The organism is Pseudomonas sp. NPDC096950 (assembly GCF_044762525.1).
Lineage (GTDB): Bacteria > Pseudomonadota > Gammaproteobacteria > Pseudomonadales > Pseudomonadaceae > Aquipseudomonas.
Genome location: NZ_JBIWEL010000009.1, coordinates 55,470 through 110,865, shown reverse-complemented (window position 1 = coordinate 110,865; position 55,396 = coordinate 55,470). Strand labels below are relative to the sequence as shown.

Annotated in this window: 57 protein-coding genes (1 of these 57 running past the window's edge); 36 read left to right on the top strand and 21 right to left on the bottom strand. The window is 58.6% G+C overall.

Annotated elements, in window-relative coordinates:
• Positions 1-8: 8 nt before the first annotated feature.
• From ACIQY3_RS16245 to aroC, 3 genes are read right to left on the bottom strand one after another with little or no spacing between them, the layout of a single operon-like run.
• Complete coding sequence (locus ACIQY3_RS16245; protein ID WP_403021113.1) at positions 9-635, bottom strand: methylthioribulose 1-phosphate dehydratase; 627 nt, start codon at positions 633-635, stop codon at positions 9-11.
• Positions 632-1,777 carry an MFS transporter gene (locus ACIQY3_RS16240; protein WP_403021110.1) on the bottom strand — a complete coding sequence of 382 codons (1,146 nt, stop codon included), beginning with the start codon at positions 1,775-1,777 and terminating at the stop codon, positions 632-634. The genes ACIQY3_RS16245 and ACIQY3_RS16240 overlap by 4 nt, the downstream gene beginning before the upstream one ends.
• 34 nt (positions 1,778-1,811) lie before the next feature.
• Positions 1,812-2,903 (bottom strand): chorismate synthase, encoded by a 1,092-nt coding sequence (aroC, locus tag ACIQY3_RS16235; protein WP_130203669.1) that lies wholly within the window; start codon positions 2,901-2,903, stop codon positions 1,812-1,814.
• Between the two features lie 84 nt (positions 2,904-2,987).
• Here aroC and ACIQY3_RS16230 point away from each other — a divergent pair, with 84 nt between their 5' ends.
• Both ACIQY3_RS16230 and ACIQY3_RS16225 read left to right on the top strand, forming a co-directional pair.
• The gene (locus tag ACIQY3_RS16230) at positions 2,988-3,986 is read left to right on the top strand and encodes an alpha/beta hydrolase (protein WP_403021107.1); all 999 of its coding nucleotides are present in this window, start codon (positions 2,988-2,990) and stop codon (positions 3,984-3,986) included.
• 110 nt (positions 3,987-4,096) lie between these two features.
• Positions 4,097-4,888: a hypothetical protein gene (locus ACIQY3_RS16225; RefSeq protein ID WP_403021105.1), complete on the top strand. Its 792-nt coding sequence runs from the start codon at positions 4,097-4,099 to the stop codon at positions 4,886-4,888.
• 122 nt (positions 4,889-5,010) lie between these two features.
• Here the strand turns inward: ACIQY3_RS16225 and prmB are convergent, their stop codons facing one another.
• On the bottom strand, positions 5,011-5,919 hold the full coding sequence (prmB, locus tag ACIQY3_RS16220; RefSeq protein WP_403021103.1) for a 50S ribosomal protein L3 N(5)-glutamine methyltransferase: 909 nt from the start codon (positions 5,917-5,919) through the stop codon (positions 5,011-5,013).
• Positions 5,920-6,171: 252 nt separating this feature from the next.
• Here prmB and ACIQY3_RS16215 point away from each other — a divergent pair, with 252 nt between their 5' ends.
• From ACIQY3_RS16215 to ACIQY3_RS16195, 5 genes are all read left to right on the top strand, one after another.
• Complete coding sequence (locus tag ACIQY3_RS16215) at positions 6,172-6,762, top strand: cysteine hydrolase family protein (RefSeq protein WP_403021102.1); 591 nt, start codon at positions 6,172-6,174, stop codon at positions 6,760-6,762.
• A gap of 131 nt (positions 6,763-6,893) precedes the next feature.
• A complete protein-coding gene (locus ACIQY3_RS16210; RefSeq protein ID WP_123510723.1) occupies positions 6,894-7,214 on the top strand; it encodes a hypothetical protein in 321 nt (106 codons plus the stop codon).
• An 87-nt stretch (positions 7,215-7,301) separates the two neighbouring features.
• The gene (locus tag ACIQY3_RS16205) at positions 7,302-7,859 is read left to right on the top strand and encodes a Smr/MutS family protein (protein WP_403021099.1); all 558 of its coding nucleotides are present in this window, start codon (positions 7,302-7,304) and stop codon (positions 7,857-7,859) included.
• Between the two features lie 77 nt (positions 7,860-7,936).
• Positions 7,937-8,482 (top strand): GTP cyclohydrolase I FolE, encoded by a 546-nt coding sequence (folE, locus tag ACIQY3_RS16200; RefSeq protein ID WP_003204506.1) that lies wholly within the window; start codon positions 7,937-7,939, stop codon positions 8,480-8,482.
• A 104-nt stretch (positions 8,483-8,586) separates the two neighbouring features.
• Positions 8,587-8,958 carry a glutathione S-transferase N-terminal domain-containing protein gene (locus ACIQY3_RS16195; protein ID WP_054048702.1) on the top strand — a complete coding sequence of 124 codons (372 nt, stop codon included), beginning with the start codon at positions 8,587-8,589 and terminating at the stop codon, positions 8,956-8,958.
• Between the two features lie 188 nt (positions 8,959-9,146).
• Here ACIQY3_RS16195 and ACIQY3_RS16190 read toward each other — a convergent pair whose 3' ends face one another.
• The gene (locus ACIQY3_RS16190) at positions 9,147-10,313 is read right to left on the bottom strand and encodes a PLP-dependent aminotransferase family protein (protein ID WP_403021095.1); all 1,167 of its coding nucleotides are present in this window, start codon (positions 10,311-10,313) and stop codon (positions 9,147-9,149) included.
• An 81-nt stretch (positions 10,314-10,394) separates the two neighbouring features.
• Here ACIQY3_RS16190 and ACIQY3_RS16185 point away from each other — a divergent pair, with 81 nt between their 5' ends.
• The 3 genes from ACIQY3_RS16185 to ACIQY3_RS16175 all read left to right on the top strand — a co-directional run bounded on the left by ACIQY3_RS16185 (position 10,395) and on the right by ACIQY3_RS16175 (position 13,216).
• Positions 10,395-10,841 (top strand): MarR family winged helix-turn-helix transcriptional regulator, encoded by a 447-nt coding sequence (locus tag ACIQY3_RS16185; protein WP_403021093.1) that lies wholly within the window; start codon positions 10,395-10,397, stop codon positions 10,839-10,841.
• Between the two features lie 334 nt (positions 10,842-11,175).
• Positions 11,176-12,525: an NCS2 family permease gene (locus ACIQY3_RS16180; RefSeq protein ID WP_403021091.1), complete on the top strand. Its 1,350-nt coding sequence runs from the start codon at positions 11,176-11,178 to the stop codon at positions 12,523-12,525.
• Between the two features lie 64 nt (positions 12,526-12,589).
• The gene (locus tag ACIQY3_RS16175; RefSeq protein WP_059404689.1) at positions 12,590-13,216 is read left to right on the top strand and encodes a LysE family translocator; all 627 of its coding nucleotides are present in this window, start codon (positions 12,590-12,592) and stop codon (positions 13,214-13,216) included.
• Positions 13,217-13,395: 179 nt separating this feature from the next.
• Here ACIQY3_RS16175 and uraH read toward each other — a convergent pair whose 3' ends face one another.
• Positions 13,396-13,749, bottom strand: coding sequence for a hydroxyisourate hydrolase (uraH, locus tag ACIQY3_RS16170; RefSeq protein WP_010456673.1), 354 nt, complete (start codon positions 13,747-13,749; stop codon positions 13,396-13,398).
• Positions 13,750-14,169: 420 nt separating this feature from the next.
• Here uraH and puuE point away from each other — a divergent pair, with 420 nt between their 5' ends.
• From puuE to ACIQY3_RS16135, 7 genes are all read left to right on the top strand, one after another.
• Positions 14,170-15,096: an allantoinase PuuE gene (gene puuE, locus ACIQY3_RS16165; protein WP_403021087.1), complete on the top strand. Its 927-nt coding sequence runs from the start codon at positions 14,170-14,172 to the stop codon at positions 15,094-15,096.
• Positions 15,093-15,608: a 2-oxo-4-hydroxy-4-carboxy-5-ureidoimidazoline decarboxylase gene (gene uraD, locus ACIQY3_RS16160; protein WP_403021084.1), complete on the top strand. Its 516-nt coding sequence runs from the start codon at positions 15,093-15,095 to the stop codon at positions 15,606-15,608. The genes puuE and uraD overlap by 4 nt, the downstream gene beginning before the upstream one ends.
• A gap of 87 nt (positions 15,609-15,695) precedes the next feature.
• The gene (gene alc / locus ACIQY3_RS16155; protein ID WP_403021082.1) at positions 15,696-16,691 is read left to right on the top strand and encodes an allantoicase; all 996 of its coding nucleotides are present in this window, start codon (positions 15,696-15,698) and stop codon (positions 16,689-16,691) included.
• 122 nt (positions 16,692-16,813) lie between these two features.
• Positions 16,814-17,317: an ureidoglycolate lyase gene (locus ACIQY3_RS16150; RefSeq protein ID WP_010456681.1), complete on the top strand. Its 504-nt coding sequence runs from the start codon at positions 16,814-16,816 to the stop codon at positions 17,315-17,317.
• A gap of 50 nt (positions 17,318-17,367) precedes the next feature.
• The gene (locus ACIQY3_RS16145; protein WP_403021079.1) at positions 17,368-18,669 is read left to right on the top strand and encodes a urate hydroxylase PuuD; all 1,302 of its coding nucleotides are present in this window, start codon (positions 17,368-17,370) and stop codon (positions 18,667-18,669) included.
• Positions 18,670-18,861: 192 nt separating this feature from the next.
• Positions 18,862-20,220, top strand: a complete 1,359-nt coding sequence (locus ACIQY3_RS16140) for a nucleobase:cation symporter-2 family protein (protein WP_054048720.1) — start codon at positions 18,862-18,864, stop codon at positions 20,218-20,220.
• Between the two features lie 595 nt (positions 20,221-20,815).
• On the top strand, positions 20,816-21,601 hold the full coding sequence (locus ACIQY3_RS16135) for an outer membrane protein OmpK (RefSeq protein WP_265044243.1): 786 nt from the start codon (positions 20,816-20,818) through the stop codon (positions 21,599-21,601).
• A 177-nt stretch (positions 21,602-21,778) separates the two neighbouring features.
• Here ACIQY3_RS16135 and ACIQY3_RS16130 read toward each other — a convergent pair whose 3' ends face one another.
• Entirely contained in the window at positions 21,779-22,951 is a 1,173-nt protein-coding gene (locus ACIQY3_RS16130) for a patatin-like phospholipase family protein (RefSeq protein WP_403021077.1), read from the bottom strand.
• Between the two features lie 35 nt (positions 22,952-22,986).
• Entirely contained in the window at positions 22,987-23,919 is a 933-nt protein-coding gene (locus ACIQY3_RS16125) for a lipid A biosynthesis lauroyl acyltransferase (RefSeq protein WP_403021075.1), read from the bottom strand.
• Between the two features lie 118 nt (positions 23,920-24,037).
• On the opposite strand from ACIQY3_RS16125, the gene minC reads away from it, so the two are divergent.
• From minC to ACIQY3_RS16085, 8 genes are all read left to right on the top strand, one after another.
• The gene (gene minC / locus ACIQY3_RS16120; RefSeq protein ID WP_403021073.1) at positions 24,038-24,775 is read left to right on the top strand and encodes a septum site-determining protein MinC; all 738 of its coding nucleotides are present in this window, start codon (positions 24,038-24,040) and stop codon (positions 24,773-24,775) included.
• A gap of 201 nt (positions 24,776-24,976) precedes the next feature.
• Positions 24,977-25,789 carry a septum site-determining protein MinD gene (minD, locus tag ACIQY3_RS16115; protein WP_054049606.1) on the top strand — a complete coding sequence of 271 codons (813 nt, stop codon included), beginning with the start codon at positions 24,977-24,979 and terminating at the stop codon, positions 25,787-25,789.
• The gene (gene minE / locus ACIQY3_RS16110) at positions 25,789-26,043 is read left to right on the top strand and encodes a cell division topological specificity factor MinE (RefSeq protein ID WP_007898843.1); all 255 of its coding nucleotides are present in this window, start codon (positions 25,789-25,791) and stop codon (positions 26,041-26,043) included. The genes minD and minE overlap by 1 nt, the downstream gene beginning before the upstream one ends.
• A 182-nt stretch (positions 26,044-26,225) precedes the next feature.
• The gene (locus ACIQY3_RS16105; protein ID WP_403021070.1) at positions 26,226-26,861 is read left to right on the top strand and encodes an RluA family pseudouridine synthase; all 636 of its coding nucleotides are present in this window, start codon (positions 26,226-26,228) and stop codon (positions 26,859-26,861) included.
• 47 nt (positions 26,862-26,908) lie between these two features.
• Positions 26,909-28,012, top strand: a complete 1,104-nt coding sequence (locus ACIQY3_RS16100) for a hypothetical protein (RefSeq protein ID WP_403021067.1) — start codon at positions 26,909-26,911, stop codon at positions 28,010-28,012.
• 76 nt (positions 28,013-28,088) lie between these two features.
• Entirely contained in the window at positions 28,089-29,378 is a 1,290-nt protein-coding gene (locus ACIQY3_RS16095) for a M18 family aminopeptidase (protein ID WP_403021065.1), read from the top strand.
• A gap of 201 nt (positions 29,379-29,579) precedes the next feature.
• Positions 29,580-29,756, top strand: a complete 177-nt coding sequence (locus ACIQY3_RS16090) for a hypothetical protein (protein ID WP_213937034.1) — start codon at positions 29,580-29,582, stop codon at positions 29,754-29,756.
• 77 nt (positions 29,757-29,833) lie between these two features.
• Positions 29,834-31,996 carry a mechanosensitive ion channel domain-containing protein gene (locus ACIQY3_RS16085; RefSeq protein ID WP_403021063.1) on the top strand — a complete coding sequence of 721 codons (2,163 nt, stop codon included), beginning with the start codon at positions 29,834-29,836 and terminating at the stop codon, positions 31,994-31,996.
• A 132-nt stretch (positions 31,997-32,128) separates the two neighbouring features.
• On the opposite strand, the gene ACIQY3_RS16080 is transcribed toward ACIQY3_RS16085, so the two are convergent.
• Positions 32,129-32,842, bottom strand: coding sequence for a UTRA domain-containing protein (locus ACIQY3_RS16080; protein WP_123510692.1), 714 nt, complete (start codon positions 32,840-32,842; stop codon positions 32,129-32,131).
• A gap of 360 nt (positions 32,843-33,202) precedes the next feature.
• Here ACIQY3_RS16080 and ACIQY3_RS16075 point away from each other — a divergent pair, with 360 nt between their 5' ends.
• The 6 genes from ACIQY3_RS16075 to ACIQY3_RS16050 all read left to right on the top strand — a co-directional run bounded on the left by ACIQY3_RS16075 (position 33,203) and on the right by ACIQY3_RS16050 (position 38,555).
• Complete coding sequence (locus ACIQY3_RS16075) at positions 33,203-34,270, top strand: ABC transporter substrate-binding protein (RefSeq protein ID WP_054049595.1); 1,068 nt, start codon at positions 33,203-33,205, stop codon at positions 34,268-34,270.
• Between the two features lie 175 nt (positions 34,271-34,445).
• Positions 34,446-35,252 carry an alkaline phosphatase family protein gene (locus ACIQY3_RS16070; protein WP_403021060.1) on the top strand — a complete coding sequence of 269 codons (807 nt, stop codon included), beginning with the start codon at positions 34,446-34,448 and terminating at the stop codon, positions 35,250-35,252.
• The gene (locus ACIQY3_RS16065) at positions 35,249-36,094 is read left to right on the top strand and encodes an ABC transporter permease (protein WP_403021058.1); all 846 of its coding nucleotides are present in this window, start codon (positions 35,249-35,251) and stop codon (positions 36,092-36,094) included. Before ACIQY3_RS16070 ends, ACIQY3_RS16065 begins: the two co-directional genes overlap by 4 nt.
• The gene (locus ACIQY3_RS16060; RefSeq protein ID WP_054049589.1) at positions 36,081-36,881 is read left to right on the top strand and encodes an ABC transporter permease; all 801 of its coding nucleotides are present in this window, start codon (positions 36,081-36,083) and stop codon (positions 36,879-36,881) included. The genes ACIQY3_RS16065 and ACIQY3_RS16060 overlap by 14 nt, the downstream gene beginning before the upstream one ends.
• Positions 36,878-37,867, top strand: a complete 990-nt coding sequence (locus ACIQY3_RS16055; RefSeq protein ID WP_403021055.1) for an ABC transporter ATP-binding protein — start codon at positions 36,878-36,880, stop codon at positions 37,865-37,867. The genes ACIQY3_RS16060 and ACIQY3_RS16055 overlap by 4 nt, the downstream gene beginning before the upstream one ends.
• A 34-nt stretch (positions 37,868-37,901) precedes the next feature.
• Positions 37,902-38,555 carry an HAD family phosphatase gene (locus tag ACIQY3_RS16050; RefSeq protein WP_123510678.1) on the top strand — a complete coding sequence of 218 codons (654 nt, stop codon included), beginning with the start codon at positions 37,902-37,904 and terminating at the stop codon, positions 38,553-38,555.
• Between the two features lie 153 nt (positions 38,556-38,708).
• On the opposite strand, the gene ACIQY3_RS16045 is transcribed toward ACIQY3_RS16050, so the two are convergent.
• Positions 38,709-39,671, bottom strand: coding sequence for a zinc-binding dehydrogenase (locus ACIQY3_RS16045; protein WP_163909150.1), 963 nt, complete (start codon positions 39,669-39,671; stop codon positions 38,709-38,711).
• Positions 39,672-39,811: 140 nt separating this feature from the next.
• Between ACIQY3_RS16045 and ACIQY3_RS16040 the strand changes: the two genes are divergently transcribed.
• A complete protein-coding gene (locus ACIQY3_RS16040; protein WP_177331462.1) occupies positions 39,812-41,893 on the top strand; it encodes a carboxy terminal-processing peptidase in 2,082 nt (693 codons plus the stop codon).
• 135 nt (positions 41,894-42,028) lie between these two features.
• Positions 42,029-43,819, top strand: coding sequence for a bifunctional diguanylate cyclase/phosphodiesterase (locus ACIQY3_RS16035; protein WP_403021051.1), 1,791 nt, complete (start codon positions 42,029-42,031; stop codon positions 43,817-43,819).
• Between the two features lie 156 nt (positions 43,820-43,975).
• Here the strand turns inward: ACIQY3_RS16035 and ACIQY3_RS16030 are convergent, their stop codons facing one another.
• Entirely contained in the window at positions 43,976-44,299 is a 324-nt protein-coding gene (locus tag ACIQY3_RS16030) for a hypothetical protein (protein ID WP_403021048.1), read from the bottom strand.
• Positions 44,300-44,890: 591 nt separating this feature from the next.
• Entirely contained in the window at positions 44,891-45,169 is a 279-nt protein-coding gene (locus tag ACIQY3_RS16025) for a DUF3892 domain-containing protein (RefSeq protein WP_403021045.1), read from the bottom strand.
• 65 nt (positions 45,170-45,234) lie between these two features.
• Here ACIQY3_RS16025 and ACIQY3_RS16020 point away from each other — a divergent pair, with 65 nt between their 5' ends.
• Positions 45,235-45,405, top strand: a complete 171-nt coding sequence (locus tag ACIQY3_RS16020; protein WP_403021306.1) for a winged helix-turn-helix transcriptional regulator — start codon at positions 45,235-45,237, stop codon at positions 45,403-45,405.
• A 272-nt stretch (positions 45,406-45,677) separates the two neighbouring features.
• Here ACIQY3_RS16020 and ACIQY3_RS16015 read toward each other — a convergent pair whose 3' ends face one another.
• Both ACIQY3_RS16015 and ACIQY3_RS16010 read right to left on the bottom strand, forming a co-directional pair.
• The gene (locus ACIQY3_RS16015; protein ID WP_403021042.1) at positions 45,678-46,352 is read right to left on the bottom strand and encodes a hypothetical protein; all 675 of its coding nucleotides are present in this window, start codon (positions 46,350-46,352) and stop codon (positions 45,678-45,680) included.
• 118 nt (positions 46,353-46,470) lie between these two features.
• Complete coding sequence (locus ACIQY3_RS16010; protein ID WP_403021039.1) at positions 46,471-46,788, bottom strand: hypothetical protein; 318 nt, start codon at positions 46,786-46,788, stop codon at positions 46,471-46,473.
• 29 nt (positions 46,789-46,817) lie between these two features.
• On the opposite strand from ACIQY3_RS16010, the gene ACIQY3_RS16005 reads away from it, so the two are divergent.
• Positions 46,818-48,389: an RNA-directed DNA polymerase gene (locus ACIQY3_RS16005; RefSeq protein WP_403021036.1), complete on the top strand. Its 1,572-nt coding sequence runs from the start codon at positions 46,818-46,820 to the stop codon at positions 48,387-48,389.
• 222 nt (positions 48,390-48,611) lie between these two features.
• On the opposite strand, the gene ACIQY3_RS16000 is transcribed toward ACIQY3_RS16005, so the two are convergent.
• From ACIQY3_RS16000 to ACIQY3_RS15970, 7 genes are all read right to left on the bottom strand, one after another.
• On the bottom strand, positions 48,612-49,646 hold the full coding sequence (locus ACIQY3_RS16000) for an alpha/beta hydrolase family protein (RefSeq protein WP_403021034.1): 1,035 nt from the start codon (positions 49,644-49,646) through the stop codon (positions 48,612-48,614).
• Between the two features lie 208 nt (positions 49,647-49,854).
• A complete protein-coding gene (locus ACIQY3_RS15995; protein ID WP_403021031.1) occupies positions 49,855-51,399 on the bottom strand; it encodes a class I SAM-dependent methyltransferase in 1,545 nt (514 codons plus the stop codon).
• A 238-nt stretch (positions 51,400-51,637) separates the two neighbouring features.
• Complete coding sequence (locus tag ACIQY3_RS15990) at positions 51,638-52,036, bottom strand: sel1 repeat family protein (protein WP_403021028.1); 399 nt, start codon at positions 52,034-52,036, stop codon at positions 51,638-51,640.
• Positions 52,037-52,408, bottom strand: coding sequence for a hypothetical protein (locus ACIQY3_RS15985; RefSeq protein WP_003223109.1), 372 nt, complete (start codon positions 52,406-52,408; stop codon positions 52,037-52,039).
• The gene (locus ACIQY3_RS15980; RefSeq protein WP_403021025.1) at positions 52,405-52,746 is read right to left on the bottom strand and encodes a multiprotein-bridging factor 1 family protein; all 342 of its coding nucleotides are present in this window, start codon (positions 52,744-52,746) and stop codon (positions 52,405-52,407) included. Before ACIQY3_RS15980 ends, ACIQY3_RS15985 begins: the two co-directional genes overlap by 4 nt.
• Positions 52,747-52,850: 104 nt before the next feature.
• On the bottom strand, positions 52,851-53,315 hold the full coding sequence (locus tag ACIQY3_RS15975) for a YkvA family protein (protein ID WP_403021022.1): 465 nt from the start codon (positions 53,313-53,315) through the stop codon (positions 52,851-52,853).
• Positions 53,316-53,611: 296 nt separating this feature from the next.
• Entirely contained in the window at positions 53,612-54,325 is a 714-nt protein-coding gene (locus tag ACIQY3_RS15970) for an FKBP-type peptidyl-prolyl cis-trans isomerase (protein ID WP_054615693.1), read from the bottom strand.
• Positions 54,326-54,596: 271 nt separating this feature from the next.
• Here ACIQY3_RS15970 and ACIQY3_RS15965 point away from each other — a divergent pair, with 271 nt between their 5' ends.
• A protein-coding gene (locus ACIQY3_RS15965) for a di-heme-cytochrome C peroxidase (protein WP_403021019.1) crosses the window boundary here: on the top strand, positions 54,597-55,396 show its beginning. 1,009 nt of this gene lie beyond the right edge of the window; only the first 800 of its 1,809 coding nucleotides appear in the window; it begins with the start codon at positions 54,597-54,599; the stop codon falls past the right edge of the window.

The window sequence follows — 55,396 nt, the reverse complement described above, 5'->3', positions numbered from 1 at the left end:
TGGTGAAGTCAGCCTTGGCGGTTCATGACGCTGCGGGTCTTCAACTCGCACTCGAACAAAAATTCAAAGGCCTCGATCTGCCGCAGTGCGTCGCTCATGCGGGCGCCCCAGGTGTAGAGGCCGTGGCCGCGAATCAGGTAGCCGACGCAATCGGGATGGGCGTCCAGCCAAGGCTGCACCTTGGCGGCCAGGCGCGCAATATCCTGGTCATTGTCGAAAATCGGCACCCGCACCCGGGACTCGTGGGTGGACACGCCACTGAAGGCTTTTTGCAATTCGTAGTCTTCGAATTCAATGAAATCCTCCGGCGTCAGGCGTGACAACACCGTGGCATTCACCGAATGGGTGTGCAGCACGGCGCCGATCTCCGGGCGCCAGCTATACAGCTGAGTGTGCAGCAGGGTTTCGGCGGACGGCTTTTTGCCCGGTTCCAGGCTGTTGCCCGACAGGTCGGTGGCCAGCACATCATCGAGGCCCAACTGGCCTTTGTGCTTGCCGGAAACGGTCAGCAGCGCTTCGGTCGGCGACAGGCGCGTCGAATAGTTGCTGCTGGTGGCCGGCGACCAGCCGCGACCATACAAAAATCGCCCGGCGTCGATGATTTCCTGGGCGAGGTGTTCTCGGGTAAGGCTCATGGCCGGTCCTCTTGCATACGTGTGGCAATGATAACGGCAGCCGCGAAGGCTGCGAGGCTGGCGATACTAAAGGTCAATGTGGCGCCGAGGGCATTCCAGCTGTATCCGGAATACAACGCGCCGAGCGCGCCGCCGGTGCCGGCCAGTGCTGCGTACAACGCCTGGCCCTGGCCTTGCTGGCGCGCGCCGAAACTACGTTGCACGAACTGGATGGCAGCCGCGTGAAAGCTGCCGAAGGTGGCGGCGTGCAACACCTGCGCGAACAGCAGCACCCACAAAAATTCAGCAAACGAACCTAGCAGCAACCAGCGCAGGGCCGCCAGCAGAAAACTCGCCAGCAACACCCGGCGTACCGAGAAGCGCGCCAGGATTTTGCTCATGGCCAGGAACATCAGGACTTCAGCCACCACACCCACGGCCCAGAGCATGCCGATCACGCCACGGCTGTAACCGAGACGCTCAAGGTGCAGGGTCAGGAAGGTGTAATACGGACCGTGGCTCATCTGCATCAGCGCGACACAACCGTAAAACGCCAATACGCCAGGGCTGCGCAGTTGCTTGAGGAAGCCCTCCCCCGTCACCCGCTCACTCTGGATCGGTTGCGCGTTCGGCACCCACAGGCTGCTGACGACGATCCCGGCCATGATCAGCACCAGCGCTACCGGATACACATCCAGGCTCAGCCATTCAAAGACCCGCCCGAGCGCGACCACGGTGATGATGAAACCGATGGAGCCCCACAAACGGATCTGGCTGTAACGGGAGGTCTGGCCCTTCAAGTGCGCCAGGGTGATGACTTCGAACTGCGGCAGCACTGCGTGCCAGAAGAACGCGTGCAGGGCCATGACCATCGCCAGCCAGGCGTAGGTTTTGCTGACGAAAATCAGCGAGAACGTCAGCAGCGTGCACACCGCGCCGAAGCGCACGATGGCCAGGCGCCGACCGGTGTAGTCTCCGAGCCAGCCCCAGATGTTCGGCGCCACGCAGCGCATCAGCATCGGGATCGCCACCAGTTCACCGATGCGCGCGCTGGAAAAGCCCAGGTGATCGAAGTACAGCGCCAGGAATGGCGCTGTTGATCCGAGCAAGGCGAAATAGAACAGATAGAAACTGGAAAGCCGCCAGTACGGGAGCGCCGCCACAGTCCTCAGACCAAAGCGGCTGTGAGGTCAGCCATTAAAGCTGACCCAACACCGGCGTGCTCACACGCACATCGGCGTTCTGCCCACGGTGACGCAGCAGGTGATCCATCAGCACGATGGCCATCATCGCTTCGGCAATCGGCGTGGCACGGATGCCAACGCACGGGTCATGACGGCCCTTGGTGATCACGTCCACCGGGTTGCCGTGGATGTCGATGGAGCGGCCCGGCGTGGTGATGCTCGACGTTGGCTTCAGCGCCAGATGCGCGACGATCGGCTGACCCGACGAGATCCCGCCGAGAATGCCGCCGGCGTTGTTGCTGAGGAAACCTTCCGGGGTCATTTCATCGCGGTGTTCGGTGCCGCGCTGGGCGACGCTGGCGAAACCGGCGCCGATTTCCACGCCTTTCACCGCGTTGATGCTCATCAGCGCGTGGGCCAGTTCAGCATCGAGACGGTCGAAGATCGGCTCGCCGAGGCCAGGCATTACGCCTTCCGCAACGACAGTGATCTTCGCGCCGACCGAATCCTGGTCGCGGCGCAACTGGTCCATATAGGCTTCCAGTTCCGGCACCTTGTCCGGGTCGGGGCTGAAGAACGCGTTTTCTTCCACCGAATCCCAGGTCTTGAACGGGATTTCAATCGGGCCGAGCTGGCTCATGTAGCCCCGAATGACGATGCCCTGGGTCGCCAGGTATTTCTTGGCAATCGCCCCCGCCGCCACGCGCATCGCGGTTTCCCGCGCCGAGCTGCGACCGCCGCCGCGGTAATCGCGTTCGCCGTATTTGTGGTGGTAGGTGTAGTCGGCGTGGGCCGGGCGGAACAGATCCTTGATCGCCGAGTAGTCCTTGGACTTCTGGTCGGTGTTGCGGATCAACAGACCGATGGCGCAACCGGTGGTGCGGCCTTCGAACACGCCGCTGAGGATTTCGACTTCGTCGGCTTCCTGGCGCTGGGTGGTGTGGCGGCTGGTGCCGGGTTTGCGGCGGTCAAGGTCACGCTGCAGATCCTCCAGGGAAATCTCCAGACCCGGCGGGCAGCCGTCGACAATGGCGACCAACGCCGGACCATGGCTTTCGCCAGCGGTGGTGACAGTGAACAGCTTGCCGTAGGTATTGCCGGACATGCGGGACGCTCCGTGAAATCGAACCTGAATACGTAATGCGCGCCAGTATACGCAGGCTATCCAAGTAGTTCATCCTCGAACCTTATGGGTGCCCGCGAGTCCAACCGGCACCTTATTCATGATGGCGTGATGATGCTGCGAGTTCTAGCCTTGAGCCTTACCCTGTTTACCGGCTTCGTTCAGGCAACTGTCCTACAACGACCGATCAGTTTGGATACCGGCACCGGAGAGCTTTTCGGCTCCTTGTTGCTGCCTAAATCCGACGCGCCCGTGCCGGTTGTCTTGATCATTTCCGGCTCCGGTCCTACGGATCGCGACGGAAACAACCCCGATGGCGGACGCAACGACAGCCTCAAGCGTCTGGCCTGGGTGTTGGCGAAACACAACATCGCCAGCGTGCGCTACGACAAACGCGGTGTGGCGGCGAGCCTGGCCGCAACCCCGGACGAGCGCAATCTGTCGGTGGAAGCCTATGTCGCCGACGCCGAGGCCTGGAGCCAGAAACTCAAGGCCGACCCGCGTTTCGGCAAACTGATTCTGCTGGGCCACAGCGAAGGCGCGCTGATTGCCACGCTGGCGGCGCCGAGCGTCGATGCGGCGGCGGTGATTTCCATGTCCGGCAGCGCCCGGCCTGTGGATGAAGTGCTGCGCCAGCAATTGAGCAACCGCCTGCCACCACCGTTGATGCTGCGCAGCAATGAACTGCTCGACAGCCTCAAGGCCGGCCATACCGATGACAACGTGCCGCCGCAGTTGCAGGTGATTTTCCGCCCGAGCGTGCAGCCGTACCTGATTTCACTGTTCCGCCAGGATCCGGCGGCCGCGTTCGCCAAATTGAAGATGCCGGCGCTGATCATCCAGGGCACCAGCGATATCCAGGTCGGTGTCGGCGACGCCAAGCTGCTGAAAGCCGCCAAACCGGACGCCGAACTCGCGGTGATCGAGGGTATGAACCACGTGATGCGCATCGTGCCCAACGATGTGAAGCGGCAATTGGCCTCCTATAAGGACCCGAATTTGCCCCTGGCCGCCGAACTCGGTACGCGAATCCTCGGGTTTATTGACGGACTTCGCTCCAGTTAAGCGCTGTTTAAGCGCTATTTGCCCTCCAGTCTTGAACAAAACGGCCGATAAGCCTTTGTCGCCAGCGCTATGACTGGCGGCAAGCAGCGCTTGGACAGGACCTCGCCGTTATGACTGATACCCCGACTTCACCCGACACCACCGCTGAAAAAGACACACCGCCAGTGGTCGAGCTGCCGTGGGCGGACGTCCACGTCGAGCACCACAAGATGCTCCGTCTGGCGCCGCTGCAGACCGACCGCAACACCGGCGGACGGCCATTGCGCTTCGTCGAGTTCGGTTACGCCGAGCGCAACGACAAGCAGCGCAGCCTGATGCGCATGACCCTCTCGCTGCCCGGCCAACGGGTGCGCAAGGAACAGAATCATCTGGACGTCTGGGTCGATCACGAAACCAAACGCGTGCATTTCGGCCCTGCCAGCGGTTTGCAGATTGAGCCGATGAACCGTGGTATCGGGCGCTATCTGGCCGCTCAAGGCATTACCTGGGCGAAAAAGCGCTGGCCCGCGTATACCGTCGACGGCTGCGACCTGAACAACAAGGATGCGCTGAACGAAGACACACGCCTGCGTCGCGATCACTTTTTGCGGGTGCATGGTTTTGATGTGGTGTACGCCGATGCCCAGCATTTGAAGGGCAGCGTCAAAGAAGTGAAGGTCGGCGATCTGTCCGCGGACTGGAATCGCGAAAAACTGCAACAGGTGGAAATTCTCGAAGCCGCGCAGATGCTGCAGCAGGCCGAGCAAAACCTGGCCGAGCAGGAAGTGAAGCTCAAGAAACACGAAGAAAAGGTCAGCAAGTACAAGCGCGAAGACGCCGGGTTGCGTTTTACGATTACGTGCCTGGTGGCATTTGCGGTGTTTCAGGCGGGGTTGTTGATCTGGATTGCTACACACCGGTAACCGATCATTCCCACGCTCTGCGTGAGAATGCAGCCCCGGACGCTCCGCGTCCCTTTTCGAAGCGGTCGCGGAGCGTCCATTGAGACATTCCCACGCAGAGCGTGGGAACGATCTTTACGGGATTAAACGCGGGAAGCGAACAGTGTCTGATGATCGCGGCACTGTTCCGCCGTCAACATGAACACCCCATGCCCGCCGCGCTCGAAATCAAGCCAGGCGAAGTCGACTTCCGGGTACAGGCCTTCAACGTGAACCTGGCTGTTGCCCACTTCGACAATCAGCAAACCTTTCTCGGTCAGGTGATTCGCCGCTTCGGCGAGCATCCGGCGTACCAGGTTCAGACCGTCGTCACCGCAGGCCAGGCCCAGTTCCGGTTCGTGCTGGTATTCGTCCGGCATGTCGGCGAAATCTTCCGCATCGACGTAGGGCGGGTTCGACACGATCAAGTCGAAACGTTGCCCCGGTAAACCATCGAAACCATCGCCCTGAACCGTGTACACCCGCTCATCGACACCATGACGCTCGATGTTCTGATTGGCCACTTCCAGCGCTTCGAACGACAGGTCGGCCAGCACCACTTCGGCGTCCTGGAACTCGTAGGCACAGGCGATGCCGATGCAGCCGGAACCGGTGCACAGGTCGAGAATCCGCGCAGGATCGTTGCCCAGCCACGGCGCAAAGCGCTTTTCGATCAACTCGCCGATCGGTGAACGCGGGATCAGCACACGCTCATCGACAATGAACGACATGCCGCAGAACCACGCCTCGCCCAACAGGTAAGCGGTGGGAATGCGCTCTTCGATGCGACGCTTGAGCAAGCGTTGCAGATTGACCAGCTCATCGTCTTCCAGATTGCAGTCCAGATAGCTGTCGGCAATTTCCCACGGCAAGTGCAGTGCACCCAACACCAGTTGCCGGGCTTCATCCCAGGCGTTGTCGGTCCCATGGCCGAAAAACAGATCCTCCCCATGGAAGCGACTGACGGCCCAACGGATATGGTCACGCAGGGTACGAAGGCGGGAAGTGATCACAGCGGCGACTCCAAATAAAACGACTGGCAGAAAACGACTGGCGATTCTAACAGCCAAAACGCGCCACGACGACGCAGGAAAAACACCGGATCAGATGTAGGACGCATCCATTTTTACGCTTGGCTATTGAACAGAATCAGCATCTTGACAAGGCTGCAAGCCAACAAAGACGGTGCCTACGATGGTAGCGATTCACAGAACCGCTCAGCCAGAGGACAATGTCGCAAAAGCCCCACTCCAAGGAGCCCCAGAATGTCCGTTCCAAAAACGATGTTTCAACTCAGCGGTCGCGGTTACGCGGCGGCCAATCTGAGCCATGCGACCGTGGTCATTATCGATGCCCAGAAAGAATACCTCAGCGGCCCGCTGGCCCTGAGCGGCATGGATGCCGCCGTCGCGAACATCAAGCAACTGGTGGCCGCTGCCCGTGCAGCCGGCCGGCCGATCGTGCATGTGCGTCACCTCGGCACCGTTGGCGGGCTGTTCGATCCACAGGGCGAGCGCGGGGAATTCATCCCGGGGCTGGAGCCACAGGGCGACGAAACCATTATCGGCAAACTGCTGCCCAGCGCGTTCCACGGCACCACGCTGTACGATCGCCTGCAGGAACTCGGCTCCCTGGACCTGATCGTCTGCGGCTTCATGAGCCACTCCAGTGTCAGCACCACCGTGCGCGCGGCGAAGAATCTGGGCTTTCGTTGCACCCTGGTGGAAGATGCCTGTGCGACCCGCGACCTGCCTTACAAGGGTGGTGTACTCAGCGCCGAGCACGTTCAGCAGACCGAAATGGCGATCATGGCGGACAACTTCGCCACCCTCGCCCTGACCCACGATCTGATCTGATCGACTTCAGATGAGCGGTTCATGCCGCCGCTCATCCGCAAAAGCCTATCATTTGCTGCAATTGCCTTAGCCTCAGGAACATCCCGGTCAACTCCCGGTCGAAGGGCCGATACCCATTGAGGAAGGTCGGAATGAAGTTATCCGATGGTTTTGATGCACGCCGCTTGCGGCCCAAAGGCCAAAGCAACTGGCGTTTTCGATTCGGCGCAGCCATTGCCGCCCTGCTGGCGATGCTCGGTGTATTAATGACGCTGGCCGGTGTCGGCAGCCTGCTCGGCCACGCGCCCGCCATGGGCGAGTTGAATACCAACAAAGTCGGTTCGGCCGTGATTCTGGTGATTGGCCTGTTCGTGCTGTACATCGGCGTGTGGTTGTGGCGCCGCTGCCGTCGCCGTTCGCGCCAGTCGCAAGCGCTGAACATGGCCCCGCATTTGATGAAAAAACACGACTGAATCCAGAGCCCGGCGTCTAGCCGGGCGCCAATTGTTATGGATAGCGTCTCGACTTGGGTAAACTGGCCGCCCTTCGCGGAGGCTGCCATGCAAGACGACGATTTTTCCCTGTTCAAAAGTGCGATCCAAGGCGTCAAGCCGATCAAGCACGATCGCGCCGAAACCGGCAAACCCAAGGCTGACCGCGCGCAGATCGCCAAGCTGCGTCAGGCCGCCACCGTGCGCACCGATGCCACCACCGTGGACGGGTTGTCCGATCAGTTCGTAATCGATGTCGGCCCGGAAGACGAGTTGATGTGGGCCCGCGACGGCGTCCAGGAAAGCCAGATCCGCAAACTCAAGATTGGCCAGATCCCGTTCGAAGGCAGCCTCGACCTGCACGGTATGAACGTGGAAAAGGCCCGGGAAACCCTCTGGGCCTTTCTCGCTGAAGCGACCAAATTCGAAATCCGCTGCGTGCGCGTCACCCACGGCAAGGCTGTACGCCTGGACGGCAAGCGGCCGATGATCAAAAGTCACGTCAACACCTGGCTGCGCCAGCATCCCCAGGTGCTCGGCTTTACCTCGTGCCAACCGAAACACGGCGGTGCCGGCGCCGTTTATGTGATGCTCAAACGCACCATGATGGAAGGTCGCGACGACTAAAGCTGTCGCGCCGCGCTTGCAGCGCCGTGTCCGCCACCGTACCCTTGCCCTTTGCGAAAAATCCCACAGGTAGTTTCATGTCCCTGGAACAGAATTACACCGCGATTCTCGGCCAATTGGGCGAGGACGTCTCCCGCGAGGGCCTGCTCGACACGCCGAAGCGTGCCGCCAAAGCCATGCAGTACCTCTGCCGCGGTTATGAACAGACACTCGAAGAAGTCACCAACGGTGCCTTGTTCAGCTCCGACAACAGCGAAATGGTGCTGGTCAAGGACATCGAGCTCTACTCGTTGTGCGAACACCACCTGCTGCCGTTCATCGGCAAGGCCCACGTTGCCTATATCCCGAGCGGCAAGGTATTGGGGCTGTCGAAAGTCGCGCGGATCGTCGATATGTACGCCCGCCGCCTGCAGATCCAGGAAAACCTCAGCCGCCAGATCGCCGATGCGGTGCAGCAAGTCACCGGCGCCCTGGGCGTTGCGGTGGTGATCGAGGCCAAGCACATGTGCATGATGATGCGCGGTGTCGAGAAGCAGAATTCGTCGATGATCACTTCGGTGATGCTCGGTGAGTTCCGCGAAAACGCAGCGACTCGCAGCGAGTTTCTCAGCCTGATCAAGTAACGCGCCACACGAAGAAAACCGGCATTCATCGCCGGTTTTTTTTCGCCTGTGAAAAATCAGGTAAGCTGCGCGCCTTTCACAATTCCCACCGTGAGGCTTTCAACGTGTTCGTAAAAGCGCTTCGTGTCGGCCTTGGCCAACTGATCATCTTCATCGACTTCATCACCCGCCCGGGCAAAAAACAGCGCCCGGCCGAGGCTCAGGCCCAGGTCAACAGCGCCGCCAAGGACCTGACCCTGTATCAGTTCCACGCCTGCCCGTTCTGCGTGAAAACCCGCCGCACCTTGCGCCGCTTGAACGTGCCGGTGGCGTTGCGCGACGCAAAGAACAACGAACAGGATCGCCAGACCCTGCTGGATCAGGGCGGCAAGATCAAAGTGCCGTGCCTGCGGATTGAAGAGAATGGCCAGACCACCTGGATGTATGAGTCCAAGGTGATCATTGACTATCTGGATAAGCGGTTTGCGGCGGTCTGATGGTTTTGCGGTGTTCTGACCGGCGCCTTCGCGAGCAAGCCCGCTCCCACAGGTGACCGAGTTCCTTCAGGTGAAACGCGGTCGAATGTGGGAGCGGGCTTGCTCGCGAAGGGGCACGCCCAGACACCACAAAATCCAGACAAAAATAAACCGGCCCCTGAGCCGGTTTATTCATTTCTACCCTCCCCTCAAGCCGCTTCCGCCACCAGCGCCCGCCTCACCACCGCCGCCAATCGCTTCAACCCTTCATCCAGCCGCGCCGGGTCGATATGGCTGAAATTCAGCCGCAGATGCCCAGGATGGTTGTCCGGATCGGGAAAGAACGGCTCACCCGGCATAAACGCCACATCCGCCGCCAGCGCGTCCTTGAGCAAGGTCCGGGTGTCCAGCGGTTGCTTGAGTGTCAGCCAGAAAAACAGCCCACCTTGCGGCACATTCCAATCCGCCAGATCGGAAAAGTGCGTTTCCAGGGCTGACTGGAACGCATCCCGACGCACTCGATAGAAGTCCCGCAATTCGCTGAGGTGATTCTGGAATTTCTCGGTCCCGATCCATTGCAGCGCCTGCCACTGCCCCACGCGATTGGTGTGCAGATCCGCCGATTGCTTGAGTTTCAGCAAATGCGGGAACAGGTCCGGGCTGGCGATCAGGTAACCGACCCGCAGCCCCGGCAACAGGGTTTTGGACACGGTGCCGGTATAGATCCAACTGGCCGTTTTCAAGCGACTGACAATCGGCGTGGCACTGCCGCCGTCGAAGGTCAGCTCGCGGTAGGGTTCGTCTTCGATCAGCGTGACGCCGAACTCGTCCAGCAACGCCGCCACCGCATCGCGCTTAGCTTCGCTGTAGCGCACCGCCGATGGGTTCTGGAAGGTCGGGATCAGGTAGATGAACGCGGGTTTGTGCTGTTCCAGGCGCGAACGCAGTTGAGCCAGGTTCGGACCATCCGCCTCCTGCGGGACCGTGATGCAGTCAGCGCCGAACAGCTGGAAAATCTGCAACGCCGCTAGATACGTCGGCGCTTCCAGCAAGATCTCGGTGCCTTTGTCGATGTAGAGCTTGGCCGCCAGATCGAGGGTTTGCTGGGAGCCGCTGACCACCAACACCTGTCTCGCCTCGCACGGCACACCCAACGCCCGCGCCTCGGCCGCCAGGGCTTCACGCAACGCCGGTTCGCCCTCGCTCATGCCGTATTGGCCCATGGACAGCGGCATGTCGGCCCATTCGACTGTCGGCAGCATGGCCTCGGCCGGCAAGCCGCCGGCGAACGACATCACTTCCGGGCGCTGGGCTGCGGCGAGGATTTCACGAATCAAAGAACTTTTAAGGCGCGAGACACGTTCGGAAAAAGCCATGGGGTCACCGGTAGCGAGGCCTGAGGAAAATGAGTCAAACTGGTTGACCGAAATTACGACAGCTTGAGCGGATACGTCAATATGCTTGACCTTAAAAACCCAACGACTCAGCAACATGCCATGGAAGCGTTTTTCTTCGGCTACCAGGCGTTCACCGCCAAGGCCGACGAAATGCTTGAGCGTCGAGGCTTGAGCCGGGTGCATCAGCGCATCGTGTTTTTCATCGCCCGCTACCCGAACCTGAGCGTGAAGGAATTGCTCGCGCTGCTCGGCGTGACCAAGCAGGCGCTGAACATGCCGCTGCGGCAGTTGGTGGAGATGCATCTGGTGAACAGCGTGGCGTCCGAGACCGACAAGCGTAAGCGGCTACTGGAGCTGACCGAGGATGGCGCGCGATTCGAGCAGTCGTTGCGGCGTGAGCGGGTGAAATTGCTGGAGCGGGTGTTTGCCGAGGCTGGAGAGGCGGCGGTGGATGGGTGGTTGGCGGTGAATCTGGCGTTGGGGAAAAGCCAAGTGACCGCAGACTAAGCGGACTGTCTGTTGGATTTTTATGAATTGATCTGGCGCCTTCGCGAGCAAGCCCGCTCCCACAGGTGATCGGGTTCCTTCAGGGGAATGCGGTCGAGTGTGAGAGCGGGCTTGCTCGCGAAGGGGCCCGAACAAGCCATATATCCCTATCGCCAAACTTTTCGTCGACAAAATCAAAAACATTATTTGCTTTATTTGTATACAAAAGCATAATCCACTTCGTGCGAGTTCCTGACCAAGCGGTCAACAAATTCGCAAGTGCCTCAAAGGGCCGCTGCCACCCTCATGGGTCCGGCCCTGGAAATAAAAATAAAACTCTTGAGGAGTACTCGCTGTGGAAAGCCGCAAATCCGAAGCCCCGTCGCTGGAACTCTCGCCGCCGTTACGCAATGGCTGGCTGGAGCGCATCTTCAAACTCACCTTGCACGGCACCACGGTGAAGACCGAGCTGATTGCCGGTCTGACAACCTTCATCACCATGGCTTACATCATCTTCGTCAACCCGAACATCATGGCCGACGCCGGGATTGATCACGGCGCCGCGTTCGTCGCCACATGCATCGCCGCCGCCCTGGGTTGCCTGTTGATGGGCCTGTACGCCAACTGGCCGGTCGGCCTGGCGCCAGGCATGGGCCTGAACGCATTCTTCACCTACACCGTGGTCGGCACCATGGGCTACAACTGGGAAACCGCCCTCGGCGCGGTGTTTGTTTCCGGTGTGTTGTTCATGATCCTGACCTTCTCCAAGATCCGCGAATGGCTGCTCAACAGCATTCCCGTGAGCCTGCGCTACGCCATGGGCGCCGGTGTCGGACTGTTCCTGGGGATCATCGGCCTGAAAACCGCCGGCATCGTCGTCGACAGCCCGGCGACCCTGATCAAGCTCGGCTCCCTGCGCGAACCCGGCCCGTTGCTGGCCGCCATCTGCTTCCTGATGATCGCCGTGCTCAGCTACCACAAAGTCTTCGGCGCTATCCTCATCAGCATCATCACCGTGACCGTCGCCGGTTGGGGCCTGGGCCTGGTGCATTACGAGGGCATCATGTCCGCCCCGCCGAGCCTGGCGCCGACCTGGATGGCCATGAATGTCGCCGGCGTGTTCAACGTCAGCATGATCAGCGTGGTGCTGGCGTTCCTCTTCGTGCACATGTTCGACACCGCCGGCACCCTGATGGGCGTCGCCCAGCGCGCCAATCTGGTGAACGCTGAAGGCCGCATCGAAAACCTGTCCCGCGCCATGAAAGCCGACAGCGCGTCCAGCGTATTCGGGGCGATGGTCGGTGTTCCGCCAGTAACAAGTTATGTAGAAAGTGCCGCGGGTGTCGCCGCTGGTGGTCGGACTGGTCTTACCGCCGTGACCGTAGGTGTGCTATTTATTGCCGCGATGTTCTTCGCACCGCTGGCTGGCATGATTCCCGCTTACGCCACCGCCGGTGCGCTGATTTATGTAGCGATGCTGATGATGAGCGGCATGGCGCACATCGAGTGGGATGAAGCGACGGACAGCATTCCGGCGATCGTCACCGCGATCATGATGCCGTTGACCTTCTCGGTCGCCGACGGCATCGCGCTGGGCTTTATCACTTATGTGGTGCTGAAGGCCGGCACCGGTAAGTACAAGGAAATTTCCGTCAGCTTGTGGGTGCTCTGCGCGATCTTCATCGCCAAGTTCGTTTTCTTGTAAGCGGTCATAGCTTCAAACAGCCTCACCCCGCCGGGTGGGGCTTTTGCACATTAGGAGGAAAGTGATGAGTCTGGAAACCTGGCTGCTGTTCAGCGGCGCTGCGCTGGTGGTGATCCTGATCCCGGGGCCATTGTCTTTGCTGATGATCAGCAACAGTTTGAACTACGGTTTGCGCCGTTCTTACCCGGCGTTTCTCGGCGGGGTGATTGCGTCGATTTGTTTGCTCAGCGCCTCGGCGCTGGGCCTGGGCGCCCTGCTGCTGGCGTCGGAACAGTTGTTCAGTGCGCTGAAGATCGTCGGTGCGCTGTACCTGTTTTACCTCGCCTGGCAGAGCTGGCAGCAATCGCGCCAGCCATCGGTGGGCGCCGAAGTGCCCCAGGCTGCGCCGGTGCCGCGCTTCCGTGCGCTGTTTGGTCGCGCGTTTGTGCTGGGCGCGAGCAATCCGAAAGACATCCTGTTCTTCGCCGCGTTCCTGCCGCAGTTCTTGAGCGCCGAGCAACCGTTCCTGCCGCAGTTGCTGGTGATGATCGCCACCTGGACGGTGCTGGATCTGCTGTGCAAATTGGCCTACGGGCTGGGTGCCCATGGCGCGGCGCGGTATCTGCGCAGCGGCAAGGGGCAGAGCTGGTTTAACCGAATCAGTGCGGGGTTGTTCAGTGGGGCGGGTGCTGCATCTCTGTTAAGCCGCTAAAAGCAAAAGCTTCGCGAGCAAGCCCGCTCCCACAATGGAATGCGCTCCCCGGTGGGAGCGGGCTTGCTCGCGAAGAGGCTCTGACAGACGCCACTTTCTCAAGGGCAAAAAAAAGCCCGCAGTGTGGGCGGGCAAAAGACCAAAGAAGCTTTATGCGCAGGATTCTTGGGGGGAAAGTCCTAGCTTCCTCTGTAGGTCGAATAGCTATAAGGCGAAATCAGCAGCGGCACGTGGTAGTGATCCTGTTCCGCAGAGATGCCAAACCGCAGCACCACCACGTCCAGGAACGCCGGCTCCGGCAGCTGAACGCCACGGGCGCGGTAGTAATCGCCCGCATGGAACTGAACCTGATAGACCCCGGAACGGTAGTCATCGCCTTGCAGCAACGGTGCATCGACACGGCCATCGCTGTTGGTGATCGCACTGGCGACCAATTCCAGTTGCGAGCCTTCAACGCGGTACAGCTCAACCTTGATCGAGCTGCCCGGGCAACCGTGTGCAGCGTCCAAAACGTGTGTAGTCAAACGTCCCATTGATTCTGCGCGCCTGCCTGCCTACAGCAGTCAGGCCTCGCGCCTCCCGAAGTCAGTTGAAAGGAGACCGCACCGTTTCGGAGCACGAAAAGCTGCGGCGAGCGACTGATTAAGACACTTTTCAAAAAAATTGTACACAATAAAAATGACATTTTTATCCTGGCCACCACCATCCGGGGATTCCCGGCGAATCTGACCACGAACCATGCGTGCAGCGGACCTTCTATCCATTAGCTGACCAGTCAGGCAGGTTTCTTGCAGTAGCATCCAATCATGACAGTTAGTGAAAAATGCAAAAATTCAGGCTTACAAAGTCGATATAAAGTTGTATACAATCAGCCCATCGCTGTGACGCCAGCCTGACTTCCCACCTGCAGGCACGCCACACAAACCTGTCAACGAATAAGAAGGAAGACTGCAGTGAGCGCTGACTACCCACGCGACCTGGTCGGTTACGGCAGTAACCCTCCGCACCCACACTGGCCGGGCAATGCCCGCATCGCCCTGTCCTTCGTGCTCAATTACGAGGAAGGTGGCGAGCGCAATATCCTGCACGGCGATAAAGAATCCGAAGCCTTCCTCTCGGAAATGGTCTCGGCGCAGCCGCTGCAAGGCGCGCGCAACATGAGCATGGAATCCCTTTACGAGTATGGCAGCCGCGCCGGCGTGTGGCGGGTGCTGAAGCTGTTCAAGGAATTCGACATCCCGCTGACCATCTTCGCCGTGGCCATGGCCGCCCAGCGCCATCCGGACGTGATCCGCGCGATGGTCGACGCCGGCCACGAGATCTGCAGCCACGGCTACCGCTGGATCGACTACCAGTACATGGACGAAGCCCAGGAACGCGAGCACATGCTCGAAGCGATCCGCATCCTCACCGAACTCACCGGCGAACGCCCACTGGGCTGGTACACCGGCCGCACTGGCCCGAACACCCGTCGGCTGGTGATGGAAGAAGGTGGTTTCCTCTATGACTGCGACACCTACGACGACGACCTGCCCTACTGGGAACCGAACAACCCGACCGGCAAGCCGCACCTGGTGATCCCGTACACCCTGGACACCAACGACATGCGCTTCACCCAGGTCCAGGGTTTCAACAAGGGCGACGATTTCTTCGAATACTTGAAAGACGCGTTCGACGTGTTGTACGCCGAAGGTGCCGAAGCGCCGAAGATGTTGTCGATCGGCCTGCACTGCCGCTTGATCGGCCGTCCGGCGCGTCTGGCCTCGCTCAAGCGCTTTATCGAATACGCTAAAAGTCATGAACAGGTGTGGTTCAGCCGCCGTGTCGACATCGCTCGCCACTGGCACGAAACCCACCCGTACCAAGGGGCTGCCCAATGAGCACCTTTCAAACCCTGAAACCGTCGAGCCTGAACCGCGATGCATTCGTCGCCGCGTTCGCCGACATCTACGAACATTCGCCATGGGTGGCCGAGAAGGCCTTCGACTTGGGCCAGGATGCTTCGATCGACGAGATCGAAACCCTGCACCAGCGCATGAGCGACATCCTGTTGAGCGCTGATCACGCAAGCCAACTGGCCCTGATCAACGCTCACCCGGACCTGGCCGGCAAAGCCGCCGTCCAGGGCCAACTGACCGAAGCCAGCACCAATGAACAAGCGGGCGCCGGTATTCACCAATGCACGGCCGAAGAGTTCCAGCGCTTCACCGAGCTGAACGATGCCTACAAGGCCAAGTTCAAGTTTCCCTTCATCATGGCGGTAAAAGGCAGCAACCGGCATCAGATCCTCGCGGCGTTCGAAACGCGCATTCACAACTCGGCAGATACCGAATTCAAATGCGCGCTGGCGGAGATCAACAAGATCGCCCTGTTCCGTTTACTGACCCTATAGCGAGCCTGGCCCGAGTGTAAAAAAACGCGAATGCACCCAGGGCCCTGCAAGCATCCCAAGCCAACTTATTAAAGGCAGACAAGAAGAATGAAAGCTTACGCCGTACCTTTCGAGAAGTTCGTCAACCTGGCCGACGCCCGCCTGGGCACCAAAATCATCTCGGTCACCGATGACTGGTTCGCTGATGCCAACCGCCTGTTCCAGCCGACCCCGGCTGTGTGGAAAGAAGGCGTGTTCGATGACAACGGCAAGTGGATGGACGGCTGGGAATCGCGCCGCAAGCGCTTCGAAGGCTATGACAGAGCCGTGATCCGCCTGGGTGTACCGGGCTCGATCAAAGGCGTGGACATCGACACTTCATTCTTCACCGGCAACTACCCGCCGTCGGCCTCCCTGGAAGCCTGTTTCCTGGCTGAAGGCGAACCGACCGAAAACACCCAGTGGGTTGAAGTGCTGTCGGCCGTCGAGCTGCAAGGCAACAGCCACCACTACCACGAAATCAATAACGACCAGGCCTTCAGCCACCTGCGTTTCAACATCTACCCGGATGGCGGCGTAGCCCGTCTGCGCGTGTACGGTGTGCCGCACCGCGACTGGTCGGCTGTTGGCGACAACGAGCAGATCGACCTGGCCGCAGCCCTGAATGGTGGCCGCGCCCTCGCCTGCTCCGATGAACACTTCGGTCGCATGAGCAACATCCTCAACCCGGGCCGTGGCATCAACATGGGCGACGGCTGGGAAACTGCACGTCGCCGCACGCCAGGCAATGACTGGGTGATCGTCGCGTTGGGCCATGCCGGCGAAGTCGAGAAAGTCATCGTCGACACCCTGCACTTCAAGGGCAACTACCCGGACACCTGCTCGATCCAGGGCGCTTTCGTGAAGGGCGGCACCGACAGCCAGATCGAAACCCAATCCCTGTTCTGGCGCGAACTGCTGCCGGCGCAGAAACTGGAAATGCACGCCGAACACACCTTCGCCGAGCAGATCAAAGCCCTGGGCCCGATCACCCACATCCGCCTCAATGTGTTCCCGGATGGTGGTGTGAGTCGCTTGCGTGTTCTTGGCAAAGTGGCGAAGTAAGCAGTGAAGCCATTCGCGGGCAAGCCCGCTCCCACAGGGGAATGCATTCCAAATGTGGGAGCGGGCTTGCTCGCGAAGGCGCCAGATCAAACAACACAGAACTCAACGAAAAGAAGACCAGCATGCGCACACTGACGATTGAACCGCTGACCAAAGAAGCCTTCGCCCCTTTCGGTGACGTGATCGAAACCGACGGCAGCGATCACTTCATGATCAACAACGGTTCGACCATGCGCTTTCATAAACTGGCGACGGTACAAACCGCCACGCCAGAGGACAACGCGATCATCAGCATCTTCCGCGCCGATGCGCAGGACATGCCGCTGACCGTCAGCATGCTGGAGCGTCACCCGCTGGGCAGCCAGGCTTTCATTCCGCTGCTCGGCAACCCCTTTCTGATCGTGGTCGCGCCACTTGGCGATGAACCTGTATCAGGCTTGGTCCGCGCCTTCGTCACCAACGGCAGGCAGGGCATTAATTACCATCGCGGCGTTTGGCACCATCCGGTGCTGACGATCGAAAAGCGGGATGACTTCCTGGTGGTTGATCGCAGTGGCACAGGCAATAACTGCGATGAGCATTTTTTCAAAGAGGATGAGCGTTTGATCCTCGCCCCCCACCAATAAGAGAAGGTCTGATCACTCGACAACAGAGTGACAGGCGAGAGGTAAAGACTGTGGAAGCACATCTGTTGGAATGGCTGAACCTGAGCGTGCGCTGGGTTCACATGATTACTGGCGTGGCCTGGATCGGTGCGTCGTTCTATTTCGTCTGGCTGGAAAACAACCTCAATCGGGTCAACCCGAAAAGTGGTCTGGCGGGCGATCTGTGGGCGATCCATGGCGGCGGTATCTATCACCTGGAAAAATACAAACTGGCTCCACCGACCATGCCGGACAACCTGCACTGGTTCAAATGGGAAGCCTACTTCACCTGGATGTCAGGGATCGCGCTGCTGTGCGTGGTGTTCTACTCCAACCCGACGCTGTACCTGCTGGCACCGGGCAGCACCCTGAGCGGTCCTGAAGGTGTGGCCATCGGTATCGGCTCGCTGTTCATCGGCTGGTTCATCTACTCCTTCCTCTGCGACTCGGCCCTGGGCAAACGCCCTGCGCTGCTGGGTTTCATCCTGTTCGTGCTGATCATTGGCGCCGCTTACGGCTTCAGCAAAGTGTTCAGCGGTCGCGGTGCGTACCTGCACGTCGGCGCGATCATCGGCACCATCATGGTCGGCAACGTGTTCCGCATCATCATGCCGGCGCAACGCGCATTGGTGGCGGCGATTGCCGAGAACCGCACGCCGGATCCGGCGCTGCCGGCCAAAGGTTTGCTGCGTTCACGGCACAACAACTACTTCACCTTGCCGGTGCTGTTCATCATGATCAGCAACCACTTCCCGAGCACCTACGGCAGCCAATACAACTGGCTGATCCTGGCCGGGATCGCGGTGCTGGCGGTGTTGGTGCGTCACTACTTCAACACCCGTCATGACAGCCACAAGTTTGCCTGGACCCTGCCGGTCGCCGCTGTCGGCATGATCAGCCTGGCCTACGTAACCGGCCCGGCGCAGATGCCGAGCGCACCGGAAGTGGCCAAGGCGCCTGGCACCATCGAGTACCAGCCGTTGCCGGAAACCGCCCTCGGCGGTGGCCTCAAACCTGAAGCGGCGAAGCCTGCTGCTCCAGCCGCTGCACCGGCCCAGGCGTCGAACCAGGGCCCGGCGTTCGACAAGGTGCACAGCGTGATTCAGGAACGCTGCGCCGTGTGTCACTCGGCCAAACCGACCAGCCCGCTGTTCAGTGCAGCCCCGGCCGGCGTGATGTTCGACACCCCGCAACAAATCCAGCAATTGGCCCCGCGGATCCAGGCGCAAGCCGTCGCCAGCCAGATCATGCCACTGGGCAACATCACACAGATGACCCAGCAAGAGCGTGACCTGATTGGTGCGTGGATCAACCAGGGAGCCCAGACCAATTAAGTAGCAAAAGCTTCGCGAGCAGGCTCGCTCCCACAGGTGTTGTATCGCCTGTGTGGGAGCGGGCTTGCCCGCGAAAGCGTCGGGCCAGTCAACAGAGATGTTGAATGTCATGGCCTCTTCGCGAGCAAGCCCGCTCCCACAGGTTTGCCTGTTGCACAAAATCACAAGAATAAAAAAGATCCGAGGTGTTGCATGTCCGAGCTATCCGAAGCGCGCATCCCCGACGCACCCGCCATTCAGCGTTTGCCCCTTTTGCAACTGATCCTGGTCGGTCTGCAACATGTTCTGCTGATGTACGGCGGTGCCATCGCGGTGCCGTTGATCATCGGACAGGCCGCTGGCCTGAATCGTGAAGAAATCGCCTTCCTGATCAACGCCGACCTGCTTGTCGCCGGCATCGCCACCATCGTGCAATCGCTGGGCATTGGCCCGATGGGCATCCGCATGCCAGTGATGATGGGCGCCAGTTTCGCTGCGGTTGGCAGCATGGTGGCCATGGCCGGCATGCCCGGGATCGGCCTGCAGGGGATCTTCGGCGCGACCATCGCCGCCGGGTTCTTCGGCATGCTGATCGCGCCGTTCATGTCCAAAGTTGTGCGCTTCTTCCCGCCGCTGGTGACCGGCACGGTCATCACTTCGATCGGTTTGTCGCTGTTCCCCGTCGCCGTTAACTGGGCCGGTGGCGGTGCTGGCGCGACGCAATTCGGTTCGCCGATTTACCTGGCCATCGCCGCGCTGGTGCTGGCCACCATTCTGTTGGTCCACCGCTTTATGCGCGGTTTCTGGGTCAACATTTCGGTGCTGATCGGCATGTGCCTGGGCTACGTCGTTTGCGGTCTGATCGGCATGGTCGACCTCAGCGGCATGGCGCAAGCGCCGTGGCTGCAGATCGTCACGCCGCTGCACTTCGGCATGCCGAAGTTTGAACTCGCGCCGATTCTTTCCATGTGCCTGGTGGTGGTGATCATCTTCGTCGAGTCCACCGGGATGTTCCTCGCCCTGGGCAAAATCACCGACCGCGAAGTCTGCCCGCGCATGCTCCGTCGTGGTCTGCTGTGTGATGCCGCCGCCTCGTTCTTCGCCGGTTTCTTCAACACCTTCACCCACTCCTCCTTCGCACAGAACATCGGCTTGGTGCAGATGACCGGCGTGCGCTGCCGTTCGGTGACCATCGTCGCCGGTGGCTTGCTGGTGGTGCTGAGCCTGCTGCCGAAAGCGGCGTTTCTGGTGGCGTCGATTCCGCCGGCGGTATTGGGCGGCGCAGCGATTGCGATGTTCGGCATGGTCGCCGCCACCGGGATCAAGATCCTGCAAGAAGCCGACATCGGTGACCGTCGCAACCAGCTACTGGTCGCGGTGAGCATCGGCATGGGCCTGATCCCGGTGGTGCGTCCGGAGTTCTTCGCGCACCTGCCGATGTGGATGAGCCCGATCACCCACAGCGGCATCGCCATGGCCACCCTTAGCGCCCTGGCGCTGAACCTGCTGTTCAACATTCTCGGCGGTAGAGAACGCGCAGCCATCAACGACTGCGCCGCCCACCCGCACTAACCGGAAAAACACACCGCCCCTTGTGGGAGCGGGCTTGCTCGCGAAAGCGTTGGATCAGTCGACTCATGTGTTTCTGACACACCGCTTTCGCGAGCAAGTCGAATCGTCGCACCGCCGCTCCCACAGGGTCAGCAACTGCCTGCGCCTCAACAATAAAAACAAGAGGAAGCAACAGATGGTTTTTACCCACTCAAGGCTGTCGTTTTGCGACGACAAGCCAACTACCGCCAACCGTGCCCCAAACCTGTCGTCGGTGCGCTGTTGCGGGGCACTTGAGACCTGGCCAAGGAGTCAGTATTCTCCGCGGCCGCCCGAATCCGCTTTAAAAAAAAGCCCGGATTTAATTCCTGACCAGCTAGCCAACTTATCCCGGCGCTGGACGGTACCAAGGCATCCAACAAAACCTCTCAATCGACTGTTTTCGAACAGCCGAACGGGAGTTTTTTTGCTTTTCGAAAGCCTTGGCTCAGCTCTTGCTAACAGCACTGAAGCTGACCGTTTGGATGAATTTTCAAAGCAACGAAAAAAGGCGCCACACCAGAGCGCCGACCTAAGAAAAACAACGTGGAACCACCTACTTTTTGGGAGCAACCGAATGAAACGTACGTGCACCAGCCTGATGCTCGCGGGATCTTTGCTGGCCGGGGGCCAGGCAATGGCCGGCGACCTGCTGCAATGGCAAAACAACAGCCTGACCTACCTGTATGGCAAGGACTTCAAGGTCAACCCGCACATTCAGCAGACCGTCACTTTCGAGCATGCCGACGGCTGGAAATATGGGGACAACTTCTTCTTCGTCGACAAGATCTTCTACAACGGTGACAAGGATTTCAACGTCGGCCCGAACACCTATTACGGTGAGTTCAGCCCACGTATTTCCCTGGGCAAAGTCCTCGACCAGAAGATCGAGTTCGGCCCGATCAAAGACGTCCTGCTGGCGATGACCTACGAGTTCGGTGAAGGCGATACCGAGTCCTACCTGATCGGCCCGGGCTTCGACCTGGCGATTCCAGGTTTCGACTACTTCCAGCTGAACTTCTACCAGCGCCACACCGAAGGCCCGCGCGCGGGTGACAACGTCTGGCAGATCACGCCGGTCTGGTCCTACACCATTCCGGTGGGCGACTCGAACATCCTGATCGACGGCTTCATGGACTGGGTGGTCGACAACGATTCCAACTCCCACGGCGACTACCACGCCAACCTGCACTTCAACCCACAGGTCAAATACGACTTGGGCAAGGCGCTGAATTTCGGCGAGAAGCAGTTGTACGTCGGTGTGGAATACGACTACTGGAAAGACAAGTACGGGATCGACGACACCCGTGCGTTCACCACCAATCAGAACACCACGAGCTTCCTGGTGAAGTTCCACTTCTGATGAGCTGAAGGCAAGAGACCACAAGCATCACCTGCCACGTGCGCATCCGGGGTGGGGGGTGGTTGTGGTCTTTTGTTTATGTGGCGTATGTGATGAGCCCGCTCCCACATTGGATCTTCTTCGCGCTGAAGATCCAATGTGGGAGCGGGCTTGCTCGCGAAGGCCCCACCGCCAATCTCAAGCCGGAACCACAGGCTCCGCCAACCCCAAAAACCGACACAACTCATCCCGCTTGGCCAACGCATCCCGCCGCCCGAGATCAATCAACTCGCTGCAATACCCCGCCTCGAACAGCAGATAACTCAACACCCCCGCCCCACTCGTCTTGGTCGCCCCCGGCCCGCGCAGGAACAGGCGCAGGGCCGCCGGCAATTCCTGGCGATGCCGCGCGGCAATTTCGTCGATAGGCTGGCTTGGTGAAATCACCAGCACTTCCACCGGCGCCACGCCGAGTGCGCGAGTCGGCGTACCGTCCGGCATCAAGTGGCTGAACTGGTTGAGTCGTTGCAACAACTCGATATCGCTTTCCAGGCTGTCAATGAACGTACTGTTGAGCATGTGCCCGCCGATCTGCGCCAGGGTCGGCTGCTGGCCGGTGTAAGCCCGTTGCAGCGGTTGTTCCGGGTCGACCCCGCGCGGGTTGCCGCTGACGCCCACCACCAGCACCCTGCTCGCGCCCAGGTGCAGGGCCGGGCTGATCGGTGCCGACTGACGCACCGCGCCATCGCCGAAAAACTCCTCGCCGATTTTCACCGGGGCGAACAACAGCGGAATCGCCGAGCTGGCGAGCAAGTGATCAACGGTCAATTGGGTCGGCACGCCGATCCGGCGATGGCGCAACCAGGCGTCGATGGTGCCGCCGCCCTGATAGAAGGTGACGGCCTGGCCGGACTCGTAGCCGAACGCAGTCACCGCAACGGCCTGCAACTGCTTTTGTGCGATGGCCTCGGCGATGCCGTTCATTTGCAGTTTGTCGTTGAGTAGGTCGCGCAGCGGCGAACTGTTGAGCAACGCCACCGGCACCTGGGCGCCGATGCCGAGCAAACTGTGGCTGACAAAGCGGCTGGCCTGGTGGATCACTCCCGGCCAGTCGCTGCGCAACACCAGATGACTGCGGAAACCCTGCCAGAACGCGGTCAGACGCTCGATGGCGCTGCGAAAATCCATCGCCCCACTGGCGAGGCTGACCGCGTTGATCGCCCCGGCCGAGGTGCCGACAATCACCGGAAACGGATTGTCCGCGCCCACCGGCAGCAATTCGGCAATCGCCGCCAGCACCCCCACCTGATACGCCGCCCGAGCCCCGCCGCCGGAAAGAATCAACCCTGTAACCGGTTCAGCTGGGCTCATCGCAACACTCCATGGTGCCTAAAGGGATCGGTGGTTCAACCGCGTTTTGCGTACAGTTTCGGCTCGCCGGGCGGACGGCTCTTGAAGCGGCGATGGGCCCAGAGGTATTGCTCCGGGCATTCGCGCAAGGCGCCTTCGACCCACTGGTTGATGCGAATGCAATCCGCCTCGTCGGTCTCGCCTGGGAAATTCTCGAGTGGCGCATGAATCACCAGCCGATAACCGCTGCCGTCCGCCAGTCGCTCCTGGGTAAACGGCACCACCAATGCTTTGCCCAACCGCGCAAATTTGCTGGTCGCGGTCACGGTCGCAGCCTGAATCCCGAACAGCGGCACGAAGATGCTTTGCTTGGCGCCGTAATCCTGATCCGGTGCATACCAGATTGCCCGGCCGGCGCGCAGTAACTTGAGCATGCCGCGCACGTCGTCGCGCTCTACCGCCAGCGAGTCCAGATTGTGCCGCTCGCGGCCGCGCCGCTGGATAAAGTCGAACAACGGGTTTTTGTGTTCACGGTACATGCCGTCAATCGTGTGCTGCTGCCCGAGCAGCGCCGCGCCGATTTCCAGGGTAGTGAAATGCAGGGCCATCAGAATCACGCCCTTGCCGTCGCGCTGGGCTTTTTTCAAATGCTCCAGGCCTTCGACGTGAGCCAGTTTGGCCAGGCGCTTGCGCGACCACCACCAACTCATGGCCATTTCGAAGAAAGCGATGCCGGTGGAGGCGAAGTTTTCCTTGAGCAGGCGCTTGCGCTCGGCGGCGGATTTTTCAGGGAAACACAGTTCAAGATTGCGCTTGGCAATGCGCCGTCGGTCGCCGGCCACGCGATACATCAGCGAGCCCAGGACACGGCCGATAAACAGCAACGCCGGATACGGCAACTGCACAATCAGCCACAACAGCCCCAGCCCGCACCACAACGGCCAGAAACGAGGGGAAAGAAATGCTGTACGAAAACGCGGGCGATCCATTAAAGGTTCCGGAAAGACAATGGCCGCGCATTCTACATCGTTCGACCCGGCTTGCGGCTCGCGGGCGTTCTCGTTATAAGTCTCGGCACTTTTAGTGACAAGCCGTTGTATGCCGACCATGAGCCAAACCGAACCGCTAGACCAAGATCCCGTGTTCCAGTTGAAGGGCAGCATGCTCGCCATTACGGTGCTGGAGCTGGCCCGCAACGACCTCGAGACCCTCGATCGGCAATTGGCCGCCAAGGTCGCCCAGGCGCCGAATTTCTTCAGCAACGCCCCGCTGGTGCTGGCCCTGGACAAGCTCCCGGCCAGTGAAGGCGCCGTGGATTTGCCGGGCCTGATGCGTGTTTGCCGTCAGCACGGCCTGCGCACCCTGGCGATCCGCGCCAGCCGCATCGAAGACATCGCCGCCGCCATCGCCGTCGACCTGCCGGTGCTGCCGCCGTCCGGCGCCCGCGAGCGTCCGCTGGACCCGAACGAAGGCGTGGTGGTGAAAAAACCGGAAAAACCACCGGAGCCGACCATCAAACCGACGAAGATCATCACGTCGCCAGTCCGTGGTGGCCAGCAGATCTACGCCCAGGGTGGCGATTTGGTCGTGATTTCCTCGGTCAGCCCGGGGGCGGAACTTCTTGCCGATGGGAACATCCATGTATACGGCCCGATGCGCGGTCGTGCACTGGCCGGGGTCAAGGGCGACTGGAAAGCCCGGATTTTCTGTCAGCAGATGAGCGCTGAATTGCTCTCCATCGCCGGCCACTACAAGGTTTCCGAGGATCTGCGACGCGATCCGTTGTGGGGCTCGGGCGTACAAGTCAGCCTGTCGGGCGACGTGTTGAACATCATTCGGCTTTAACGGATACTGCCGCATTTTCCAAGCATCTCTAAAACGTAGCGAAAACGGCTCAAACGAAGTAGGAAAAAGGCCGAAAGCAGTGTTTACCGCAGGTACGCGCCGCCCAGGACCGGATTCCAGCCAAGGCTGTCCGACTGCAGTAGTTTTTCAAGAGATGTTTTTCAGGGGCTAAAAGTCCTTTTTCCTTAGGGGTGAAACACCTTGGCCAAGATTCTCGTGGTTACATCCGGCAAGGGTGGTGTGGGTAAGACCACCACCAGCGCCGCTATCGGTACCGGCCTCGCACTGCGCGGCCACAAAACAGTTATCGTCGACTTCGACGTCGGTTTGCGTAACCTCGACCTGATCATGGGTTGCGAGCGCCGCGTGGTGTATGACTTCGTCAACGTGGTCAACGGCGAAGCCAACCTGCAACAAGCCCTGATCAAAGACAAACGCCTGGAAAACCTCTACGTATTGGCCGCCAGTCAGACCCGCGACAAAGACGCGCTGACCGTCGAAGGCGTGGAAAAAGTCCTGATGGCGTTGAAAGAAGATTTCGACTTCGTGGTCTGCGACTCCCCGGCCGGCATCGAGAAAGGTGCTCACCTGGCCATGTACTTCGCTGATGAAGCGATTATCGTGACCAACCCGGAAGTGTCCTCGGTACGTGACTCGGACCGCATGCTGGGCCTGCTGGCCAGCAAGTCCCGTCGCGCCGAACGGGGTGAAGACCCGATCAAGGAACACCTGCTGTTGACCCGCTACAACCCGCAACGCGTCAGCGACGGCGAAATGCTCGGCGTTGAAGACGTGAAGGAAATTCTGGCCGTGACCCTGCTGGGCGTCATTCCGGAGTCCCAGGCGGTGCTGAAAGCCTCCAACTCGGGCGTGCCCGTGATTCTCGACGACCAGAGCGATGCCGGTCAGGCATACGGCGATGCGGTCGACCGCCTCCTTGGCAAAGAAAAGGAACATCGTTTCCTCGATGTGACGAAGAAGGGCTTCTTCGAGCGCCTGTTTGGAGGTAAATAATGAATCTTTTTGACTTCTTTCGTGCCAGTAAAAAGGTTAGTACCGCGTCGGTAGCGAAAGAGCGTCTACAGATCATCGTGGCGCATGAACGCGGCCAGCGCAGTACCCCGGACTACCTGCCAGCCTTGCAGAAGGAACTGGTGGAAGTGATCCGCAAGTACGTCAATATCGGGTCCGATGATGTGCATGTCGCCCTGGAAAACCAGGGTAGCTGCTCGATTCTGGAACTCAATATCACCCTTCCGGATCGCTAGTCGATCCGGCGGGAGCCACGGCGGCTCAGGGCCCTCCGGGCCTTTGCAGGAGCTGCCGAAGGCTGCGATCTTTTGATCTTGTCTTTTAAACGCAAAATCAAAAGATCGCAGCCTTCGGCAGCTCCTGCATTGGACATGTAGGGCTCTGCGCCGCCGTTGGCGTTTGTTACGAGGCTGTTTTAATGCCGTTGTCCAACATCCACATCCTCCATCAAGACGACGCCGTCCTGGTGGTGAACAAACCGACCCTGTTGCTCTCCGTCCCTGGCCGGGCCGATGACAACAAGGATTGCCTGATTACCCGGTTGCAGGAAAACGGCTACCCGGAAGCACGAATCGTCCATCGGCTGGACTGGGAAACCTCCGGCATCATCCTGTTGGCCCGTGACCCGGACACCCATCGCGAACTGTCTCGGCAATTTCACGACCGCGAAACCGAAAAGGCCTACACCGCCCTGTGCTGGGGTCAGCCGGAACTGGACAGCGGCAGCATCGACTTGCCCCTGCGCTACGACCCGCCGACCAAACCGCGCCATGTGGTGGACCACGAATTCGGCAAGAACGCCCTGACCTTCTGGCGAGTGCTGGAACGTTGCGGCGACTGGTGCCGTGTGGAGCTGACGCCGATCACCGGCCGCTCCCATCAGTTACGCGTGCACATGTTGTCCATCGGCCACCCGCTGCTGGGTGACGGGCTCTACGCCCACGAACAGGCCCTGGCTGCCTGGCCGCGCCTGTGTTTGCACGCCAGCATGCTCAGCTTCACCCATCCTCAAACCGGCGAACGCCTGCGTTTCGAATGCCCGGCCCCGTTTTAAGCGCTGCCTGACCAGTAGTTGCCCGCTTTAAAAGGATCCCCATCCGGATGAGTTTTACCGATTTTCTGGAAACACCCGTTAAAAAAACCCGCAACCAACTGCTTTACCTGATTTACGGCAACCAGGACGTTTACCGGCGCGAAGCCAAGTTCAGCATCTTGACCGCGCTGTCCCACGTAAAAAATGCGAAGTTCCCCCGCATCAGAATCCTCACGGATCGCCCTCAGGATTACGCCGGCTGGCCGGTTGAAACCGTGTTACTCAGCCAGGAAATCCTGACGCAGTGGCAGGGCGAAAACGGCTATCACCATCGGCGCAAGGCCTGCGCCATTGCCGCCGGCCTGACGCTGGCTGAAAAGACCCTGTTCGTCGATACCGACACGTTGTTCACCAGCGACCCGAACCGGGCCTTCAGCCAGATCGGCAACGGCCAATTCCTGATGGATCGCTTCGAGTACGACTGGCAGTACGTGTGTGAGCGCCCCGAATACCTGAAACTCGGTAAATGCCTGGAAGCCCACGGCGTCACTCCGGACAACGGTTTCAAGCTGTACAACAGCGGTTTGTGCGGCGTGACCGACCGCGACGGCCCCCTCCTCGACGAATCCATCCAGTTGATCGACGAATGGACCCGGGACGGCTTCGACATCCATACCATCGAGCAGATTGCGATGTCGTTCGCGATGCGCGACAAGCCCGTGGCGGAAGCAAAAAAGTACATCTATCACTACTTCGCGGAGAAGCGTTTCTTCCACGCGATGCTGGCCTATTTCTTCGCGCGGCATGGCGAACAGTTCAACCTGGAACTGATCGAACTGTGCCGTGACGTGCCGCGAGTCAAACCCTTTCCATCGTCCTGGCAACGGCTGAAAATCAAATGGAAGCTGCGCAACCAGAGCGGTGCCCTGCGCAAGGTCGGTCGTGACCTGCTGTATGGCAGCGCCGCCCCGGAGGGTCCGTACTACTCGTCTTGCCGGCATGAATGGTGGGAGTGCGCGACGCGGGAGATTCTGCGCTGGGACAAGAGCCGCCAGAAAAAGCTGCTGAGCACCCGCAGTCTCTGGCCGGAACAACTGCCCAAGCCGGAAAAACCCGAAGATGAACGGGTGATCATGCAATACCTGAAAAAACGTGTGGCGGCCGCCGGTTGATACCGGCGGCACATGTCGTGCCCAAAGCCCCAGGCCAATACGTTAAACTGCCGCCCATTGCTGTCTGGAGTTTCTTATGCGCGAAGAGTTGAACCAAGGCCTGATCGACTTTCTCAAGGCCTCCCCTACCCCGTTTCATGCCACTGCCAGCCTTGTTCAACGCCTGGAAGCGGCGGGTTTTTCGCGTCTTGACGAGCGTGAGCCGTGGACCATTGAAGCCAGCGGTCGTTACTACGTCACCCGTAACGACTCGTCGATCGTCGCGTTCAAGATGGGCCGTCATTCCCCCCTGCACGGCGGCATCCGCCTGGTCGGCGCCCACACCGACAGCCCGTGCCTGCGGGTCAAGCCGCAACCTGAACTGCAACGCCAGGGTTTCTGGCAATTGGGCGTCGAAGTCTATGGCGGTGCGCTGCTGGCACCGTGGTTCGACCGTGACTTGTCCCTGGCCGGCCGCGTGACGTTCCGCCGCGATGGCAAGGTCGAGAGCCAGTTGATCGACTTCAAGGCCCCGATCGCCACCATCCCCAACCTGGCGATTCACCTCAACCGCGAAGCCAACATGGGTTGGGCGATCAACGCCCAGACCGAATTGCCGCCGATCCTCGCGCAATTTGCCGGCGACGAGCGCGTGGACTTCCGCGCCGTGCTCACCGACCAACTCGCTCGCGAACACGGCCTCAACGCCGACGTGGTGCTCGACTACGAGCTGAGCTTCTACGACACCCAAAGCGCGGCAGTCATCGGCCTGCATGGCGACTTCATCGCCGGCGCGCGCCTGGACAACCTGCTGTCGTGCTACGCCGGCCTGCAAGCGTTGCTGACCACCGAAACCGACGAAACCTGCGTGTTCGTGGCCAACGACCATGAAGAAGTCGGTTCCTGCTCCGCCTGTGGTGCTGATGGCCCGATGCTGGAACAGACTCTGCGTCGCGTGTTGCCCGAAGGTGATGAATTCGTACGCACCATTCAGAAATCCCTGCTGGTCTCGGCGGACAACGCCCACGGCGTGCACCCGAACTACGCGGAAAAGCACGACGCCAACCACGGCCCGAAACTCAACGCCGGCCCGGTGATCAAGGTCAACAGCAACCAGCGCTACGCCACCAATAGCGAAACCGCCGGGTTCTTCCGCCATCTGTGCATGGCCGAAGAAGTGCCGGTGCAAAGCTTCGTGGTGCGCAGCGACATGGGCTGCGGCTCGACCATCGGCCCGATCACCGCCAGCCACCTGGGCGTGCGCACCGTGGACATCGGCCTGCCGACCTTCGCCATGCACTCGATCCGCGAACTGTGCGGCAGCCACGACCTGGCCCACCTGGTCAAAGTGCTGAGCGCGTTCTACGCCTGCCGCGAGTTGCCGTAGCCGCTGGATCAAAAGCTTCGCGAGCAAGCCCGCTCCCACACTTGGAATGCATTTCAAAATGTGGGAGCGGGCTTGCTCGCGAAAGCACCCGACCAGACAACACTGTTTTAAAGACCTGACTGACTCATTTCTGATACACCTCACCACCGGTCGCCAAAAGCCACCTAGACTTAAATCATTCCTTACGACAAGGCTGTCGCCATGATCTCGATGTCTTCGTTCCACGCCATGCTGATCCCCATTCTCGCCGGGATGATCATGCTGGCCATCGGCTTTAACTTCCGTGACAAGAATGCCGGCGTCTTCGCCATGTGGCTCGGCATGTTGATGATCCTCGCCACGGTTGTTTACAAGATCCTGGCCAAACTCAACGAATAAATCCGTGCGCCCGCTCGCATTGATTTTGACGGGCTCGTACACTCGGCCGATCCGCTCTTCCCGAGGTTGACCGCCTAGTGTTCGCTCGTCTTTTCGCCCTGCCCTGTTTCCTCCTTGTCTGCCTCATGACGCTGCTGCCGATGGCGCCTGCCCAGGCGGTCAGTTTGCCGGGGCTGCTCAACAACTCGGCGAAAACCCAGCCCGAAGCCCAGGAACCCCTGGGGCAATCCCTCGACGAAGTCATCAAGTCCCTGGAAAACGACCAGCAACGCACCAAATTGCTGGCGGACCTGAAGAAGCTGCGCGACGTCACCAAAAAAGCCCAACCGGCCACCGAAGAAGGCGTACTCGGCCTGATCGGCGGCACCCTGGCGAGTTTCGAAAAGCAGTTTTCCGGTGCCGACAGCCCGATCACGCGCTGGTCCGACGAGTTCGATCTCGCCAAGGAAGAACTGTCGGCATTGATGCTGCCGGCCAGTGAATGGCTGCCGATCATCTTCGCCTTCGCCATGATCCTGATGGTCTGGAGCCTGCTGGCCGCCGCGCTGATCTGGCTCGGCCATCGGGTGCGCATGCGTTTCGGCCTGACCGAAGAATTGCCGCAACACCCCAAGGCCCTCGACATGCTGCGCTTTGCCTTGCGCAAACTCGGGCCGTGGCTGATTGCCCTGGTGATGACGGTCTACATGACCTACGCGCTGCCCTCGTCCCTGGGCAAAAGCCTGGCGATGGTGCTGGCGTATGCGCTGGTGGTCGGCACCTGTTTCTCGGCGATCTGCGTGATTGCCTTTTCCGTGCTCGACGGCCCCCACCGCCATCGCGCCTTGTACATCCTGCGCCATCAGGCCTTCCGGCCGCTGTGGCTGATCGGCAGTTTCGCTGCGTTCGGCGAAGCCCTGAGCGACCCGCGCCTGGTGGCCAGTCTTGGCAGCCATCTCGCGCACACCGCCGCGACCATTGCCAACGTGCTGGCGGCGCTGTCCACCGGGTTGTTTATCCTGCGCTTCCGCCGGCCGATCGCGCATTTGATCCGCAACCAGCCGTTGTCCCGGCGCCTGACCCGCCGCGCCCTGAGCGACACCATCGATATCCTCGGCACCTTCTGGTACGTGCCGGCGCTGGTGCTGGTGTGCATTTCGCTGTTCGCCACGTTCATTTCCGCGGGCGACACCAGTACCGCGCTGCGCCAGTCGCTGATCTGCACCGTGCTTTTGGTGTTGTGCATGGTCATCAACGGGTTGGTGCGCCGGCACTCGCTCAAACCGCAACGGGGCGCCAAACGTCACGCGTTGTATTCCGAGCGCCTGAAAAGCTTCTGCTACACCCTCGCCCATCTATTGGTGTGGCTGGTGTTTATCGAACTCGGCCTGCGGGTCTGGGGCATGTCGCTGATTGCCTTCACCGAAGGCGAAGGCCATGAAGTCAGCGTCAAATTGTTCAGCCTCGCCGGCACGCTGATTTTCGCCTGGCTGATCTGGATCCTCAGCGACACCGCCGTGCACCACGCCCTCACCCGCTCGCGCAAAGGCCTGGCGAATGCCCGGGCGCAGACGATGATGCCGCTGATCCGCAACGTGCTGTTCGTGGCGATCTTCATCATTGCGCTGATCGTCGCGCTGGCGAACATGGGCATGAACGTTACGCCACTGTTGGCGGGTGCCGGTGTGATCGGCCTGGCCATCGGTTTCGGTGCGCAGTCGCTGGTGGCGGACTTGATCACCGGCTTGTTCATCATCATCGAAGACTCCCTGGCCATCGATGACTACGTGGACGTCGGCGGCCACCTCGGCACCGTCGAAGGCCTGACCATCCGCACCGTGCGCCTGCGGGACATCGACGGCATCGTCCACACCATCCCGTTCAGCGAAATCAAAAGCATCAAGAACTACTCCCGGGAATTCGGTTACGCGATCTTCCGGGTGGCGGTGCCTTACAACATGGAAATCGACGACGCGATCAAACTGATGCGCGAAGTCGGCCAGAAGATGCGCACCGACCCGCTGCAACGACGCAACATCTGGTCGCCGCTGGAGATTCAAGGCGTGGAGAGTTTCGAGTCCGGCAGCGCGATCCTGCGCGCCCGGTTCAAGACCGCGCCGATCAAGCAGTGGGAAGTTTCGCGGGCGTTCAATTTGTCATTGAAGCGGCATCTGGATGAGGCCGGGCTGGATCTGGCGACGCCTAGGATGAGTATTCAGGTGGTGACGGCGGGTGGCGGGCCCCAGAAAGAACAGGAGTGACCGGGCGGGCCTCTTCGCGGGCAAGCCCGCTCCCCCATTTTTAATCGCATTCCCAAGGGAATACTCGGTCACCTGTGGGAGCGGGCTTGCTCGCGAAGGCGTCGACACGGTCCCGCAGACAAACCCACCCCGTCAAACCACATCCACCCCCACATGAATCGCATCATGCCGCCAAAACTCCAGGTCACAATCGATCAACCGCTCATGCTGATCGTAATTGACCCGCGCAATCCGCAACCCCGGACTCCCTACCGACACCCGTAAAGCCGCCGCCGCATCCACCGACAACGACGTCGGCACAATCTCGAAGCGCACCCGCCCGTAGTGCAAATCGTAGTGCCGCGCATACAGCTCGGTAATCGACTGATTCAAATCAAAGTCCAGAATCCCCGGAAAATACTGCGGATTCAGATAGTGCTCTACGTACAACACCAGCCGCCCATCAATGCGCCGGGCCCGGCAAATCTGGATCACGCTCGACAACGCCGGCAACTGCAACCACGCACACACCGCCGCCGACGCCGGTTGCAGGCGCGCGGAAATCACTTCGGTGGACGGCACTCGCCCCTGTGCGCTGACCATCGCGTGGAAGTGGCTGCGCTGCATCAGGTTGTAGGCCAGGCGTGGCGGCGAGACGAACCAACCACGGCGCTCTTCGCGATAAATCTGCCCCTGCGCTTCCAACTGCAACAACGCTTCGCGCACGGTAATGCGCGTGGTACCGAACAACTCACTGAGCTTGCGCTCGGCCGGCAACTTGCTGCCCGCCGCCAACAAGCCGTGATCGAGCTGCTCCTGCAGCACCTGGCCAATGGCTGTCACCGCTTTTGTTGCCTCATCGCGCATCAACGTTACCTATCTGGACTAGACCAGCACTGTTTCAGGGCAGAACCCCACGGTAAAACCCGCTTATCCAACATTCTGCAAGCCTAGGCAGTGCAGATGACTGAGAGATGACAGCTGCCCAACGGTCATCCCGAAAGCCTGGGAAAACCTTGCAATACATCGGCCAAGTCCCTTGCCCTGCGGGCGTTTAACCATGGTCTACGCTTACCGGGCACCCACCAATTGCGGGCAAATAAAAGTCCTGCCGGGCGACCATCGACATGAAAGTGTCATGCAGTCCCCTTAAATTGGCTCAGGTATTGCTGACCTAGACCAACACAACCGCAATCGCAGCGTTGAAAACGCCCAAAGGAGCTTCGGATGAAACAGCTTTTCCTGGCATCACTGTTAGGCTCGACCATTGCCATGTGCACCGCCGCCATGGCTGCTGATACGGATTTGAAAACTCTGGAAGCCGCTGCGAAGGCGGAAGGCGCCGTCAACAGCGTCGGCATGCCCGATGACTGGGCCAACTGGAAAGGCACTTGGGACGATCTGGCCAAGAACTACGGCCTGAAACACATCGACACCGACATGAGCTCGGCCCAGGAAATCGCCAAGTTCGCCGCTGAAAAAGACAACGCCAGCGCCGACATCGGCGACGTCGGTGCCGCCTTCGGCCCGATCGCGGTCAAGCAAGGCGTGGTGCAACCGTACAAGCCAAGCACCTGGGCACAAGTCCCGGACTGGGCCAAGGACAAGGACGGTAACTGGGCGCTGGCCTACACCGGCACCATCGCGTTTATCGTCAACAAAAAGCTGCTGCACGGTTCCGAAGCACCGACCAAATGGGCTGACCTCAAGACCGGCAAATACAAGGTTTCCATTGGTGACGTAAGCACCGCCGCCCAGGCCGCCAACGGCGTACTGGCCGCAGCGCTGGCCAACGGTGGCGACGAGAAGAATCTGCAACCCGCCCTGCTGTTGTTTGCAGACATCGCCAAGCAAGGTCGTCTGTCGATGGCCAACCCGACCATCGCCACCATGGAAAAAGGCGAGATCGAAGTCGGCGTGGTCTGGGACTTCAACGGCCTGAGCTACAAAGCCAAGATGGCCAATCCGGATGACTATATCGTGTTGATCCCGTCCGACGGCTCGGTGATTTCCGGCTACACCACCATCATCAACAAATACGCGAAGAACCCGAACGCCGCCAAGCTGACCCGCGAATACATCTTCAGCGACGCCGGCCAGATCAACCTGGCCCGTGGTAACGCCCGTCCGATCCGCGCCGAACACCTGCAACTGCCGGCCGAAGTCAAAGCCAAGCTGCTGCCGAACGAGCAGTACAAAGGCGTGACCCCGATCAAGGACGCGGATGCGTGGGAAAAGACTTCCAAGGCCCTGCCGCAGAAGTGGAACGAAGAAGTCATCGTCGAAATGAAGTGATGCGGTAGCACAAACGCTAAAGATCCCCTGTGGGAGCGGGCTTGCTCGCGAAGACGGTGTGTCAGTCAACACATGTGTTGGATGTGAAACCGCCTTCGCGAGCAAGCCCGCTCCCACACTGGACCGAATGAAACCCGGACTTTTCGAATATCTGTTTTGCGGAGTCATCGCCCCTATGAAGCACAACGTCATCCTTGTCGTGCTCGACGGCCTCAACTACGAGGTCGCGCGCCACGCCATGGGGCACCTGCAGGCTTACGTTGGCGCAGGACGCGCGGCGCTCTACAAACTGGAATGCGAACTGCCGGCCCTGTCCCGACCGCTGTATGAATGCATCCTGACCGGCGTTGCGCCGATCGACAGTGGCATCGTCCACAACGGCGTCTCACGCCTGTCCAACCAGCGCAGCATCTACCACTACGCCACCGACGCCGGCCTGACCACCGCCGCCGCGGCCTATCACTGGGTCAGCGAGTTGTACAACCGTTCGCCATTCGTGGCGGCGCGGGATCGTCACACCGATAACCCGGAACTGCCGATCCAGCACGGACACTTCTACTGGAGCGATCACTACCCCGATTCGCACCTGTTCGCCGACGCGGAAAACCTGCGCCTGCGCCACACGCCGAACTTTCTGTTGATCCACCCCATGAACATCGACGACGCCGGGCACAAGCACGGCCTCGACACCCCGCAATACCGCAACAGTGCGCGCTTCGCCGACATCTACCTCGCGGATTACCTGCAAGGCTGGCTCGATGCCGGTTACCAGGTGCTGGTGACCGCCGACCACGGCATGAACAACGACCGCTCCCATAACGGCCTGTTGCCGGAAGAACGCGAAGTGCCGCTGTTCGTCCTCGGCGACGCCTTCAGTTTCAACGCCGGCGCCACGCCGAAACAGACAGAGATCTGCGGCACCGTCTGCGAATTGCTGGGTGTGGCCCACGACAAACCTGTGTGCCGGGAGCTGCTCAAGTGAATTCCATCTCTCGCGGCAAATGGCTGGCGGCTTTATGCCTGGTGCCCTTCGCACTGTTCTTTATCGTGTTCGAAATCGCCCCGCTGGTCTGGGTGATGATCAACAGCCTGCAATCGGAAGAGTTTGGCTGGGGCATCGAAAACTTCACCAAGATCTTCAGTTCGAAGTTCTACTTGCAGGCGATCCAGTACAGCCTTGAGATCAGTTTCTGGTCCAGCGTGTTCGGGATTATCATCGCGGTGCTCGGCGCCTATTCCCTGCGCCGGGTCGACTCGAAACTGCGCAACTTCGTCAACGCCTTCGCCAACATGACCAGCAACTTTGCCGGTGTGCCCCTGGCCTTCGCGTTCATCATTCTGCTGGGCTTCAACGGCAGTTTCACGATCATGCTGAAACAGGCCGGGATCATTCAGGATTTCAACCTGTACTCGAAAACCGGGCTGATCATTCTCTACACCTACTTCCAGATTCCTTTGGGCGTGCTGCTGCTCTACCCGGCCTTCGATGCGTTACGCGAAGACTGGCGCGAGTCCGCCGAACTGCTCGGCGCCAATGGCTGGCAGTTCTGGCGCCACATCGGTTTGCCGGTGCTGACCCCGGCGCTGCTCGGTACGTTCGTGATCCTGCTGGCCAACGCCCTCGGCGCCTACGCCACGGTGTATGCCCTGACCACCGGCAACTTCAACGTGCTGCCGATCCGCATCGCGGCGATGGTGTCCGGCGATATTTCCCTCGATCCGAACCTGGCCAGTGCCCTGGCCGTGGTGCTGGTGGCGTTGATGACCCTGGTGACCATCGTGCATCAGCTGCTGTTGAAGAGGAGCTACCATGTCTCGCGCTGAATTAGGGCCTGTCGGTGTCTACCACCGGGTCGTGGTGTATTTGCTGTTTGCCATCCTGTTGCTGCCCCTCGCCGGCACGCTGATCTACTCGATCGCCAGCAGTTGGTCGGCGACCATTCTGCCCAGTGGCTTCACCTTCAAATGGTACGTGCAGCTGTGGAGCGATCCGCGCTTTCTGCACGCCTTCGGGCAATCGCTGCTGGTCTGCGTCGGCGCGCTGATTCTGTCGGTGGTGCTGATTCTGCCGCTGCTGTTTGTGGTGCATTACCACTTCCCGAAACTCGACGCCTTGATGAACATCCTGATCCTGCTGCCCTTCGCGGTGCCGCCGGTGGTGTCGTCGGTGGGGCTGCTGCAACTCTACGGTTCCGGGCCGTTTGCAATGGTCGGCACGCCGTGGATTCTGATCGGTTGCTACTTCACCGTGGCGCTGCCGTTCATGTACCGGGCGATCACCAACAACCTGCAAGCGATCAACCTGCGCGACTTGATGGACGCCGCCCAACTGCTCGGTGCCAGCACCTTTCAAGCGGCGTTCCTGGTGGTGCTGCCGAACCTGCGCAAGGGCTTGATGGTGGCGTTGCTGCTGTCGTTCTCGTTCCTGTTCGGCGAGTTCGTGTTCGCCAACATCCTGGTCGGCACCCGCTACGAAACCCTGCAGGTCTACCTCAACAACATGCGTAACAGCAGCGGCCATTTCACCAGTGCGCTGGTGATTTCCTACTTCTTCTTTGTGCTGGTTCTGACCTGGGCGGCCAATATCTTGAACAAGGACAAAAGCGAATGAGCTATGTCAGCGTCCAACACCTGCAAAAAAACTACGCGGGCACCACGGTGTTCAGCGACATCAACTGCGAAATCCAGAAGGGCGAATTCGTCACCCTCCTCGGCCCGTCCGGTTGCGGCAAATCCACCTTACTGCGGTGCATTGCCGGGCTGACCTCGGTGGATGGCGGCAAGATCCTGCTCGATGGCGTCGACATCGTGCCATTGAGCCCGCAGAAACGCGGAATCGGCATGGTGTTCCAGAGCTACGCGCTGTTTCCGAATATGACTGTAGAGCAGAATGTCGCTTTCGGTTTGCGCATGCAAAAGGTCAACGCCGACGACAGTCAGAAGCGCGTCGCTGAAGTATTGAAACTGGTGGAGCTGAACGACTTCGCTTCACGCTATCCCCATCAAATGTCCGGTGGCCAATGCCAGCGCGTGGCCCTGGCCCGTTCGCTGGTCACGCGACCACGTTTGTTGCTGCTGGATGAACCGTTGTCGGCCCTGGACGCGCGGATTCGCAAGCACTTGCGCGAACAGATCCGTGCGATCCAGCGCGAACTGGGCCTGACCACGATCTTCGTCACACACGATCAGGAAGAAGCCCTGACCATGTCTGATCGCATTTTCCTGATGAATCAGGGAAAGATCGTACAGAGCGGCGATGCCGAAACCCTCTACACCGCGCCGGTGGATGTGTTCGCTGCCGGTTTCATCGGCAACTACAACCTGCTGGACGCCGACGCCGCCTCGAAGCTGCTGCAACGGCCGATCAGCCACCGCATCGCGATTCGCCCGGAAGCCATCGAACTGAGCCTTAACGGTGACCTCGACGCGCAGATTCGCAGCCACAGCCTGTTGGGCAACGTGATTCGCTACCGGGTCGAGGCCCGGGGCGTGGAATTGGTGGTGGATGTGCTCAACCGCTCGGCGGCCGATCTGCACCCCGATGGTCAGCGACTGGCGCTTTCCATCGATCCGACGGCCCTGTGTGAGGTAGCCTGATGCCTTTGCTGATGTTGAAGAGAGAACTGCACTGATGGCCCTGGCAATTTTTGATCTGGACGAAACTCTGATCCACGGCGACTGCGCCACCCTCTGGAGCGAGCAGATGGGCCGGCTGGGCTGGGTCGATCCCGAGTCGTTCATGCGGCAGAACAACGAACTGATGGACGCCTACAGCCACGGCAAGCTGCGGATGGAGGACTACATGACCTTCAGCCTGGAGCCGATGATCGGCCGCACGCCGGAAGAGGTCGATCACCTGGTCGGCCCGTGGGTGGAAGATTTCATCGAGCCGATAATCTTCAGCGACGCCACCAAAACCATCGCCGCCCATCGCAAGGCCGGCGACCGGATCCTGGTGATCTCGGCGTCGGGCACGCACCTGGTGCGGCCGATTGCTGATCGTCTGGGGATCGACGAGATCCTCGGCATCGAACTGGAAGTGGCCCATGGCGTTTATAGCGGGCACACGGTCGGCACCCTGACCTACCGCGAAGGCAAAATCACCCGGTTGCTGGAATGGCTGGATGCCGAAGAGGAAAACCTCGAAGGCGCGAGCTTCTATTCGGACTCACGCAATGACTTGCCGTTGTTGCTGAAAGTGGACTTCCCGCATGTGGTGAACCCGGATCCGGTGTTGCTGGAGCACGCCGAAAAGGCCGGCTGGCCAATCCATCTCTGGAAATAACACCACCCCCATGTGGGAACGGGCTTGCTCGTGAAGGGGCCGTGTCAGTCGCTATCCATGTTGACTGTCACATCGCCTTCGCGAGCAAGCCCGCTCCCACAGGGATTGCGCTGAACCTGTGGGAGCGAGCTTGCTCGCGATGCTTTTAAAGCCTCAAACCAGGCTTTCGTCGATCACCAACACCAACTTACCCGCCACCGTATTACTCGCCAACTCCGCAAACGCCGCTTCGGCATCCTTGATCTTGAACGTCTTCGCCAATTGCGGCTTCAACCGCCCTTCGGCAAACAACGGCCACACATGCTGGCTCAAATCACTGAACACATCCGCCTTGAACTGATCATCGCGACTGCGCAACGTCGAGCCCAGCAGTTGCACGCGCTTGCCCAGCACCTGCGCCAGATCCAGCTTCGCCTCGCGGCCACCCATCAAACCGATCAGTACCCAACGGCCATCCAGCGCGGTCAACTTGAGATTCAGCGCCGCATAATTGCCGCCCACCGGATCCAGGATCACATCGAACGGCCCCAGGTCGCTCAAGCTCTCCAGATCCCCGGTGCGCACGACCCCGCCCTGGGCTCCCAAAGCTTCGCAGTAGGCCAAACGCTCGGCGGACCCGACGCTCACCCAGCACGGGTTGCCAAACGCCTTGCACAACTGAATGGCGGCTGAACCGATTCCACTTGCCCCGGCGTGCAGCAGAACTTTCTCACCGGGTTTGAGGCCGGCAAGATGAAATAAATTTAACCAAACGGTCGCGTACACCTCGGGCAATGCCGCCGCCTCGGCCAACGACAAACCTTCGGGCACCGGCAGCACATGCCGTCCGTCGACAACCACCTCTTCGGCCATCCCGCCCCCGGCCAGCAAGGCGCAGACCCGGTCTCCGACCTGCCAGGACGAGCCCGCGCCGACCTCGCTGATCACCCCCGAACACTCTAGACCGAGCACCTGACTGGCTCCCGGCGGGGGCGGATAAAGGCCTGCCTTCTGTAACAAATCCGCTCGATTGAGACCCGCTGCCGCCACTCGGATGCGAACTTGTCCTACATCGCACGTAGGACTCGGCTCTTCAACCCACTCCACTTGACCGTCAACGCCTTGCAATGCTTTCACAGTGCCTCCATAGTGAGTCTGGACTGAGCCCGTAGCGGTAGCGCCGGGCTTTCTTGCATTATGTGACCGGCCCTTTGTGGAACCGGCGACTTCAAAGACGGCCTAATATGCGTGATCAATTGTCCCCGCGTCGAATCAGCATGAAGCAACTGTTTCCCAGCACCGCCCTAGCTCTATTTATTGGTATCGGCCTGTTGCCGATGTCGAGCAATTCGTTTGCAGCCAATAGCTGGGACAACCTTCAGCCTGATCGTGACGAAGTAATCGCCAGTCTGAACGTCGTCGAGCTGCTCAAGCGTCACCACTACAGCAAGCCGCCGCTCGATGATGCGCGCTCCGTGATCATCTACGACAGCTACCTCAAGCTGCTGGATCCATCGCGCAGCTACTTCATGGCCAGCGACATTGCCGAATTCGACAAGTGGAAAACCCAGTTTGACGACTTCCTCAAAAGCGGCGACCTGAACGCCGGGTTCACCATCTACAAGCGCTACCTGGACCGCGTCAAAGCGCGTCTGGACTTCGCCCTTGCAGAGCTGAACAAAGGCGTCGACAAGATCGACTTCACCACCAAGGAAACCTTGCTGATCGATCGCAAGGATGCCCCGTGGCTCAAGTCCACCGCCGAACTCGACGACCTGTGGCGCAAACGCGTCAAGGACGAAGTCCTGCGGATGAAGATCGCCGGCAAGGATTCCAAGCAGATCCAGGAAACCCTGACCAAGCGCTACAAGAACCAGTTGTCGCGTCTGGACCAGACCCGTCCGGAAGACATCTTCCAGGCGTACATCAACACCTTCGCCATGTCCTACGACCCGCACACCAACTATCTGTCGCCGGATAACGCGGAAAACTTCGACATCAACATGAGCCTGTCCCTCGAGGGCATCGGCGCCGTGTTGCAGAGCGATAACGACCAGGTGAAAGTCGTGCGCCTGGTGCCGGCAGGCCCGGCCGACAAGACCAAAATGGTGGCCCCGGCCGACAAGATCATCGGCGTGGCCCAGGCCAACAAAGAGATGGTCGACGTGGTCGGCTGGCGCCTGGACGAAGTGGTCAAGCTGATCCGTGGGCCGAAAGGCACCGTGGTGCGCCTGGAAGTGATTCCGGCCAGCAATGCGCCAAACGACCAGACCAGCAAAATCGTGCCGATCACCCGTGAAGCGGTGAAGCTTGAAGATCAGGCTGTGAAAAAGTCGGTCCTCAACCTGAAACAGGACGGCAAGGACTACAAGCTCGGCGTCATCGAGATCCCGGCCTTCTATCTGGACTTCAAGGCATTCCGTGCTGGCGATCCGGACTACAAGAGCACCACTCGCGACGTCAAGAAACTGCTGACCGAGTTGCAGAAAGACAAAGTTGACGGCGTGGTCATCGACTTGCGTAACAACGGCGGCGGTTCCTTGCAGGAAGCCACCGAGCTGACCAGTCTGTTCATCGACAAAGGTCCGACCGTACTCGTGCGTAACGCCGATGGCCGGGTCGATGTGCTGGAAGATGAAAACCCAGGCGCGTTCTACAAAGGCCCGATGGCGTTGCTGGTCAACCGCTTGTCCGCCTCGGCTTCGGAGATCTTCGCCGGCGCCATGCAGGACTACCACCGTGCATTGATCATCGGCGGCCAGACCTTCGGCAAAGGCACCGTGCAGACCATTCAGCCGCTGAACCATGGCGAACTGAAACTGACCCTGGCCAAGTTCTACCGGGTATCCGGCCAGAGCACCCAGCATCAGGGCGTACTGCCGGATGTGGATTTCCCGTCGATCATCGACACCAAGGAAATCGGCGAAAGCGCCCTGCCGGAAGCCATGCCGTGGGACACCATCAAGGCCTCGATCAAACCGGCGACCGACCCGTTCAAGCCATACATCGCCGAGCTCAAATCCGAGCACGACGTACGTTCGGCCAAAGACGCGGAGTTCGTGTTCATCCGTGACAAGCTGGCCCTGGCCCAGAAGCTGATGGAAGAAAAAACCGTCAGCCTCAACGAAGCCGATCGTCGCAAGCAACATGCGGACATCGAAGCCAAGCAACTGGTTATGGAAAACATCCGTCGCAAAGCCAAGGGCGAAGAACCGCTCAAAGAGCTGAAGAAAGAAGACGAAGATGCGATCGCGGCCGAGCCGGACAAAATCAAACCGGAAGACGATGCCTACCTGAGCGAAACCGGGCGGGTGCTGCTGGACTACCTGAAACTGAGCAACCAGGTCGCCAAGCATTAAGATGATGGCAATTTAATGCTGACGCTCCCCGGAGCGTCATCAAACAGTCATCATTCTGTCGTGAAATACAGGACTGGGAGCACCTCTTGAATCAAGAGTCTGCTCCCAGTCCTTTTTTTATCGCCAGAGAACGCCATGACCACGACCGAACAGCTGAGTGCCTTGAGTTCAATACTGGCTCAAAGCGGTTTGCACAGTCTGTTCCAGCCGATCATTTCCCTCTCTGAACGAAGAATCATCGGCTACGAAGCCCTGAGCCGCGGCCCCTCCAACAGCCCGCTGCACTCCCCCATCGCCCTGTTCGCCGTGGCCCGCCAGGCCGGGCGCCTCAGTGAGCTGGAAATCGCCTGCCGCCAGAGCGCCTGCCGCCGCTTCAACGAACAGCAACTGCCGGGCAAGTTGTTCCTCAACGTGTCGCCGGAATCCCTGCTCGAAACCTCGCACCAACCGGGTCGCACCCTACAACTGCTGCAGGACTTCGGCATACCGCCAAGCCAGGTGGTGATCGAACTCACCGAACAAACCCCGACCGATGATTTCCAGCTGCTGCAAAACGCCCTGCATCACTACCGGGCGATGGGGTTTTCCATTGCGCTGGACGATCTCGGCGCAGGTTATTCCAGCTTGCGCCTGTGGTCCGAGCTGCGACCGGACTATGTCAAAATTGATCGTCACTTCATCGACGGCATCCATCAGGACGCGCTCAAGCGCGAGTTCGTCGGCTCGATCCTGCAAATCGCCAAGGCCTCCCGCGCACAAGTGATCGCCGAAGGCATCGAACTGCCGGAAGAACTCGCGATACTGACCGAAATGGGCGTGGACCTGGTGCAAGGCTATTTGCTCTGCCGCCCTCAGGAACATCCGCCACGGGATGCGCGGACCCTGATGCCGAAACAGGAAAGCACCGTGGTGGCGCTGAACGACGAAGGCAGCGACCTCAGCGCCCTGCTCAACGACCAACCCGCCGTCGCCCGCAACACCCCGACCGCGACCGTACTCGAAGCCTTCCGCCGCCAAGCCAATCTGAACTCACTGGCGGTGCTCGACGAACAAGGCCAACCGTGCGGCATCGTCCACCGCCACTCGCTCTCCGACGCCCTGCTCAAGCCCTTCGCCACCGACCTCTTCGCCCGCAAACCCATCAGCCGCCTGATGAACGACGACTTCCTCGCCGTCGAAATGAGCCAGTCCCTGCAACAAGTCAGCCGCCTCATCACCAGCCGCGCTCGGCAACGCATCGAAGAAGACTTCATCATCACCCTCAACGGCAGCTACCTCGGGCTCGGCCGCGTCATCGACGTCCTCAAACTGATCACCGAACTCAAAATCCAACAAGCCCGCTACGCCAACCCCCTGACCCTGCTGCCCGGCAACGTCCCCATCCAGCAATGCCTGACCCGCCTGCTGCAACAAGCGCGGGAATCGGTGATCTGCTACGTGGACATCGACAGCTTCAAACCCTTCAACGACATCTACGGCTACGGTCGTGGGGATGAAGTCCTACTGTGCTTGGCGCAGTGTCTGAATGATCGCGTTGATCCTTCCCGCGACTTCGTAGGACATATCGGCGGTGATGACTTCCTGCTGGTGCTCGGGCCCGAGGATTGGCGCAAACGTTTGAACCAGTTGCTGGATGATTTCCATAGCCAGTGCCGGCGGTTCTATCGCGCTGAGCATTTGGAGGCTGGCTGCTTCATCGCGCCGAATCGCCAAGGTGTAAGGCAGGAATTTCCACTGCTTTCACTGTCCATCGGCGTGGTGCACCTGCATCCAGAAGCCTGTGGACAACTCGATGCGAGCCTGCTGGCGGAGATGGCGTCACAGGCCAAACACCACGCGAAGAATGTGCCGGGGTATAGCGTGCATGTAATTGATAGCCTTGCGGTGCCCGCAACTGAAGAAACACTAGTAGCCGGCCACCGCTAACCCGATCGTTCCCACGCTCCCGCGTGGGAATGCCTCCAGGGACGCTCCGCGTTCCAGCCCCCAGCACCGATGTCCAGCCTGCCCCTCATGTGACGCAGAGCGTCACCGGCTGCATTCCCACGCAGAGCGTGGGAACGATCATCACAGCGCTAGACGCTACTCCGAAGGCATCGCCCGCAACCGCCGCCCCAACACATCCAACACATCACACCCATCCCGCAACGGAATGGCACACAGCAACGCAAAGTCACTGAGAATGAAGGACTCACAATCAATCGACCCACGCATGGACATATTCTCCAGCACTTGAGTGACCGCACGGATTCGATAATTGGCAGCGTCATACAAAACATCAAGCGGCGCGTGGGTATCAACGAACAAGGTCGGCATGTCATCGCAATTGCTGGTGAGCGCCATGAAGCGGCTTTTGGGGTGGGGAGTTGGTTTTTCGTAGGGTGGATCGGGATGAAGTGTTGTCATTTTTTAAGCTTCCGATGAGAAATGGAAGCTGCCATCAGCCTTCCTACAGGCTTGGGTGGCAGCTATACGCGGGGTAGGAATACCGAGCATCGGAAAACTCGACCACGCCGAAACGTGTCCGCGCATAGCCGCCGCGACAGATATTACTGACGCACATGGCGGACCGCAAATCTGACTTCGATTGCTAACGCATTACCGATGCTATTAAAGGGTTCCTACGCCCTGTCACTGATTTTCAGCGACCACCAAAGCCTACCGATTGAACCCAACACGCACCAGTTCACCAAAACCGCCGCGACTCGAAGGAAATTTCCGAAGACCTTGCCCAGAAATTTCGCCACTTAAAAAAGGGGGAGGAAGGTTTCGCTGAAGCCCAGCTTGATTTCTCCACTCACGGCGCTCAGCTTCGCCGTAAAATCACCCTTCGCGAAAGACAGCCAACGGCCAAAAGCAGACATTCATGGCACATACTGAACTGGGGTGCGATCTGGCGATTATTCTCACTTAAAAGGGTATCCGGTTTCATGAGACCAGTTGCGCACGGCATGTAGCCATTAAAGGTGCGAGGGAAGAGTTTAATCGCGCTATATATTAGAACGTAGGTAAGCTTTCGAGATTGTCCTCTTTTCTGGCGTTCCGATCAGTCGCCAGATATTCCCCATCTACCACGTGCACATGCGCGCCGTAACGCCATGCGTTATTTTCCCAAAAAATAGTCTGGAAGGTTGTCTTGCCCAGAGTGATTAGGTCGGCGACGAATACACGGTCAGCAGTCATATGCACTGCTTTCCCACTTCTAATTACTTGGACTTGCTGGATGTGACCACCCGGTTTTTCCCGGCGAATGCCGGAAATGAAAAAATCAGCCATATTAAGTTCCTTGCTATCTATTAGGTTCCCTCGCGCAATCATCATGCCCATGATGGCGCAATAAAATCAATGATGAAGCTGTCCCAGCTTACGCGGGCAATCGCTGGTCGTGGGGCATAGGCCGTGCGTTGTGCGTGGTGGGAAAATTGCATCACGCCGAAATCGGCCGGCGGCTTGCTGGGGTCACGCAAAGCATGTTGACCCGAAGCCTGCGGCGACTCGAACGGATTGATTGATTGTGCGTTTCGATTACGGCGAGGTGCCGCCAGGGGTCGATTATGATCTGACCGCAGGGGCGCGGTTTTCTGACGCGCATAGTGCCGCTGTGGATTTGGCCACTGGGAAAGGATTTGCTTAGGAACGCGATTTTCGTTCGGGCCGCCATACCTGCTTTAAAACGTTTTTACACAGCTTAGGCCGAAAGCAGACGTTCACAATTGTCGCCTTCGAATCTCTTAATATAGGATGCACTGCATTAATATGAACTTAATGCGATATTTTAAATAGTCTAATCTTCTAGAATGTATTTTTGTTCAATTTTATCTCTATATGCCTCATGTAAGGATCTGAGAAATTTATTTCCGACTCCAGTGATTTCATAACTTACTTTTATATACTGCTCCGTTTCTTGCCTGAGTAAGTTTTTATCTCTGCTAGCAAAGCTTACATTGCGCTTGCAGATTCGATGATTTACAAGTATATCTCCTAGACCATCTTCTAAGATGTAAGAGTTGTGGTACCCATGCATAAAGGTAAAAAGATCGATTATGTATATTTTATTTACAAAGCGTACTTGATCCGTAAATTGACCTCGGCTTATCTTATTTCGAACGAGCCTGCGAAATATGACTCCAATTATTTTTGCTTTCTGCTCTGACTCTGCCTGCTCAATTAGCTCTAGCAAGTGCTCACTCAGCAAAGGATCATCTTTCGGATCTCTCAATGCAATAAATTTAGCGAACTCTTCTTGTTTTAAGTTATCAACCCCTTCAATAAATCCTTTTAATTTCGCTTTAAATTTCTCTGTTTTGTAGCTTCTGAAAGCCTTAAAAAATCCAATTGCAGTCCCTGTTAAAGGAAATGCACTAAGAGCACCGCTAGTAAAAAATGTATCGACGAATGCCTCTACTGCATCCTCCAAGGGTAATTCCTTACCCACTTTAATTATTTTTTTGTCTTTCATGCGAATTCATTCCTTTCAGTTTGTTGATCGCCTTTTTCTGCGGTCGCTTCGAAGGTTACATCCGCACGGCTGGCTTCAGCCCATGATCCCAGAAAATTTTATAGTACTCCCACCATATTTAATCAACCGCACCGTGGCTAGGAGGAAGCAGGACTGACAGCGCGTCGGCTTTGCTACTGAAAAATGAAACAGATCTATATTGGGTTGTCAAGGCCACTTTTGGCCGATTGCTGCGTGTAGCGATAGGCAGCAATCGATTTATCACCACCACCAAAAAAAGCAGAGAATGAGCATCAAAAGGAAAGATGGCTTTTTGATGTCGCTTTAGACATATAATCTTTTCGCCAAAAAACTCGTCACTCACATTCGTGATCTGACTTTGCAGCACTTGATAAGCGCCTGCCAGATTAACGCCAATGGCGGTTATTTCGCTCACCTACTTTCTTGGAAGGAAACGGATGCAAAATGTTTAACCTAACGGATGTAGAGCTTGATAATGCCCGAGAGGCGATTGACCACCATGGCTTTAGCACTATGCTACCTACACCCCCTGAATGGGAAATTGTTAAAAACAACTGGCCAACAATACGTGCGGCCTTAGAGAAAATAGACCTAGATACGTATGAGCCATTTAAGTTAACAAAAGTATTCGCTCCAAAAAATCGTGCAAATATACGCGTTGTGCATCTTCTACACCCGCAGGATTTAATCATTTATACCGCGCTTGTTATGATCGCAAAAGATGATATCGAGCAAAGCCGTATAAGCGTAAAAGCCAAAAAGGTGTTCTCATACAGAGTAGACACAAGCAATAAATCAATATTATATGAAGTAAAGAACTCCCACGAAAATTATCGAAAACAATTAGAGCTGAAGTCCGACACGCCCGCAACGAAATATGTTGCCCTGGCAGACATTGCCGATTTCTTCCCAAGAATTTATCAACACAGACTGGAAAATGTTATTGAGAGTATTGCAACATCTCAACGAGTTAGAGACGTTGCAAGAGTTTTGATAAAAAAACTAGTCAGCAATCTGATGGGCAGAAACAGCTACGGCATTCCTGTTGGCCCGTATGCTTCTAGAGTTTTAGCTGAAGCGCTTTTGATCGATGTCGACTCAACTTTACAAAGTAAAAATGTAAGCTTTATCAGATGGGTTGACGACTACAATATATTTTGTTCGTCAGAGTACGAAGCACAATCTGTGCTATTTCATCTTGGAGAATGGCTCTACACCAATCACGGCCTAACGCTGCAAACAGCCAAAACTAAAATTTTGCCAATCGCCAGGTTTAAGCAAGAAATACTGCTTAAACATGACGCGGCACTCACTGACCGAGACTCAGCTGTTAATATACTGAGAGACTTTCGATTTGGCTATGAGGACGCCGCTGATGAAGAAGAGCCAAGCGAGGAAGAAATACAGGTAATTCTGGAGTTTTTTCATGGTATAGATCTACAGGCCATGCTAGAAAACTCCCTCAGCGATACTACTCTTGTTGATTATGAAGCTGTCGTCTATGTGTTAACAAAAATCCCTAGAATCCCCGGACTCGATGAAGATCTCAAGCGCCAAGTTCTTGAGTTAGTTATTGATAACGCTGAACTTCTGTATCCAGTAGCGGAGCAAATATCAAAGTATGTACTGTCATTTGATAATTTATCCATAAGAGATCGAAAAAGAATAGCAAAAAAACTATTAAAGCCCCTTAAGAGCAAGAGAAATCCACCACCACCATACTATGCAATGTGGGTTTTGCATATTTTCACATCTTCACCACTCTGGAATCATTCCGAAGAGATTTTCCAGCTTTATTCTGAAACCACTTCAGAAATCATCAAGCGACTAGCAGCTCTCGTTGTCTTTACATCAGGGACTAGAGCTCACGCCCTGGCAATTAAGGATGATTACACCAATGCATCACCACTTTTAAAAATGGCCATATTATACGCAAGCAAAAAGCTTGGCTTAGATGAGCGAAAACACTGGAAACTCTCCAACGGGATAAGTGGTGCAATTGAAAAATTAATATGAGCAGGGTCGATAACCCCACCCAGATCACGGTATTGGATTATCTAGTAGCTTGAGCAGTCTGCTTTTGGCCGGTTGCCGCCTTTCATAAATAGCGCAATCGACCAAAAGTTGTCACTCCCATACAACCGAACTCACAGTTTGCGCTAGCGCAATCTCAGTTCCAACGCCAACCCTAGTGACCATCGGCAATCATTAAGTGCTAGCAGTTAACAACGTCGCTTTTTAGCCGCGAAATAACGTCGCCAGAAACTCATCAATCAACGCCGTAACTTGCTCCTGTATCACTTCCCGCGACCTACCACCCTCCCCATCCCCACAAATAATCCCATCACCAGGCACTTCCTCCTCAAGCGTCACCACAGCCCCAGGTTTACACACCGCCATAAAACTAAAGTGGCTGGCATCACTGATCTCAACGTATTGCTTCGACACTTGCGGCAGACGCTTAACCAAATCAGCAGACTCCAACTCAGCAGGAAGCTCTTCAGACGGCACACCCGCCGCAATCACCAACGTCGGCACCGGCAATTTCGCGAGACTTTCATCAGTCATCCCACGCGACAACCCCAAGTCCAATGAAACAATAGCGGTAACGCGTTTATCACGCAGATCAGCAGCCAACTGGGCCTTCGATGCCGGTGTGCTTGCGGGGTTCATCGCTTGATAGGCGGTACAACTGGCCAACTTCGGGTGGACCTTACAGTCCTTTGCAAACCGTTCAGGATCAAACCGTGCCCCGGCAATTTCCAGCACGGTCCAGCCGCCAAGCGAATGCCCCACAGCCGCAATTCGATGCTTCGCGACCACACCAAATTTTTCCGGCTGAGCCGTGACTGCGTCGATAGCCCGACTGAGGTCAGCGGGTCGTTGCCATAGCTGCGCGGCGGCTTGGGGGCTGCGGTCACGGCTGGTGGTGCCGGGGTGGTTGACTGCTGCGACGATGTAACCCTTATGGGCGAGTGCGCTGGCCAGCCATGTCTGGTTGATCCAACTACCGCCGTTACCGTGGGAGATCACCACTAATGGGTGTTCGCCGGCAGTCGGTGGTGCGTTGGGCACGGCGAGGGCGCCGACGAATACGGGGTTGTCGCCGAACAGTTGCGGGGTGGCGGTGCTTGCGGTGGGGTACCAGACGACCATTTCCACCGGCCGCTCGTTTTGCGGGTCTGGCAGTGTGGAGGACTGGAAGCCGACGGAGTCAGCGAGTGCGCTGGTGGTCAGGCCTATCAATAACAGGGCGCAGAGAGCTGTTTTCAATGTTTTTATCTTCCTTGATTAGATCGATCTATAAATCCGTTGTCAGGCTCCCCCCATCTGATCGTTCCCATGCTCTGCGTGGGAATGCCTCCGGGGACGCTCTGCGTTCCACTTGCAGCACTGGTGTCGAGTCGGACATTGATGTGACGCGGAGCGTCACGGGCTGCATTCCCACGCGGAGCGTGGGAACGATCAACCACTCTGCGGGTTAAATAATGCCCAGCGCCTTGAGAATCACCAGCGAATCCCCGGCAAACGCTTCAGCCTGTTCAGTCAGTTCGGCAATATTTTCTTCAGCCGTGGTCAGCGCCTTACCCTCCTTGAGCAGACCTTCGCCTTGTTCGCTAATGACGTTCCAGGCCAGTTGCGCCCATTCCGCCGGGTGTTTTTTGCCTTGTTTGATCGATATCAGGAACAGCTGCTGGAAGCGGCTGACCGGCACGCCGCCGCCCGTTACCGGACTGGCCAGGACCTGGATTTTGTTGCTGAGCAGCGAGCGTTTGCACAGCTGCAGGTTGAGGGTGCTGCAGCGTGCATGTACCAGCTTTTCGGCCGCTTCGCTCTGGCACGGTGCCGCTGCGCTCATCCCGACCAGTACGGTGATGGCCTGCACCAGATCGTCGTAAGGCATCGAGGGCACGGCCCCTGACAACTGGCGCAACGTCTTGGGCATATAGCCGCTGGCCGCCAGCGCTTCGAGTACCGGGCCGTATATTTCTGCCTGCAGCGACGCTTCGCCTGCCGGCCCTTTGACGGTGGCGGAGACGCTTTCTGCCGGCTGAAGCAGGACAAAGCGTGTATTGAGCATGCCTTGGCGGTGTTCGGAGGCGGACAGTCGGTTGGCACCGCGCACGTACACATCTCGACGGAAATTCTGATTGACGAAGTAGTCACGCGCTTGTTCGCGCACGATCGGATGATCGATGCCCTCCAGAAAGTCCATGCCTTCTGCACTCAAGTTGAGCGGATCGACCGTATCCAGTGGCACGGCCGTCGTGGCGAAGTCGAGTTTGGCCGGGGCCAGGGCTTCGACCACGTCGGTGAAGTACATGCAGTTCCAGTCGCGGTTGAAGTATTCGTGGGCGACGTACTGCCGATCCTGGCCTTTGATGCTCTGCAGCTTGGCGTTCAGGTTCGGGGCCGAGGCGGCGTAGTTAGGGTTGGCCGCCAGCAGCGCTTCGGAGAATTGCAATGCGGCGTCTATGCGCTGGTCCGGGCTTTCGGAACGGTTTGTTCCAAAGCGGTCGTGCAGGCTGAACAAATGACGCAATGGCGCCAAAGGCGACCAGCCGGGGAAGCAGTTGTAGCTGATGTACAGCAGACCACCTGGCTTGAGGTGACGACGGGCGAATTCGACGATCAATTTTTGGTTGTCGCGACTGACCCACGTCCAGATGCCGTGCAGGCTGATACTGTCGAATTGCGGCAAATCATTTCGGGCCAGCAGTTGCTCGAAGCTGTCGTCATACAGTTGCGCATCGCTGTTCCAGGCGGTCGCAAGCGCATTGGCATGAGCCGCCTGGCCCGGATGGAAGTCAGTGCCGACCCAGGACCCTGGATTGGCTGCGGCATGGATGTTGATCGAGACGCCCTGGCCAAAGCCCAATTCGCAGTGATAACCCTCGGTTGTTTCCAGGCTGGCAAAACCGCGCAACAACAAGCAATAACGCAGGAAGACTGGATTGATTTCCCGGCTATAGCTGTAGGTGTAGCCTTCGTCGGTGAAATACCCTTCGTTCCAGGCATTGCTCATGCTCGTATCCTTTTACTTCGAGAGGGAAAGTTTGCCTTTATAAGGGGTAGTCATTGCGTGCGACAAGCGTAAAGACGCGTGCGGGTATTGTGATCGTTCCCATGCTTTGCGTGGGAATGCCTCCAGGGACGCTCTGCGTTCCAGTTCCACCACGGTGTCGTGCCGGACACCGATGTGACGCGGAGCGTCACGGGATGCATTCCCACGCGGAGCGTGGGGACAATCAAGCACCGTTCGGTTAGCTGTCGCTGGGTAAACCTTTCAACTTGATCTCCGCCAACGGATGCCCAGCCTGCACCGCAATCCGCCAAAACCGCGCCGCTTCTGCCGGGTCCGGTGCTTTGCTCGGCGTGCCCGCCAAACTGATCACACCAATCTGATACGCCGCTTTGCCATCCCCCGCCAACGCCGCCAGGCGCAGCAGTCGCACGCCTTCCTCGCGGGCACCAAGGCCGACGCCGCGAAAGGTCAGGATGTGGCCGTAGAAGCTCTGCGCGCCGACGTCGCCGAGGTTGGCCATGCGGGCGAATTGGCCTTCGAGCCATTTCCAGCCGCGGGGCTGTCGCACGAACCATGACCAGTGAAACAGCCTACGGGCCAGTCGGTAACCGGCCCACGCCTTGAGTCGTAAAAACACTCAGGCCTCCGCGGATTCGGGGTACTCGTATTCGAACACCCGCACCACTTCCGAGGCGTGCCACGAAGCGGCGGCGACGCCGTCGGATGGGCCGGAGAATCGCCCCAGACGTTCGACGCATTCGAAGAAGCCGGTGCGCGGCAGGCGGCTGGCGCCCTGGCTGATCACCAGTGAGCTGCGCAGGGGCTGCTCGGCTTTGGCGTCGAGTGCGGCGAGGTGTTCAAGGGCGGCGGTGAGGGTTTGCATGGCCGGTGTGGGCAGTTGCAAACGCTCGAGCAGTGCTCGGTAGGTCAGTAGATGGCGCTGGCGGCGCGCCTGGTCCAATTCGCCCAATAACCCGTCCCAATGTTGACGACTGATGCGTACGCTCACGATTCATCCCTCCACCCTGGCACCGTCAATTCCCAGGCCAGGCTGCGGCGAATCGCAGCGTCGGGTAGACGCTCGCCACTTTCGATCAAGGCCAGATAAGACGGGCTGATGCCTACCGTGCGGGCCAGCGCCTCGATGGCGATGCCCTTCCCTTCGCGCAAATTGCGTAGTTGATCCAGACCCGGAAGGACCTGGTCTGCAACGACTGCCGGACGCTCTACGGCGGCCCTTGGCGGTTGCTGCTCGATGCCTGCTGCTTTCAGTAAAGCCTGGTACTGAGCCCACGGTAGAACCGCATATTCGGGCTCGCCTTCGCGTGTGATTATCTGAATATCCATGACTTCCCCGTAGGACAACGACACTTAGCGAGTCGGCACTTTTCCCTTGAAGTGTAATCCTAACAGCGGCCAAGGTCGCGGGGGCATCAATCTATGGATGAAACTCAATCAACCCGGTCTTTTTTCGGCCCTTGGAGCTGAAGTTGTTCCGGGGTGTCGGGCAGTCGTTCGACCACCGCGAGCTTCTCCGGCAACTGGCGATTGCGCCAGGCGCGGAAGGCGTTGAGTTCGTCGTCGAGGGTTTTCATCACCCAAGCCAACACGGCGATGTCGTCGAGCATGCCGAAAACCGGGATGAAATCCGGGATGGCGTCGAGTGGACTGAGGAAGTACATCAGGCCGGCCACGACGGTCAGGATCGATTTGCGGCTAATAGCCCGGTACTCGCCGCGCCAGTAGGCCAGGCACAGGGCCTGCAACAGGCGCAGGTCGTCCTTGAGTTTGCCCAGGCGGCCACCTTCGCTGGCGCCTTTGCTGGCCACGGCGAACAGCAGGGTCGGCAGGCGACCTCGGGCCAGCAGGCGTCCGGCCAGTGGCAGGAATCGAGCGAAATTCCAGGGTGCTTTCATCTTTTCCTCCCGCTGAAATGTTATCCACACAAATTGTGGATAACCTTGTGAACAGAGCTGCATTTCACGGCTGAGAGCCACGTTTTATAAGGGCTCAACTCAGATCGGGCGTTTTTTACTCACATAAAAAAACCCAAGATTTCATTGACTTGGCGGTCCGGTGCGGCTAGCCCAAGCGCTCACACTGGCTATGACTCCAGCCTACAGCATCCGTTCGCTTTCTTTGCGCTTTGCCAAATGCCAGATACAACAACGCCCCGCTTAATGCGAGGCGTTGTTTTTGTAACAGACGTCGATTACTTGGCGGCGTCTTGTTTCGCTGGATCTTTGATTGCCAGCAGTTCCAGATCGAATACCAGCACCGAGTTGGCCGGGATTGCCGGGCTTGGGCTTTGCGCGCCGTAAGCCAGGTCGCTAGGAATGTACAGCTTGTACTTCTCGCCGACGTGCATCAGTTGCAGGCCTTCGACCCAACCAGGGATCACACCGCTGACCGGCAGATCAATCGGGCTACCGCGATCAACCGAGCTGTCAAAGGTGGTGCCGTTGGTCAGCTTGCCGGTGTAGTGAACAGTCACTACGTCGGTCGGCTTAGGCTGAGGACCATCGGCTTTTTTCACGACTTCATATTGCAGACCGGATGCAGTGGTCACTACACCGGCTTTCTTGGCGTTGTCTTCGAGGAATTTCTTGCCGGCGGCTGCCGACTCTTCGCTCATTTTCGCCATGCGTTCTTCTGCACGCTTTTGCAGTGCTGCGAAGGCCTCGACCAGTTCGTCGTCCTTCAGCTTTTGTTCTTTCTTGCCGACGGCATCTTCGATGCCTTGGGCTACGGCCTTGGAATCCAGATCATCCATGCCTTCCTGAGCCAGGCTCTTGCCCATGTTCAGGCCAATCCCGTAGGAAGCTTTTTGCGCCGGGGTTTTCAGCTCTACGCTGGTCTGCGAATCACAACCCGCAAGTACCAGGCTTACCAGGGCCACCGCCGCCGCCAACCGATGCTGTTTCATGCTATTTCCTTGTTCATGCGCCTAAAGGGCAATCGAATAAAGCCGCGAGCTTATCAGGCGGCCACGACCAATGGCTACCGGCATGAGAGCAGGATACTGCTGATAAGTTCAGGTCTTTTAAAGCATTTCGGGAATGAGCTGGATGAAGTTTCTGTCATCTTCGTCTTATAGACGCCGATGCCGGATCCCACAACATCTGGCGTAATGGCCACTTGCCGTCACCTATGGAGCTAGGGCATAAGAGAGCGACAAATCGACAAGGATGTTTATCTTGCGCCTCTTACTCCGCTTGCTGGTTCTGATCGTCGTCCTGCTGGGGCTCGGCCTGGCCGTGGTTCTGTACTTTGTGGCCAATCCGAAGTTGCCGGCCTACTCCCCCGCCCAACAGGTGCATTACCTGGAGCAGTGGAGCGCGGCTGATCGTCAGACTTACTACTTCACGCCCCAGGGTACCCAGGTCAAAGGCCTGCATTACGACTGGTTCGAGGCGCTGGAACTGCCGTTCTCGCAACAGCGATTCGCCGCCCCGGAATACCTCGCACGCTTCGGCTTCCTGATCGATCCCGCGCAGAAAGCCACGCCGAACAACCCCGGCAACCTGCCTGTGGGTTTTGCCCGACACCAAAATGCCGATAGCCAGGTTCAATACCTCGACATCACCTGCGCCGCCTGCCACACCGGCGAACTGCGCTTCAACGGCCAGGCCGTACGCATCGATGGTGGTTCGGCGCAGCATGTGTTGCCGTCGAGCGTGCCGACCCTGCGCGGCGGCAGTTTTGGCCAGGCATTGGTCGCCAGTCTTGTGTCGACTTATTACAACCCGCGGAAATTCGAACGTTTCGCACGCAACGTGTTGGGCGCGGACTACGACGCCGGGCACAAAGCCCTACGCGAAGACTTCAAAAAATCACTCGACACCTTCGTGAAAGTCGCCTGGAACGACACCCATCGCGGGCTCTATCCGACCGAAGAAGGCCCCGGCCGTACCGACGCGTTCGGGCGCATCGCCAATGCCACATTTGGCACCGCGATTTCCCCCGCCAACTACCGCGTGGCCAACGCCCCGGTGGA

What these genes read in the sequence shown, in the direction of transcription:
- ACIQY3_RS16245 (WP_403021113.1), bottom strand. Translation starts at nt 635, where the DNA reads ATGAGCCTTACCCGAGAACACCTCGCCCAGGAAATCATCGACGCCGGG.
- aroC (WP_130203669.1), bottom strand. Translation starts at nt 2,903, where the DNA reads ATGTCCGGCAATACCTACGGCAAGCTGTTCACTGTCACCACCGCTGGC.
- ACIQY3_RS16230 (WP_403021107.1), top strand. Translation starts at nt 2,988, where the DNA reads ATGGGTGCCCGCGAGTCCAACCGGCACCTTATTCATGATGGCGTGATG.
- ACIQY3_RS16225 (WP_403021105.1), top strand. Translation starts at nt 4,097, where the DNA reads ATGACTGATACCCCGACTTCACCCGACACCACCGCTGAAAAAGACACA.
- ACIQY3_RS16215 (WP_403021102.1), top strand. Translation starts at nt 6,172, where the DNA reads ATGTCCGTTCCAAAAACGATGTTTCAACTCAGCGGTCGCGGTTACGCG.
- ACIQY3_RS16210 (WP_123510723.1), top strand. Translation starts at nt 6,894, where the DNA reads ATGAAGTTATCCGATGGTTTTGATGCACGCCGCTTGCGGCCCAAAGGC.
- ACIQY3_RS16205 (WP_403021099.1), top strand. Translation starts at nt 7,302, where the DNA reads ATGCAAGACGACGATTTTTCCCTGTTCAAAAGTGCGATCCAAGGCGTC.
- folE (WP_003204506.1), top strand. Translation starts at nt 7,937, where the DNA reads ATGTCCCTGGAACAGAATTACACCGCGATTCTCGGCCAATTGGGCGAG.
- ACIQY3_RS16190 (WP_403021095.1), bottom strand. Translation starts at nt 10,313, where the DNA reads ATGGCTTTTTCCGAACGTGTCTCGCGCCTTAAAAGTTCTTTGATTCGT.
- ACIQY3_RS16185 (WP_403021093.1), top strand. Translation starts at nt 10,395, where the DNA reads ATGCTTGACCTTAAAAACCCAACGACTCAGCAACATGCCATGGAAGCG.
- ACIQY3_RS16175 (WP_059404689.1), top strand. Translation starts at nt 12,590, where the DNA reads ATGAGTCTGGAAACCTGGCTGCTGTTCAGCGGCGCTGCGCTGGTGGTG.
- uraH (WP_010456673.1), bottom strand. Translation starts at nt 13,749, where the DNA reads ATGGGACGTTTGACTACACACGTTTTGGACGCTGCACACGGTTGCCCG.
- uraD (WP_403021084.1), top strand. Translation starts at nt 15,093, where the DNA reads ATGAGCACCTTTCAAACCCTGAAACCGTCGAGCCTGAACCGCGATGCA.
- alc (WP_403021082.1), top strand. Translation starts at nt 15,696, where the DNA reads ATGAAAGCTTACGCCGTACCTTTCGAGAAGTTCGTCAACCTGGCCGAC.
- ACIQY3_RS16150 (WP_010456681.1), top strand. Translation starts at nt 16,814, where the DNA reads ATGCGCACACTGACGATTGAACCGCTGACCAAAGAAGCCTTCGCCCCT.
- ACIQY3_RS16140 (WP_054048720.1), top strand. Translation starts at nt 18,862, where the DNA reads ATGTCCGAGCTATCCGAAGCGCGCATCCCCGACGCACCCGCCATTCAG.
- ACIQY3_RS16135 (WP_265044243.1), top strand. Translation starts at nt 20,816, where the DNA reads ATGAAACGTACGTGCACCAGCCTGATGCTCGCGGGATCTTTGCTGGCC.
- ACIQY3_RS16130 (WP_403021077.1), bottom strand. Translation starts at nt 22,951, where the DNA reads ATGAGCCCAGCTGAACCGGTTACAGGGTTGATTCTTTCCGGCGGCGGG.
- ACIQY3_RS16125 (WP_403021075.1), bottom strand. Translation starts at nt 23,919, where the DNA reads ATGGATCGCCCGCGTTTTCGTACAGCATTTCTTTCCCCTCGTTTCTGG.
- minC (WP_403021073.1), top strand. Translation starts at nt 24,038, where the DNA reads ATGAGCCAAACCGAACCGCTAGACCAAGATCCCGTGTTCCAGTTGAAG.
- minE (WP_007898843.1), top strand. Translation starts at nt 25,789, where the DNA reads ATGAATCTTTTTGACTTCTTTCGTGCCAGTAAAAAGGTTAGTACCGCG.
- ACIQY3_RS16105 (WP_403021070.1), top strand. Translation starts at nt 26,226, where the DNA reads ATGCCGTTGTCCAACATCCACATCCTCCATCAAGACGACGCCGTCCTG.
- ACIQY3_RS16100 (WP_403021067.1), top strand. Translation starts at nt 26,909, where the DNA reads ATGAGTTTTACCGATTTTCTGGAAACACCCGTTAAAAAAACCCGCAAC.
- ACIQY3_RS16095 (WP_403021065.1), top strand. Translation starts at nt 28,089, where the DNA reads ATGCGCGAAGAGTTGAACCAAGGCCTGATCGACTTTCTCAAGGCCTCC.
- ACIQY3_RS16090 (WP_213937034.1), top strand. Translation starts at nt 29,580, where the DNA reads ATGATCTCGATGTCTTCGTTCCACGCCATGCTGATCCCCATTCTCGCC.
- ACIQY3_RS16080 (WP_123510692.1), bottom strand. Translation starts at nt 32,842, where the DNA reads ATGCGCGATGAGGCAACAAAAGCGGTGACAGCCATTGGCCAGGTGCTG.
- ACIQY3_RS16075 (WP_054049595.1), top strand. Translation starts at nt 33,203, where the DNA reads ATGAAACAGCTTTTCCTGGCATCACTGTTAGGCTCGACCATTGCCATG.
- ACIQY3_RS16070 (WP_403021060.1), top strand. Translation starts at nt 34,446, where the DNA reads ATGAAGCACAACGTCATCCTTGTCGTGCTCGACGGCCTCAACTACGAG.
- ACIQY3_RS16060 (WP_054049589.1), top strand. Translation starts at nt 36,081, where the DNA reads ATGTCTCGCGCTGAATTAGGGCCTGTCGGTGTCTACCACCGGGTCGTG.
- ACIQY3_RS16055 (WP_403021055.1), top strand. Translation starts at nt 36,878, where the DNA reads ATGAGCTATGTCAGCGTCCAACACCTGCAAAAAAACTACGCGGGCACC.
- ACIQY3_RS16050 (WP_123510678.1), top strand. Translation starts at nt 37,902, where the DNA reads ATGGCCCTGGCAATTTTTGATCTGGACGAAACTCTGATCCACGGCGAC.
- ACIQY3_RS16040 (WP_177331462.1), top strand. Translation starts at nt 39,812, where the DNA reads ATGAAGCAACTGTTTCCCAGCACCGCCCTAGCTCTATTTATTGGTATC.
- ACIQY3_RS16035 (WP_403021051.1), top strand. Translation starts at nt 42,029, where the DNA reads ATGACCACGACCGAACAGCTGAGTGCCTTGAGTTCAATACTGGCTCAA.
- ACIQY3_RS16030 (WP_403021048.1), bottom strand. Translation starts at nt 44,299, where the DNA reads ATGACAACACTTCATCCCGATCCACCCTACGAAAAACCAACTCCCCAC.
- ACIQY3_RS16025 (WP_403021045.1), bottom strand. Translation starts at nt 45,169, where the DNA reads ATGGCTGATTTTTTCATTTCCGGCATTCGCCGGGAAAAACCGGGTGGT.
- ACIQY3_RS16015 (WP_403021042.1), bottom strand. Translation starts at nt 46,352, where the DNA reads ATGAAAGACAAAAAAATAATTAAAGTGGGTAAGGAATTACCCTTGGAG.
- ACIQY3_RS16005 (WP_403021036.1), top strand. Translation starts at nt 46,818, where the DNA reads ATGTTTAACCTAACGGATGTAGAGCTTGATAATGCCCGAGAGGCGATT.
- ACIQY3_RS15995 (WP_403021031.1), bottom strand. Translation starts at nt 51,399, where the DNA reads ATGAGCAATGCCTGGAACGAAGGGTATTTCACCGACGAAGGCTACACC.
- ACIQY3_RS15980 (WP_403021025.1), bottom strand. Translation starts at nt 52,746, where the DNA reads ATGGATATTCAGATAATCACACGCGAAGGCGAGCCCGAATATGCGGTT.
- ACIQY3_RS15975 (WP_403021022.1), bottom strand. Translation starts at nt 53,315, where the DNA reads ATGAAAGCACCCTGGAATTTCGCTCGATTCCTGCCACTGGCCGGACGC.
- ACIQY3_RS15970 (WP_054615693.1), bottom strand. Translation starts at nt 54,325, where the DNA reads ATGAAACAGCATCGGTTGGCGGCGGCGGTGGCCCTGGTAAGCCTGGTA.